41 protein-coding genes (1 of these 41 running past the window's edge) are annotated in these 57,671 nt (G+C 64.0%); 19 read left to right on the top strand and 22 right to left on the bottom strand.

The genetic code is table 11. The features are described from left to right. The 3 genes from H6718_35805 to H6718_35795 form a co-directional block, all read left to right on the top strand. On the top strand, nucleotides 1–749 hold the 3' portion of the coding sequence (locus tag H6718_35805; GenBank protein ID MCB9590829.1) for an FAD-binding oxidoreductase. The gene continues 454 nt to the left of window position 1, outside the view; 749 of the gene's 1,203 nt are visible here — the last part of the coding sequence; the start codon falls outside the window, past its left edge; the stop codon is at nucleotides 747–749. Between the two features lie 401 nt (nucleotides 750–1,150). Continuing rightward, nucleotides 1,151–2,914, top strand: coding sequence for a hypothetical protein (locus H6718_35800; protein ID MCB9590828.1), 1,764 nt, complete (start codon nucleotides 1,151–1,153; stop codon nucleotides 2,912–2,914). 181 nt (nucleotides 2,915–3,095) lie between these two features. Then, a complete protein-coding gene (locus H6718_35795) occupies nucleotides 3,096–5,039 on the top strand; it encodes a sigma 54-interacting transcriptional regulator (protein ID MCB9590827.1) in 1,944 nt (647 codons plus the stop codon). Between the two features lie 253 nt (nucleotides 5,040–5,292). Here H6718_35795 and H6718_35790 read toward each other — a convergent pair whose 3' ends face one another. Continuing rightward, nucleotides 5,293–5,658, bottom strand: a complete 366-nt coding sequence (locus H6718_35790; GenBank protein ID MCB9590826.1) for a hypothetical protein — start codon at nucleotides 5,656–5,658, stop codon at nucleotides 5,293–5,295. 191 nt (nucleotides 5,659–5,849) lie between these two features. Here H6718_35790 and H6718_35785 point away from each other — a divergent pair, with 191 nt between their 5' ends. Together H6718_35785 and H6718_35780 are read left to right on the top strand one after the other, a co-directional pair. Next, a complete protein-coding gene (locus H6718_35785; protein ID MCB9590825.1) occupies nucleotides 5,850–6,494 on the top strand; it encodes a peroxiredoxin in 645 nt (214 codons plus the stop codon). Between the two features lie 54 nt (nucleotides 6,495–6,548). After that, the gene (locus H6718_35780) at nucleotides 6,549–7,178 is read left to right on the top strand and encodes a YcxB family protein (protein MCB9590824.1); all 630 of its coding nucleotides are present in this window, start codon (nucleotides 6,549–6,551) and stop codon (nucleotides 7,176–7,178) included. Nucleotides 7,179–7,206: 28 nt separating this feature from the next. Here H6718_35780 and H6718_35775 read toward each other — a convergent pair whose 3' ends face one another. From H6718_35775 to H6718_35760, 4 genes are all read right to left on the bottom strand, one after another. Continuing rightward, nucleotides 7,207–8,322 carry a glycoside hydrolase family 16 protein gene (locus tag H6718_35775; GenBank protein ID MCB9590823.1) on the bottom strand — a complete coding sequence of 372 codons (1,116 nt, stop codon included), beginning with the start codon at nucleotides 8,320–8,322 and terminating at the stop codon, nucleotides 7,207–7,209. 88 nt (nucleotides 8,323–8,410) lie between these two features. After that, nucleotides 8,411–9,175 carry an SDR family NAD(P)-dependent oxidoreductase gene (locus tag H6718_35770; GenBank protein MCB9590822.1) on the bottom strand — a complete coding sequence of 255 codons (765 nt, stop codon included), beginning with the start codon at nucleotides 9,173–9,175 and terminating at the stop codon, nucleotides 8,411–8,413. 24 nt (nucleotides 9,176–9,199) lie between these two features. After that, on the bottom strand, nucleotides 9,200–13,717 hold the full coding sequence (locus tag H6718_35765) for a sigma 54-interacting transcriptional regulator (GenBank protein MCB9590821.1): 4,518 nt from the start codon (nucleotides 13,715–13,717) through the stop codon (nucleotides 9,200–9,202). Between the two features lie 28 nt (nucleotides 13,718–13,745). Next, nucleotides 13,746–14,699, bottom strand: a complete 954-nt coding sequence (locus H6718_35760) for a hypothetical protein (protein ID MCB9590820.1) — start codon at nucleotides 14,697–14,699, stop codon at nucleotides 13,746–13,748. 306 nt (nucleotides 14,700–15,005) lie between these two features. Here H6718_35760 and H6718_35755 point away from each other — a divergent pair, with 306 nt between their 5' ends. Then, on the top strand, nucleotides 15,006–16,103 hold the full coding sequence (locus H6718_35755) for an alpha/beta fold hydrolase (GenBank protein MCB9590819.1): 1,098 nt from the start codon (nucleotides 15,006–15,008) through the stop codon (nucleotides 16,101–16,103). A gap of 3 nt (nucleotides 16,104–16,106) precedes the next feature. On the opposite strand, the gene H6718_35750 is transcribed toward H6718_35755, so the two are convergent. Beyond that, nucleotides 16,107–16,379, bottom strand: coding sequence for a hypothetical protein (locus tag H6718_35750; protein MCB9590818.1), 273 nt, complete (start codon nucleotides 16,377–16,379; stop codon nucleotides 16,107–16,109). 305 nt (nucleotides 16,380–16,684) lie between these two features. Here H6718_35750 and H6718_35745 point away from each other — a divergent pair, with 305 nt between their 5' ends. Together H6718_35745 and H6718_35740 are read left to right on the top strand one after the other, a co-directional pair. Continuing rightward, a complete protein-coding gene (locus tag H6718_35745; protein ID MCB9590817.1) occupies nucleotides 16,685–17,209 on the top strand; it encodes a hypothetical protein in 525 nt (174 codons plus the stop codon). Between the two features lie 103 nt (nucleotides 17,210–17,312). Further along, a complete protein-coding gene (locus tag H6718_35740) occupies nucleotides 17,313–18,113 on the top strand; it encodes a hypothetical protein (protein ID MCB9590816.1) in 801 nt (266 codons plus the stop codon). Between the two features lie 56 nt (nucleotides 18,114–18,169). On the opposite strand, the gene H6718_35735 is transcribed toward H6718_35740, so the two are convergent. Further along, nucleotides 18,170–19,141 (bottom strand): hypothetical protein, encoded by a 972-nt coding sequence (locus tag H6718_35735; protein ID MCB9590815.1) that lies wholly within the window; start codon nucleotides 19,139–19,141, stop codon nucleotides 18,170–18,172. Nucleotides 19,142–19,276: 135 nt separating this feature from the next. Then, nucleotides 19,277–20,095, bottom strand: coding sequence for a hypothetical protein (locus H6718_35730; GenBank protein ID MCB9590814.1), 819 nt, complete (start codon nucleotides 20,093–20,095; stop codon nucleotides 19,277–19,279). Nucleotides 20,096–20,470: 375 nt separating this feature from the next. Between H6718_35730 and H6718_35725 the strand changes: the two genes are divergently transcribed. Beyond that, complete coding sequence (locus H6718_35725; GenBank protein MCB9590813.1) at nucleotides 20,471–21,034, top strand: hypothetical protein; 564 nt, start codon at nucleotides 20,471–20,473, stop codon at nucleotides 21,032–21,034. Between the two features lie 152 nt (nucleotides 21,035–21,186). On the opposite strand, the gene H6718_35720 is transcribed toward H6718_35725, so the two are convergent. Further along, the gene (locus tag H6718_35720) at nucleotides 21,187–23,253 is read right to left on the bottom strand and encodes a serine protein kinase (GenBank protein MCB9590812.1); all 2,067 of its coding nucleotides are present in this window, start codon (nucleotides 23,251–23,253) and stop codon (nucleotides 21,187–21,189) included. Between the two features lie 321 nt (nucleotides 23,254–23,574). After that, nucleotides 23,575–24,804 (bottom strand): hypothetical protein, encoded by a 1,230-nt coding sequence (locus tag H6718_35715; GenBank protein MCB9590811.1) that lies wholly within the window; start codon nucleotides 24,802–24,804, stop codon nucleotides 23,575–23,577. 232 nt (nucleotides 24,805–25,036) lie between these two features. Between H6718_35715 and ppk1 the strand changes: the two genes are divergently transcribed. Then, nucleotides 25,037–27,217: a polyphosphate kinase 1 gene (gene ppk1 / locus H6718_35710; protein ID MCB9590810.1), complete on the top strand. Its 2,181-nt coding sequence runs from the start codon at nucleotides 25,037–25,039 to the stop codon at nucleotides 27,215–27,217. A 10-nt stretch (nucleotides 27,218–27,227) separates the two neighbouring features. Here the strand turns inward: ppk1 and moaA are convergent, their stop codons facing one another. Together moaA and H6718_35700 are read right to left on the bottom strand one after the other, a co-directional pair. After that, nucleotides 27,228–28,274, bottom strand: coding sequence for a GTP 3',8-cyclase MoaA (gene moaA, locus H6718_35705; GenBank protein ID MCB9590809.1), 1,047 nt, complete (start codon nucleotides 28,272–28,274; stop codon nucleotides 27,228–27,230). Between the two features lie 111 nt (nucleotides 28,275–28,385). Then, nucleotides 28,386–29,816, bottom strand: coding sequence for a DUF4403 family protein (locus H6718_35700; protein MCB9590808.1), 1,431 nt, complete (start codon nucleotides 29,814–29,816; stop codon nucleotides 28,386–28,388). A 28-nt stretch (nucleotides 29,817–29,844) separates the two neighbouring features. Here H6718_35700 and moaC point away from each other — a divergent pair, with 28 nt between their 5' ends. Then, nucleotides 29,845–31,275: a cyclic pyranopterin monophosphate synthase MoaC gene (gene moaC / locus H6718_35695; protein MCB9590807.1), complete on the top strand. Its 1,431-nt coding sequence runs from the start codon at nucleotides 29,845–29,847 to the stop codon at nucleotides 31,273–31,275. Here the strand turns inward: moaC and H6718_35690 are convergent. Together H6718_35690 and H6718_35685 are read right to left on the bottom strand one after the other, a co-directional pair. Then, nucleotides 31,272–31,874 (bottom strand): NTP transferase domain-containing protein, encoded by a 603-nt coding sequence (locus H6718_35690; protein ID MCB9590806.1) that lies wholly within the window; start codon nucleotides 31,872–31,874, stop codon nucleotides 31,272–31,274. The two genes, moaC and H6718_35690, sit on opposite strands and share 4 nt — an antisense overlap. Next, a complete protein-coding gene (locus H6718_35685; GenBank protein ID MCB9590805.1) occupies nucleotides 31,867–33,090 on the bottom strand; it encodes a molybdopterin molybdotransferase MoeA in 1,224 nt (407 codons plus the stop codon). Before H6718_35685 ends, H6718_35690 begins: the two co-directional genes overlap by 8 nt. Before the next feature lie 431 nt (nucleotides 33,091–33,521). Between H6718_35685 and H6718_35680 the strand changes: the two genes are divergently transcribed. Continuing rightward, entirely contained in the window at nucleotides 33,522–35,201 is a 1,680-nt protein-coding gene (locus H6718_35680) for a hypothetical protein (protein MCB9590804.1), read from the top strand. Nucleotides 35,202–35,213: 12 nt separating this feature from the next. Beyond that, entirely contained in the window at nucleotides 35,214–35,771 is a 558-nt protein-coding gene (locus H6718_35675; GenBank protein ID MCB9590803.1) for a hypothetical protein, read from the top strand. Between the two features lie 109 nt (nucleotides 35,772–35,880). On the opposite strand, the gene H6718_35670 is transcribed toward H6718_35675, so the two are convergent. From H6718_35670 to H6718_35645, 6 genes are all read right to left on the bottom strand, one after another. Continuing rightward, nucleotides 35,881–37,701 (bottom strand): hypothetical protein, encoded by a 1,821-nt coding sequence (locus H6718_35670; GenBank protein ID MCB9590802.1) that lies wholly within the window; start codon nucleotides 37,699–37,701, stop codon nucleotides 35,881–35,883. A 59-nt stretch (nucleotides 37,702–37,760) separates the two neighbouring features. After that, nucleotides 37,761–38,480 (bottom strand): FadR family transcriptional regulator, encoded by a 720-nt coding sequence (locus tag H6718_35665; GenBank protein ID MCB9590801.1) that lies wholly within the window; start codon nucleotides 38,478–38,480, stop codon nucleotides 37,761–37,763. Between the two features lie 208 nt (nucleotides 38,481–38,688). Next, nucleotides 38,689–39,654 (bottom strand): sterol desaturase family protein, encoded by a 966-nt coding sequence (locus H6718_35660; protein ID MCB9590800.1) that lies wholly within the window; start codon nucleotides 39,652–39,654, stop codon nucleotides 38,689–38,691. Continuing rightward, nucleotides 39,651–40,325 carry a TetR/AcrR family transcriptional regulator gene (locus H6718_35655; GenBank protein ID MCB9590799.1) on the bottom strand — a complete coding sequence of 225 codons (675 nt, stop codon included), beginning with the start codon at nucleotides 40,323–40,325 and terminating at the stop codon, nucleotides 39,651–39,653. The genes H6718_35660 and H6718_35655 overlap by 4 nt, the downstream gene beginning before the upstream one ends. A gap of 681 nt (nucleotides 40,326–41,006) precedes the next feature. Then, nucleotides 41,007–42,731 (bottom strand): glycosyltransferase family 39 protein, encoded by a 1,725-nt coding sequence (locus H6718_35650; GenBank protein MCB9590798.1) that lies wholly within the window; start codon nucleotides 42,729–42,731, stop codon nucleotides 41,007–41,009. Beyond that, nucleotides 42,728–43,756 carry a hypothetical protein gene (locus tag H6718_35645; protein MCB9590797.1) on the bottom strand — a complete coding sequence of 343 codons (1,029 nt, stop codon included), beginning with the start codon at nucleotides 43,754–43,756 and terminating at the stop codon, nucleotides 42,728–42,730. Before H6718_35645 ends, H6718_35650 begins: the two co-directional genes overlap by 4 nt. 162 nt (nucleotides 43,757–43,918) lie before the next feature. Between H6718_35645 and H6718_35640 the strand changes: the two genes are divergently transcribed. Continuing rightward, the gene (locus H6718_35640; GenBank protein ID MCB9590796.1) at nucleotides 43,919–45,499 is read left to right on the top strand and encodes a hypothetical protein; all 1,581 of its coding nucleotides are present in this window, start codon (nucleotides 43,919–43,921) and stop codon (nucleotides 45,497–45,499) included. Nucleotides 45,500–46,166: 667 nt separating this feature from the next. Here H6718_35640 and H6718_35635 read toward each other — a convergent pair. Next, complete coding sequence (locus tag H6718_35635) at nucleotides 46,167–48,494, bottom strand: sulfatase-like hydrolase/transferase (protein MCB9590795.1); 2,328 nt, start codon at nucleotides 48,492–48,494, stop codon at nucleotides 46,167–46,169. A 123-nt stretch (nucleotides 48,495–48,617) separates the two neighbouring features. Between H6718_35635 and H6718_35630 the strand changes: the two genes are divergently transcribed. Further along, nucleotides 48,618–49,739, top strand: a complete 1,122-nt coding sequence (locus H6718_35630; GenBank protein ID MCB9590794.1) for a hypothetical protein — start codon at nucleotides 48,618–48,620, stop codon at nucleotides 49,737–49,739. Between the two features lie 32 nt (nucleotides 49,740–49,771). Then, a complete protein-coding gene (locus tag H6718_35625; protein MCB9590793.1) occupies nucleotides 49,772–50,530 on the top strand; it encodes a polyprenol monophosphomannose synthase in 759 nt (252 codons plus the stop codon). A 33-nt stretch (nucleotides 50,531–50,563) separates the two neighbouring features. On the opposite strand, the gene H6718_35620 is transcribed toward H6718_35625, so the two are convergent. Next, nucleotides 50,564–52,219 carry a glycosyltransferase family 39 protein gene (locus H6718_35620; protein MCB9590792.1) on the bottom strand — a complete coding sequence of 552 codons (1,656 nt, stop codon included), beginning with the start codon at nucleotides 52,217–52,219 and terminating at the stop codon, nucleotides 50,564–50,566. Nucleotides 52,220–52,386: 167 nt separating this feature from the next. Here H6718_35620 and H6718_35615 point away from each other — a divergent pair, with 167 nt between their 5' ends. The 3 genes from H6718_35615 to H6718_35605 all read left to right on the top strand — a co-directional run. Next, entirely contained in the window at nucleotides 52,387–53,946 is a 1,560-nt protein-coding gene (locus tag H6718_35615) for an ATP-dependent DNA ligase (GenBank protein MCB9590791.1), read from the top strand. Between the two features lie 267 nt (nucleotides 53,947–54,213). Further along, nucleotides 54,214–57,306, top strand: coding sequence for an AAA family ATPase (locus H6718_35610; GenBank protein ID MCB9590790.1), 3,093 nt, complete (start codon nucleotides 54,214–54,216; stop codon nucleotides 57,304–57,306). Continuing rightward, nucleotides 57,303–57,671, top strand: a 369-nt coding sequence (locus H6718_35605) for a mechanosensitive ion channel family protein (protein ID MCB9590789.1), incomplete at its 3' end; no start/stop codon positions are given. The genes H6718_35610 and H6718_35605, both read left to right, overlap by 4 nt.

Below are 57,671 nucleotides of genomic sequence, written 5' to 3'. Positions count from 1 at the left end.
CGACTCAGATCAGTATCGCGAGCTACAATCCGAATGATGCAGTGGTGTTTCCCTGGCCCTTCGTCTGGGGCTACGCGGAAGGCGCGCTGGAATTCGGAGCGGAGATTCACACCTTCACCGAGGTCCTGGGTATCGAGACCGACGGCCAGAATATCCGCAAGGTTATTACATCCAAGGGCAGTATCGAGACGGAGCTAGTGATCAACGCCGCCGGTGCACACAGCCCGGAGGTCGCTCGCCTGGTCGGTGTGGAGCTGCCCAATCACCCCCATCGCCACGAGATTTGCGCCAGCGAACCGCTGAAGCCCTGGCTGACTCCCCTCGTCGCTGACCTGGAGAACGGGCTCTACTTCTCCCAGTCGACGCGCGGCGAGATCGTGGGTGGTGTTGGCAACGCGCAAGTGCCCGAGGGTCCCGATCAGAGCTCCAGCGCCCGCTTCTTGGCGCTCTACTCACGCGCGCTCACGAGCCTGTGCCCAGCCGTCGCGCGGGTGAAGGTGCTGCGACAGTGGGCCGGGCTCTACGACCTGACACCGGACGCGAACCCAATCGTCGGCGGGGTGGACCAGCTGCCCGGCTTCTTTCAGCTCTCCGGTTTCATGGGACACGGCTTCATGATGGCGCCGGTGATGGGCAAGCTCACCGCGGAGCACTTGGTGACGGGCGCTGCACAACCGCTGTTCGAGCGCTGGAACCTGCGTCGCTTTGCAGCAGGGCAGCTGCTCAGCGAGGGGATGATCATCGGTTGAGGCAGCAGCGCGTGATGTGGGGCAGGTCCCCACGTCAGTGACCTGGCCTAGCGCTGCTCCCCTCCCCCCCAAACCTGGCTTCGGAACGCGGTGCGTCGATGGTGGCGAAAGCCAGTGAAAATGCGCGATTCGCGGAAGCTGCGGGCCGCGCGCTGTAAAGTGCAGCCTGGAGGGATCGTTACAGCTTGGCCATAGCAGCTTTGTCAGCTGGCGCCAGACCGCGTTTGACAGCCCTCATGCTGCCAGCTTACCGTGCGCCAACACGTCGGGAATGCTCGGGAATCCTGCTGGGTTCCGGGCGCTACGGTGACACGGAAACAACATCGACCGTGATGCCGAGCGCCGGTTCCCCGAGGACCCACGTCCAAGCTAACTGACACGCCGTTTCTGGGAGGAATTGAATGCTCCGGTCTACGCGCACCATTGCGACACTGATCCGCTCGTTGAACTTCGGAACTGCAATGGTGATTGGAACCACTGCAGTTGCCACGACGGTCGTCGGCTGCAAAGACGAAAGCCAGCCCGAATACTGGGTGGAAAAACTGAACGACAAAGCTTGGAAGCCTCGCTCCATCAAGCGCCTCGAGCAGTTCTTCGAAGACGCGCTGACCAAGGCAGACAAGGACCTCACCAAGCCCGAGGTCCAGAAGCTGCTCGATCAAATCGCCGAGCCGCTCACCAAGACCTACGTCGATGACTTCGACGCGCTGGACACGAAGACCCGCGTCAGCTTGATCAAGTTGATCGCTTCGTTCCGCGACGAGCGCACCGTCCCCGCTCTCAAGAAGGCCTTCGAGGAGTACGCGAAGAAGCCGAAGGAGAAGGACTACGAGGACATGAAGTGGGCCGCGCGTGCCACGGAAGATCTGCGCAAGGCCGGCAAAGGCGCTGAGCTCGCAGACCCGATGCTGCAAGCCTTCTTGAAGCTCAAGTACACGAGCCAGGTCGGCGGCGTCACTTACAAGGACTTGACCGCTGCCATGCTGGTCAAGCCCGAGAAGAGCTGGGCTGGCCCGCTGCGCACGGTTCTCAGCAACGAGATCCCGAAGCCCAAGCAGGGTGACCTCGACGTTCAGAAGACGATCAACAACGAGACCTTCTGGCAGGTCACCGCAGCGCGCATCCTGGGCGAGCTGGACGACCAAGAGTCCATCGAGCCGCTGTTCGTCTGTGTGCTCGACCCGACGAAGGGCAACGTCGCGACCACCGCCATCATGGCGTTGGTGAAGCTCGGCAAGCCGGCGATGGATCGCGCGATCAAGCTGCTGAAGGGTGAGGACGAGAAGCTCAAGGAGACGTCGCTCGCCAAGATGCAGAAGTTCACCGGCGCGAAGGAGCCCCCGAAGGACGAACCCTACGTGCAGATGGCGGCGATCATTCTCGGCACGATGGGTCGCGTGGAGTCACTGCCCGCGATGATCGAGGTCATGAAGGCGCAGAAGGGCGGCAACCAAGCGCTGATCGCTCAAGAGATGGCGAAGATCCCCGCGACCGACGACAGCAAGGCGGCCTTCAAGGAAGTCTTCGAGGCGCAGGGGCTCGACTCACGCATGCCCCCGGGCGGCGCCAACTCCCTGCTCTCACTCACCGAGGCCGCGTCACTGTTCTACGACGCGGGCATGGTGCCGTGGCTGCTCGAGCGCGCTGAGAAGCAGAAGGGCAGCGGCGAGGATCTCAAGACCTTCCAGGCGAACATCAGCGTGACGGCGATGAAGCTGATGAAGGCGGACCAAGCCGAAGCCGTGAAGGCGGCCGTGGAGAAGTACGGCACCAAGATCGAGAAGGACTCGTTCAAGCAAGCCGAAGAGCTCACCAAGGCCTGCGGCGATCGCGTCGACTGCTACCTGGAGAAGGTCGAGAAGAGCGAGAACCAGGACAAGAAGAACCAGTTCATCGGCATCAAGGCGGCCTACATGATCGGCATCCTGGGTGACGAAAAGACCCGCGACAGCCTGGTGGACCGCCTCGACTCGATCGAGAACGCGGCCGTGCGCTTCGTGGTCGCGAACACCATCGACCGCCTGACTCCGAAGGGCTCCAAGGAGATCGCGGACAAGATCCAGAAGATCATCGACAAGAACGCGGAGAGCCCGGACAAGGCCAAGGCTCAAGCGGACGCGCCCCTGCAGAGCGTCGTCTACCGCATCAAGGCCCGCGGCGGCTGATAACCCCTCCGCGATTGCCCAGCGGGCGGTGTTCCTCGGAGCGCCGCCCGTTGTCGTTTGTCACTGCGCTCCTTGCACCCAGGCTGCCGCCGAGTGCTAGTGTGGACCGCGGTTCACGGTCCCCCAAGGCGTCGTTTCAGGCGCTGGTTTTGGGGGTGAGGGGAACGCTGCGAGACCCTGTATGGCGACATTGCGAATCCACGTACTCAACGGGAACGAAGCCGGAAAGCAGCTGGAACCGGCGGGCGACGTGATCCGAATCGGGCGCGCTCCGAGCAACGACTTGTGCCTCGCGGAGACACACGTGTCCGGAGAGCACGCGCGCATCAGTCTGGCCCGGGACCAGGTGTTCATCGAGGACCTGCACAGCACGAACGGCACCGAGGTGCTGCGCGGCAGCGAGCGCATCCCTGTTGACGAGCGCTTGGGCTCGAAGTGCGAACTCCAGAACGGCGACCAGTTGGCGCTGGGAGCCGGTGGAGGTGGTGAAGCGGTGCTGATCCAGATCGGCATCGGCGAAGAGGCGGATGTGCCCCATGTGATGGCGCAGCGGAGCCTAGCTGAGCTGGGCAGCTCCACCTCGAATAACGCCGCCGCTCTGAAGACCCTGCGGAGCACCCACGACGCGATTGGCAAAGCCGATGGTCTCGACAGCGTGCTCACCGCGGTTGCCGACTCAGCGCTCGAGCTCGTAGAGCGGGCGACCCACGTCACCATGGTGCTCAAAGACAGCGAAGAGGAAGACGCTGGCGAAGGCTCCTTCGTGCCCGTACTAACACGTATCCGCGCGGAGAATGGGGGTCAGACGCCCACTGAAGGGCGCGTGCCGATCACGCGCAGCGTGTATCGCAAGGTGGTCCGGGACCGCTGCGCCATCCTCGCGGCCGACGCGCCCAGTGAGACGTTCAGCTCGGAGTCGCTGCTTGGCGCAGGCATCCGCAGCACCATCGGTGTGCCGCTGTGGCTGGGTGAGGAAATCATCGGCGTGCTCCAGGTCGACAACCGTGACCGACCGGCGATGTTCGACGAGTCTGACGTCGACGCGCTGGGTGTCTTGGCCGCAAACGCGTCGCTCGCCGTCGCGAACGCGCGCCTGATCCGCCGTCTGCGCGACGCGGAAGAGCAGCTCAAGAAGGAAAACACCTACCTGCGTCGCCGCGAGGAAAAGCTGCGCGGCCAGGAGGTGCAAATCGTCGGACAAAGCAAGGCGATGAAGGCGCTGTTCGACCAACTGGACAAGGTGGTCGATACCCGCGTCACCGTGCTGATCGAAGGCAAGACCGGCACTGGCAAGGAGCTCATCGCTTCATCACTGCATGCCCGCTCCCGGCGCCGAGACAAGCTCTTCGTCGCCCAGAACTGTGCAGCTCTCCCAGAGAGCTTGCTGGAGAGCGAGCTGTTCGGCCACAAGCGAGGCGCATTTACCGGCGCCACGGAAGAGAAGAAGGGCCTCTTCGAGATCGCCGACGGGGGCACGCTGTTTCTTGATGAAGTCACCGAGATGGCGCTGCCCCTACAGGCAAAGCTATTGCGCGTGCTCCAGGAGGGCGAAATCCGCCCCATCGGCGCGAACCACACGCGCATCGTCGACGTGCGCATCGTTGCCGCGACGAACCGGAACCTCGAGCAAGAAGTGCAAGAGGGACGCTTCCGCGAGGATTTGTACTACCGGCTCAAGGTGTTCCCCATCCGGGTGCCCCCCCTCTCGGAGCGCCGCGAGGATATCCCGCTGCTCGCGAACTTCTTCCTAGAGCGCTACTCCCGTGAGTTCGGGCGCCGGCTGAACAGCCTCTCCCAGACTGCAACGGAACTTTTGATGGCCTACGACTGGCCGGGCAACGTGCGCGAGCTGGAGAATGAAATCCAGCGCTGCGTTATTCAGGCGGGTGACGAAGAGCTCGGTGGCCCTGAGTTGCTCAGCCCTCGCGTGCGCAAAGTCGAGGGCGTTGTCGATCGCGCCGGCGTCACCAAGGGCACCCTGAAGGAGATGCTCGAGCAGGTGGAGAAGTACTTCCTCGTGGAGTGCCTACGCGAGCACGACAACAACAAGACATCCGCCGCGAAGACCCTCGGGATCACCCGCGAAGGCCTTCACAAGAAGCTCAAGCAATTGAACATCGCTTGAGCCAACACGCTGCCTAGCCCAAACCCGCTTCTCTCCTCGTCGACCGACAGTTCGTCCTAACGAGGAAGGGGAACCGCCAAGAGCGCCAAGAGCGCCAGGAAATGGGGGCTGACCGCGCCGAACGGGAGCTAGTCGCGCCCCGCGGCGCGCTTCTGCGCTTCCGACCATCATTTGGGGGCGGACTCCATCCTCCGCATTCCCTAAAATCTTGGCGTCCTTGGCGCTCTTGGCGGTTCAAATCCCCCCTAGGAACCTACTCCCCTAGGAACGGGCAACTGACGTCAACTCGATCCCCGGGGAAACCGCTGATGCAGGTGTCGCCTTTGTCGCGACCGCAGGCGCAGTCGCAGGCGTCCTCCCGCTCCTCGAAGCACCAGCCTTCGTAGAGCCAGGGACACGCGGCACCTGTGTCATCAAGTTCGTAGAATGACGCGCTTCCGCAGAGCGGCGCCCGGTTGCCCTGGCCGGAGGTCGAGCCACCTCGTCCGTCGGAGTCGGGAGTGGTTCCCGATGCTTCCCCACCACACGCTCCGAGCGGGAGCAGGAGCGCTGTAGCCAGCACGACAAGCGCGCGGGAAATCTTGAAGAACGACCTAGGGCGCAGGAGCGAGACGGGCATGAAGAGTGTGTCGTCCGTAAGCAGCCGTCCGATCGCTCTCTGCCAGGATTGGCGCAAACGCGAGCGGGTACCGCCGAGCTTCGTGCCGGACGAAACTGCAAAACCTGGAGAAATGCCCGGGATCTTCAGGCCTTTCAAAGTGGGGCGCGGAGGCACTTTCGGGCGGGGCGACCCGGTGGCATGAACGAAACATGAGTCGCCTCGCCTACTCCACCGCCATAGCCGCCCTGGTCCTCTGCGCCTGCAACGAGGAGAAGCCGACGGAAACACCCGCGAAGGCGGACACCAGCGCCGCAGCTGACACCAGTCCGGGAGCTGACAACAGCGGCGCGCCGGCAGCGACCGCGCCGAGCGCCGAAACCGTAGACGGCACGCTCTTGGAGGTAGGCGCTGCCGCCCCAGCCATCGACGCGACGGCCCATGACGGCGAGAAAGTTTCCTTGGAGAAATTGAAGGGAAAGCCTGTGATCGTCTACTTCTACCCCAAGGACGATACGCCGGGCTGCACCATCGAGGCTCAACAGATTCGTGACAGCTACGAAGACCTGAGCAAGACGGGCGCGGTAGTATTGGGCGTTTCGAGCGACAGCAACACGTCGCACTCCGAGTTCGCGAAGAAGTATTCGCTGCCGTTCAAGCTGCTCCCCGACTCGGATCACGCGATCGCCAAGGCCTTTGGCGTCTCACTGCGCGGCGGTAAGGCGGCGCGGGTCACCTTCTTGATCGACAAACAAGGCAAAATCGCCAAGGTCTTCCCCAAGGTGAACCCGGACGGGCACGCGAAAGAGCTACTCGAAGCGCTCAAGGCGCTCCCCGAGGCGGCAGCGACACCGTGAGATCCGTGCCCCGGCGCCTTGCGCGAAGCTGGCTCCGACAGTAGAGGACCGCCCGTGACTAGCGCAGAGGCAAGCGAAGAAGCTCTCGCGACGGAGGCGGCGGAGCCACCCCGAGGCACAGTGAGTGGCAAAGTAGAGCTCACGCGAGACGACGTGCTCGAAGCCCTCAATGCGCAACCCGGCTCCCGCTTCAAGACCGCTGTAGGGCTAGCTGTATCCGCCGCTGCGATCATGGTGGTCGCGCAGTCCGCGCCCCAAAGCTCGGACCGCCCGTGGCCGGTGATTCTGCTCCTGCTCGCGGCGCCGCTCCTGGCGCTCCTCGGCAAGCGAATGGTCGCGACGCGGATGTTCAAAGGGATGCCGGAATCCCAACGCAAGATGGACATTCAGGTCGACGACCTCGGCATCGAAGTGCGGAGCGCTGGCGCGCTGACCCGTTTGCGGTGGCAGCAGATCGTCACGACGAAGGAGACACCTCGGGTCTTTCTCGTCTACACCAGCACGACCGCATTCTTGATTTTGCCCAAGCGCGCCTTCGGCACCGCGGGTGCACCGAAGGTCGGGGGCATGCTGGTGAAGAAGTCGAGCAACCACGGCAGCGCCGCAAAGATGTGGCAGCCTCAGCTCTTGCTCTGGGCGCTACTCGGCATCGCGGTGGCGGTCATCATCATGTACATCAAGTAGTCATTGCCGCACGGCAAGATCCGATGCACTAGTGCGCCCAGAAACGGAACCAGTCGACCCGCATCAGGCTGTCCTGAGCCGGGTAGTCGGCGGCACCGCCGGTAGCCCAGTGGCTGCTTGCATGCCATAGGTTGAAGAGCATCGGCGCCGGTGCCTGAGGCACGAACTCGGCGCCTTGAAGCCTCCAGAGCTCCACGTCTTGATCCGCGAAACGCACGAAGAACGTCAGAGTCGTGGGCTGCCAGTCGAAGCCCATTTCGTAGAACCTGCCGGCTTCAGGGAACGCGGGCTGCTTCGCGCCAGGCAGCGTGCCCAGCGCTGGCCCGATGCCATAGGCATCGCGGGCGACGCTCTCGTGGTACTCACCGGTCGCGGTGTTCACGACGCGAGACGTGCGAAGGAAGTTACTGTCACTCTCGTAGTCCGTCCAGGCAGAGAGCCAGATCCAGTTGGGCTGACCGCAGAGGATTTCGATGTCGATCTCGCGGTTGTCCGTGATGCCGTTTTGGTTCAGGTCTCCACCATAGGCATAGGTAAAGATGCCGTTGACGGCTTCCTCGCCGGCGGCGCAACGCCCAAGCTCGACGCGGGTGCGATAGACACCGTATCCGAGCGGATTCGGCGATGCCACCTCGCTCGCAAAGGACGGTCCGACGCGATCCCCCGTATCGAACTCCGGGTGCCCAGGCACCAACAGCTCCAGTAGCTTGCCATCTTCCGCAGCGCTGGCATCCACGCCGCTCTGAGCGCGCCCGTCGCTTTGCGCTCGCGCCGTCCACGGATCCGCGGTGTCGAACTGCTCCTCGAAATCAGGGGGTGAGGTAGCGCCTGCACTGCCGCCGCTTCCGCCTGCTCCGCCCGCTTGGGCGCTGCCACCCGTCGCGCTAGTACCGCCAGTCGTTGTGCCTCCAGTTCCGCCTGCGCCAATGCCACCGACTGCCCCCGCGCCGCCAGCGCCGATGCCACCTTCAGCGCCGCTACCACCTTCAGCGCCGCTGCCACCTTGAGCTCCGGTGCCTCCAACGCCGCTTTTCCCTGCGGTACCACCCGAAGCGCCAGTCCCGCCGGAGGTGGAGCCCCCGGAGTCACAAGCTGCAAGAGCCAGAGAGCACAGGCAGACGGCGGCTCGGAGGTAGATGCGCATCTCGATAGGATGACCTCTCCCCCGAAAAATACAGCTCCAATTGGCGTCTATTCGCCGGCTCTTCTTGCTCAGTTGGCCCTCCACGCGGTCACGCCAACTCGATACCCGACGCTTCCTGACACAGCTCGAGCAAGCGGTCTTGAAGGGCGGGGTCTTCGGCTGCCGGGAGCAAGTCACCCGGAGCAAGGTGGTAGTAGTAGCCGCCGCTCAGCTTCGCGTCCTCGCCAACGGCGAGCCACGCTTGAGTTCGATGCCCTTGGTCGAGATCATCCGGGGCGCTCGGGCCGCCCATCTTCGTGCGCACCCAACCTGGAGACACCGCGTTCGAGTGCACGTCCGGCCAGCGCCGCGCGAAGCCAAGGGCCAGCAAGGTGTCGTGCAGTTTCGAGTCGGCGTAGGCCTGGCTACCGTTCCAGCGACGCTTCTTCCATTGGAGATCGCTCAGGCTGACGTCGCCGCCGAAGTGCATCCCGGAACTCAAGTAGATCAGGCGCTGCGGTCGCTCGATCAATGCGGTGAGCACGTAAGGAGCGAGTACATTGACGGCCCACAGCTCCGAAAAGCCGTCGACCGTTTCCACACGGCGAGGCTCGCGGTAACCGACCGCGACGTTATGAATGACCGCGTCGAATGGCCCGAGGCGGTTCACCTGGGCAGCCACGTCGCGCATGGCCGCGAGGGTCGATACGTTGCCAACGACCACGGCTTCGGCGCCTGGTAGCTCCTGACGCACATCGCCAGCCCGAGCGCGACTGCGCGCGTGAAGCACCACCGCGTGACCCTCGCTTATGAGCAGCTCTCCCGCCATGAAGCCGAGTCCGTCAGCCGATCCGGTGATGAAGACCTTCGCCATCTCGCTCACTCCCCGGGCTAATGCTCACTGAATGCCGTACTGCTTGAGGCGCCTGTAGAAGGTGCGACGAGGCATCCCAAGGAGCTCCGCTGCCTTGACTCGATTCCAGTTGCTCGCCTTGAGCGCCTGGAGGATGCGCTCGCGCTCGTCCAGCTTGTGCTGACTCAGACTGCTGCGCACGCTGGAGCCGGACGATGGCGGCACGGTGGTCGTGCGCCGCTGGCCGGTGTGATTGCTCGTGGTGGAGGAGGAGGCGCTTCCGGTGAGACTGCTGAAGAGGGCGCTCCCGGCGCGACCATCCGGGATGTCGAAGTCGTCCTGTTCGAGCTCGGGTTTTTCGCTGAGCACCCAGGCATTGAGCAGCACGTGCTCCAGCTGGCGCACGTTTCCTGGCCAGTGGTAGCCGCGCAGGCGCTTCAAGCCGTCACGGGTGACTGCCTTCTTGTCCCGCTTGTAGCGCGCCGCGAAGATCCCGAGGAAGTGGTCCACGAGCTGGGGGATGTCTTCGGTGCGCTCTCGAAGCGGCGGGATGCGCAGCTCGACGACGTGGATCCGGTAGTACAAATCCTCACGGAAAGTGCCTTCCTCTACCATCGCCGCCAGGTCACGGTTCGTGGCGCAAATCACCCGTACATCGACCGGCTCTTCGTTGGCGCCGCCAACCGGACGCACCTTGTGCTCTTGAAGCACGCGCAAGAGGCCCGCTTGCATGCGCTGGGGCATCTCCCCGATTTCGTCCAGCAGGATGCTGCCGCCCTCACCTTCACGGAACAGACCCTTGCGGTCGCGATCGGCACCGGTAAACGCGCCGCGCACATGACCGAAGAGTTCGCTCTCGAGCAGGTGCTCGGGGATGGCGCCACAGTTCACGCCCAAGAACGCCTTCTTGGCGCGCCCTCCTGCGCGATGGATGGCGTTGGCAACGACCTCTTTTCCGGTACCGCTTTCACCCGTGATCAAGACCGCGACGTCGGTGTCCTTCACCCGATCGATCAGCGAGTACACACGGCGCATGGGCTTGGAAGTGCCGACCAGGCCCATGTAGCCGAAGTGGCTGTACAACGTCTCGCGGGCGTCTCTGAGCCTACGGCGGGCGATCTTCAAGCGCTGGGTGCGCTGATCGAGCAGCTCCTGCAGGCGTCCCTGCGCCTCCCGCAAGCGCTCATTGGTGCGCTCGAGTTCTTCGGCGCGGCGACGGTTCTCTGTGAGCAAACGTGCGGATTCGATGGCGACTGCTGCTTGGTCACCAAACGCCTGCAGCGTCGGTAGCTCGCGCTCGAAATGATCTGCAGGGCGGCTACGGGTCTCGACGTACAGGGCGCCGATCGGCTCCCCTTCAGGCGCAACGATGGGCACACACGCGACGGACTGCAGATCGAGCTGGTGCACCGACGCATAGCCGCTCATGCGCGCGTCGGTCTGTGGACTCTTGCTCACGAGGGGCGCACCGCTGTCGATCACCTGCTGAGCGATTGAGCGGGAGAACTCGGCGTGGGTTTCGTCCCCCGAACGGGTGCGCGAAGCGTGCACACTGAGGCTGCCGTCTTGCTCCAGCAGGATCAAGTAGCCACGCTCCGCCTGTGCGAGCTCAATCGCGTGACCAATCACCAGACGCATCAGGCGCTCGAGATCGCGCTCTCGGGCCAGCACGGCGTTGACCTCGAGGATGTGAGCCAGACGCCGCTCGAGAGGCGTCAGGCTCATGCTGCTAATCAGCGATCGGTCGCTGCGAGGAAAGATGGGCGACGGTGAAAAGCCGGCGAGATCCGTCGGGGCAGAGGTCATTGATTCACGCTGCACGCGAGCGCGCAGGGCGCGGCGACGCGCATCGTTCCAGTAAACCTCGCGTAGATCCCTGGGGAGATGCGCGCCGATCTCTTCCAGCACCGCCAGCGCCTCTTCGCGATGCCGGCGAGCCATGGTTGGCTGACCGCCGGCCTCCGCGATTTCGCCGAGCACCTCTTGGGCGCGCCACACCCACTCCTTTTGGCCGGCGGAGCGCGCCGCCTCGAGGGCTTCTTCGACGAAGGTGCGGGCCTGTTGCTCACGCCCGGCGACCCAGGCAGCGCGCCCTCGCGCCAGCATGTAGAGCGGCTTATGAGCTGGCGCCGTCGCCAAAGCCTCCCGAGCTTGATCTAGCTGACGCTCGAGCTCCGCGGTATCCGGTGATTCCGCACGGCTAGCAATGAGCACCCCCTCGAGACGTGCCTCGGCGGAGTCGATACCACGGCCTACCGCTTCATAGGCCGCAGCACAGCTCTCGTACAGCCGCACCGCTCGGTCGACTTCACCGACGCGACTGGCGAGCTCCGCCTGAAGCCCCGAGAGCTGTGCGTTGAGCACCGGGGGTAAGCCGCTGCGCTGCTCCTCCAGGAGCTCAATGCTCTCCCGCGCGCGCGCGAGGCGGCCCAAGTAGAGATCCGTGTTGGCAAGGTTCAGGAGCGCGTTGCGCGTCGTTGAGCGGCGCCCCGAGCGGCGCCCCATGTCGACGGCTGCCTCGAAGTGCTCGATGGCGCCAGCCACATCACCGCTCACCTTGAGCAAACCAGCGAGGTTGAGCTGCGCGGTGCTGAGCAAACCAGCGTCACCAGCGCGCTCGCCAGCGATGATGCACTGTTCGTAAGCCTCACGCGCCTCTTCGATGCGATCGTCGCGCTGCAACACCAGGCCGCGACTCACCAGCGCGACCGCCTCGACACGCGGCGCATCGTGTTCGCGAGCGCGCCGCACCGCGCCTTCCAGATCGACCAGCGCTTGCTCCGTGTTACCCAAGTAGGCCGCACCGAGTCCGTGGAACGCGCTGGCTTCGGCGCCCAGGGGACCGTCCTCATCAACCAATTGGGCGAGGACCTCGAGGGCGCGGGAGTAGTCACCCGTCGCCACGTAGGCACGGCCCACGTAGAGCATCCACGATTTCGCTTCGTAGGTTCCGCGCCGCTCCTTCGCCAGCCCTGCCACTTTTTCCAAGCGGGAAAGTGCTGACGTCGAGTCACCCAGCCCGAGTTCGAGACGCGCCCGTAGTGTCTCGAGCGCCAGGCGCTCGCTTCGCGACTCAGGGGTGTTCGGCACCGTGGTGCTCTCCCCCTCGGCCTTCGTGCGATCGACTTCGTCCATCGCTTGGGCCGCGTCGTTGAAGCGCCCTCGCTCCAGGAAGTACACCGCGCGTTCGTAAGGGCTCTGAGGCAGCTCCGAACCCGGCGCCGAAGACTCCCCCGCCAACGCGCGGTCGATGTCCGCCTCCGACGCAACGGGTTGCGCGGCGAGCGTCTCCACCAAGCCGCGGAGCGCACCAGGGCGCCCATTCGAAGCGCTTACGACGTGAGCCAGTAGGCGGCCGGTAAGCGATGGCATCGCGCGACGCACGAGCTCTTCAGCGTGGTGTTGTTCGAGACGGGGCACCTCGAAGCGCTTGGCGCCCGCCTGCAGCTCGGAGTCGCCCACGATGACGAGGCGGGCGCCGTCGCTGTTCAGCTGCTTGACTAGCTCGATGCCGCGCTCCGGCAGCAGGTGGGCGTCGTCGATCAGGATGGTGACGCCACCTTTGCCCTCGAACTCCGCTAGCTCCGCTTCGAGCGCAGACACGTCGTCCACCACGTGGTCATCGATCCACACCAGCGGGCGCCCTTCAACGCCGATGGACCAAGCTAGGCGTCGGAGCAGTACGCTCCGCCCAGAGCCAAGAGGCCCGTCCAGCCACAGCTTTTTTCCGCGCGATAACTTTGCGACGCGCTGCTGCAGCTGACTCGAGATGGCATCGATACCCAGTACCGGCCAGACCTCGTGGGCGTCGTGGCGAGAGCTTGCTGCCTTCAAGCCACCCGCGCGGCGAATTGCGGTGGCCAGCTCGTCCGCAGATGGATGTCGCTCGCGGGGATCGACCGCCGTGGCCCGCGCCGAGACATCCATCAGCTCTCGACGAATCCGCGGGTTCATCGTCTTCGAGCCAGCAGCGATGATGTCGGCGATCGTCACCCCGAGCGCGTACACTTCAGCGCGCACCGTGAGCGGCTTGCCCTCCAGGAGTTCGGGCGCGGCGTAGCGCGGCGTCAGCCCTTCGGGCCGAGTGCCCGTTTCCCGCCATGGCGCTGCGAGGCCTAGGTCCACGAGCGTCGCGCGGCCGTTGGCCTCGACGATGATGTTGTGCGGCTTGATGTCGCCGTGGAGCATCCCCGCGCGGTGGAGCAGCGTGACCTGGTCCGCGGCACGAACCAGCGCGCGCGTGGCGGCGTCGCTATCTCCAGACTCGATCAAGGCTTGGAGGCTCTGTCCCTCCACCAGCTCGCGTAGCATGAACGGCCGCCCGCTCTTTGGTAGCCGACCGAAGCGGACGACCCGAGGCACACCGAGCCCTTCGAGACCGCTGAGCGCCACCGCTTCGCGGACGAGTGCGGTCATCTCACGCTCGCTCGCCGTGGGCGAGAGCATCTTGAGCGCGAGCTTCTCCTGGGTGTGGCGATCCCGAACGGCCCACACTTCGCCCCCACCGCCTTCACCCAGGCGTTGGAGGCTCTCGTAGCGTGCGGGCAGCTCGAGCTCGCTCACATCCGGTTCTTTCTCAGCAGACAGCGACTTAGAGGCCGTAATCCGCCCCTAGCCCGACGAAGAAGCCGCTCGTTCCGAAGCCTAGGTCCAGGCGAGCCACGAAGCTCTTGGCAGGCTTGAACCGCAACCCCGTTTGCAGGGCGAGCCAAGGGAAGACGATGGGCTTCGAGCCACCGTCCGCCCAAGACGGCTCGTTGTAGTCGCCGTAGTGGTCGTTGTCGGTACCACAGAAATTGGGGTCTGGCGTGCCGGGGCCACTGCAACGCTCATAGTCTTCTGGATTCCCCGCGGAACCGGCCCGAGGGTAGGCCTGAACGCGGTTCAAGTCACCAAACATGAAGCCCAAGCCGACACCCGCGCCGTAGTTCAAGCTGAACGCCGGGCTAAACTCCTGAGACCACAGGAAGTCCGAAGTGATGTAGATCGCCTTCATCTTGCTGTTGACGATTTCCCAGGCCTTCTCGCCGTCGCTCGTCGACTTGAAAGGCGTATCGTCCATCGCGTAGTTGGCGAACCAGAGGCCGAAGTTGTACTCGAAGCCGTCCTTGCGGATCGCGAACTCTGGACCGCCGGAGTGCACCACCACGGTTCGCCCACCGTCGCCGAACAGGTTCACCATGAACTTCGGGACGATGATGGTGCGATAGCGCAGGCCAACGAAGTAGTACGTCTTCCCAGGTAGCTCGACGGCTGAGTCGCCCGCGCGGGCGTCCGCCACTTCGGAGTCACTTCCCTGGGGAACCGGCGGCGGTGGAACAGTGCTGTCGCCGGTCGTCTCCTCAGGCGGTGGCGGAGGTTCCTCGACGCTCGGCGGCGGGGTGGGATCCACGCCGGGTGCTGCCGTGGGCTCCTCAGCCGGCGGATCCGCTGGGTCCGCAGGCTGCGCCGACGCCACTGTCGAAGACAGTGCCGCGCTCGATAGCGCCAACCCTGGCAGCAAGAACCAACTCCAAACCCGACGCGCGCGAACCGTGTGTGCCATGTGTTCCTCCCTCAATCCCAGCGCCACCCCGAGCGTGACGCGCTTGTGCCAAACCCTGTGGAAGCCGCGAGCATTGTGCCATGGCACATCCGTGGAACGCAAAACCGATTTAGCAATGTTTCCCTGATGTTATACCCCGGTCGCAGGGCACAGCGCAGGCGCGCTGAAGGCTACGGCGCCTGAGCCAACTCGGGCTTTGTCTCACACAGGCCTGGCACAGTCTCGTCGATCACCCAGTGCCGCCAAGTACCCAGCTGCGAGGCTTTTCCCTTCGCTAAGCAGTGTGCAGCACTAAACTGATGCACCGTGATCCTCCATGGCCAAGTGGTCGAGCAGGCCGTCGACCTGGGGCTCCCAGCGCGCCACTTCGTCAAGCAGTTGGTGATGACCCAGAGCAAGGCACCGCTGGCCATGGTGCGCAAACGCGCTTCGACCCGTCCGCCGCCGGTTGGTGACGAGCAACTCGAGGTCGATGCCCTGGCGATGCCGAGTCGGGCGGCCGTGCTGCTGGTCCATGGCTACAGTCAGAACCGCTACGCCTGGCACCTGCCGTCGCGCAGTCTGGTGAATTACCTCGCCTCCGCCGGCTACGACGTGTTCAACATCGACCTGCGCGGCCACGGCCGCAGTGACCACCTGGGCGCGGGGCTACCGGAACGCGTGGACCAGTTCGTTCAGGAAGACCTACCGGCGGCCCTCGACTCGATTCACCGGCTCACCAGCTTCGACCGGGTTTTCCTGATTGGTCACTCCCTCGGCGGACTGTGCGCGTACGGCGTTGCCGCCGAGCGCCCACAACAGGTCGCGGGAGTCGTCAGCATTGGCTCTCCCTACCGATTCACCGCGGGGACCAAGCTCCTCGCGGGCCTGAGCGAAGCCTTTTTGCTGCTGGATCGCACGTTGGGCATGCCCAATATTCCGGTCCCAGCGCGGCTATACGGGCGCTTCGTCCGGGTGAGCCAACGCGTCGTGAACAGCCGCCTCTACCCCGTCCCTCTACGGGGTTTCCGCAGGGGATCGATGGAGCCGGAAGTGCTGCGTCAGCACATGGCACTCGCCATGGATCAGGGCAGCATCGAGACCATGCGCACGCTCTTCACCTGGGCCGCCGAGTCTCGAGCCAGTCGGAGCACGACGCTCTTTGGCCTCGAGCGCGCCTTCGAGGAGCTGGATCTCCCACTGCTGGTGATCGCCGGAAGTCATGATGATCTCGCGCCCCCGGCGTCTGTGCGCCCAGGGTACGAGCGGTCGACATCGACAGACAAAACCTACCGCGAACTCCCGTTCGGCCACATCGACCTGCTCGTCGGCAGGGACGCGCCTAGGTTGACGTGGCCGCTGCTCGAGCGCTGGCTGGACCGCCGGAGCGCTCGAGCAAACCGTGAGGAAACGACCGCCGCCTGAGCGCTACTTTTCTTCGAGCTTCTTCTTCAGGCGCTCGACCTCACCCTCAAGCTTCTTCACCTGACGCTTGAGGTCCTTGAGCTCCTTCGAGGTCGCCAAATTCATCATACTGGCGAAGCGCTCGGTCTGCTCCTCGGTAAAGGTGTTCACCTTCCCTGGGACTTGGACGACCGTCATCATCGCCTTCATGAATTGCTCGTTCTGCATGAGCTTGAGCACCCGGGGGTCGCCCATGAGTTCCATGCTCTTTTTGCGAACGGTATCTTTGATGCCCATCTTTCGTCCTTGATGCGTGTGTCTGACTGCGCTCGGAAAAGTGCGCTGGCTACGCTGGAGCGAAAGCGAGCGCGGGGAGCGTTTAGCCAACGTACCCAGACAAATCCAGCACGGTCACCCGCGGTGCTCCTCCCCCCCACATGCGCCCCTGCGCCAAACGATGGATGTTGTTGAGCTAATATTTCTTGCGCAAGTTGCCACGCCTGAAGGCGGCGTGGGCAAAGCCCGGCGCGGAGTCACGAAAAGGGCACTGGCCCAACGCAAGGCGTGTCCCATACTGCGTTCGTTGTTAGGATGATGGGCCGATGGGGAAGTCTGCGAGGAACCAGCTACAGCGTCGCACTCGAGGTTCGAGCCGCGTTCGCCTGTCGCATGGCTTGCTCCTCATCGCGCTGCTTGGACTCATGGCGGGGTGTAGCGGCTACGTGAAGCGTGGCAGCGCGCTCTACGCGGACGGCCGCTACATCGAAGCCGCGGAGGTTTTCGAGCGGACGGAGCACCGGCTCAACGAATCCAACGCCAAGCAGCAGGCGGAATACGGATTGTATCGGGGGCTGACACTGCTCGTGCTGGGCGACACCGGAGGCGCGAGGCGGTGGCTGTCGTATGCCTACCAGGTCGAGCGGGCGAATCCAGGAACCCTGCGGGGCAATCGTCGCGCCCTGCTGGATCGCGGCTGGGTCGAGCTACAGTCCCGCGGAGAGCTCCCGCCGGGTCCCGCTGCGCCAGCAATGGCCGCTCAGCCGATGCCGGTGATGACGCCGGAACCCGCACCGCGTCCAGGCCCGAGCCCAGCTCCGCCGGCGCGCCGCAGCCTGATGCCCCAGTAGGCTGTTTCGCAGGACTCGAATCCGCCGTTCAGGGCTCGCGTCTGAGTGATTGGTGCGCGAATGCGAACGGTTGAAGCGCCGTAGCGAGCTACGCTGGCATCGCATGTCGCTCAACGCTGATCTCAGGCGCCGCCAACTTGCGCTGGTGGTGTGCGCTGGAAGCGCCGCGCTACTTCAGGCCTCCAACCTCAGCGCCCAAGCGGCACCCGGACAAACCTACCCACCCCAACCGTATCCGGGCGCCTACCCCCAACCGTATCCAGGCGCCTATCCTCAGCAGAGCCAACCCGGCTATCCAGGACAGCTGACTCCACCAGCGGGCGCCGCCGCCCGGAGCTCATTTCCGCAAGGCAATGAAAATCCGGGCAGCTGCTCCGACGGCAAGCAGAACGGTCTCGAGTCCGATGTGGACTGCGGCGGAGACTGCGCTCCTTGCGAGATCGGCGACCAGTGCAAGGCATGGCGAGACTGCTGGAGCGGCCGCTGCGCCGCTGGCGAGTGTGAAGAGCGCGTGTTCGAACCCGGCATGGCATTGCCCCCGGGCTATGACGTCGAGACATCCACACATGACGGCGCCGCGACGGCACGCTACTTCGGCGCAGGCTTCTTCGCCGCGAGCTATGCGGCGGCCTATGTGGGCGCCGTAGCGAACCCGACGGAGTTGGCGTGGCTATTCGTTCCCGTGATCGGTCCCTGGATCACCATGGGAAAAGTCGATGGCGGGGAGGTGCTACTGGCCATCGACGGTGCCCTGCAAGGCGCGGGTGCTCTGACGTTGATTGGCGGCCTGATTGGCAGGGGAAAGCAGCTCGTGCGTCAGGAGCTACCGCGCCCGGACCAGAGTTCCGTGAAGATCCACTACTACCTGGGCGGTCGCAGCGTGGGGCTGTTCGGGAGCTTCTAGCAGAGCGCCTGCTTCCGAAGCATCTAGGGCATGCGCTGCGAATTAATCCGCACGGATTAGTTGTACGTCAGGCCCAAGCCGACCGTGGGCGCCCACAGCGTGTGGCTCCAGTCGTTTTCCCGCGCGTCGGCACCCGCTGCGTGCACGTAGTCGAGACGCGCCTGCAGCCCGAGGCTCCATTCGTCACCAACCCACCAGTCGTAGCCAACGCCCAGGTTGAATCCCCAGCCAAGCACCGTGTGTCCACGGGCGCGAGCGCCGAGCGTAGGGTCCGCTTGACCCACAATGATGCCCGCGACGCTGAGCCCGCCGGCGAAATGCAGGCCGGCGGCGGGGTCTGGATAGAAATCGAAGATGGGCCCCACGCCCACTGACTGGGAGATCCTGTACTCGTAGTTCGAGAAATCAGCGACCGGTCGAGACATCTTGAGCTGTGGCACGGAAACGGTATTGAGGGACAGCGCAAGCACAGCGCCCGGTCGGATGGCCCCACCGAGGGAAACCTGGGTTCCGTAGGCAAAGCCCATCGCGCTCCCGTCGTACTTATCTACGCTCTCCAGGCCCTCATCCTGAACGTAGTACTTGAAAGGCTCGGCCGAGGCGGAGAACCCAGCGAAGCCGATGCCACCAGCGAGCCGTAGGTACAGTCCATCGTGCAGGTGTCGACCGGCTCCACGAGGCTGGGAGACGTACCCTGGACGGTCGAGTGGCGCTTCGTCGACGGCGTGCCGCTGGAAGGGCCCCAGCTCTTGGGAATAGGGAGCCGGCGGCACATATCCTTGCGGATACGTTTCAGGATAGCCCGGAGTGCCAGGATAGGGCTGAGCCGGGTAACCAGGCTGTGTCGCGGGCGCGGGAGGCACCGGCTGTGCTGGCGCGGCCGGTGCTGGCGTGACCGGAGCGGGCGCGCCCGACGGCGGAGCGGGCGGAAACCCTGCACTCGACTGGGCCGCGACGGGCAATGCCCAACACGAAGCCACGCATGCCAGGGCGAGCGCAGAAAGCCGACTGGCGCGTTGACGGGGCATCAACGCGCCAGGTTAGACCAAGCACCTAGCGGAGCAAGCGCTGCTGGACTCGCGTTGCCATTACTGCTCCGCGTGGCCCCTCCTCATCGCGTGGCGGCACGACGCTGATCTTCCAGGCGAGCGTTCCTGGTACTTCTACTCAGTCGGCAGTGTGATCACGTTGAAGTCGAAGCTTTTGTCTCCGCTCTTCACGGTGACCTGAATCTTGGTGGTGTCCACGCGCTCGAAGGACAGCGTCGCCGTCTTGCCCTTGGGCGTCCTCAATACATAAGCGCCAGCCTGGGGCACGGCGTCCACCCAGCGCATCTGGACTCCGTCGATAGCGAGATCCCACTGCCCACCGTCGGACTTCCATTCTCGCGATCCATCGACTTGAATCCCCTCGAACAGGCCTCCCTCGAGCACGCTCTGAGTTCGATCGCCGCTGCCCACGCCTTGCTTACCGTCTGACAAGCGCGTCCACGTCAGCTCATGCTTCACCTGGCGCTCACCCTCAGCGAAGTTCCAGGTCACCGTGGCGCTGCCGCTCACTTCGACGGTTCCGTTGGAGAGCGCGGTCCAAGCGTGGTCGACCTGGACATCGCCTTCGTCATTCCGAACCACCGTCATGTGATGATTGCCGGAGTAGGTGTGACCACGATAGGTGCAGTTGCCTTCCTTCGCCCCGTAGGTCACGTCGAGCTCACCCTTGGCGACCTGGATATCGGCACACGGCAGCTGGCTCTGGATAAAAGTTCGCAGCTCGTCTGCCGCGGCCTCCACCGCGTCTCCGATCGTGAAGTGGGTGGAGATGTCAACGCTGCTCGAAGTCAGGTTCATCGCCTGGCTGCTTACCTGAGATTCATCCAGCGCCTGCTTCGCTTCGGCGAGGGTCATGCTCTCCGAGTCCTTCTTGCAGTTCGGGAGCAAGGAGAGCGGGAGTACCAGTGCGGAGGCATAAACGAAGGTCTTCATCGGTCATCTCCTTCAGGTGGGAGTCGAATCGAGTTGTGCAGCCTCTGTGCCAGATGCGAGCACCCTTCATCGCCGCTCCCATTTCGAAGACACCCCAGGAGAGCGAACGTAAAAATCTCGCATGGAATCTCGGTTGAAACCAGATTCTTCGGGAGCACCAGCGTGCGAGCGCCCTAGAGCTACAGCTCGCTGACTGTTCCCTCCAAGCGGGTTCGGGGGTGAGAACAACGCTTCACGGCGATTCCGAACAGCCTTCAGGGTTTGCTCAAGGTGCGCTCAAGCAAGCCCTTCCGCCGTTGCCTAGAGTCAGCGGGCAGGTCGACGCTGGCATTCACCGCCAGCCACTCGACCTTCACGAGCACGACGGAGGAGAACATGCTGGATTGGCTGATGTCGCTGTTTGGCGGCGGGAACAAGTTCGGAAACATCGACCCAGACGACTACGAGACGTTCTGGCGAGCGAATCACGAGATCGATCAAGCCGAGCGTCAGGGCCCCGAGGCGCACCAAGCCACCCTGAACAAATACGGAGTGAAGAGCCAGGCGCAGTGGGACGACGTGCTCGGTGCCTTCACCCAGCGCCATCAGGCGAACCCCGACTTCGCGATGGCAGCCAGCCGAGTCATGTCACAGATCCAGATGTCCGCGATGCCTGCGCAATATCAGGTCTCAGCAGCAGACAACGCCCCGGTGGAAGGCGTGGACTTGAACCGACTGGCCCTCATCGAGGCCACGGTGGAGTACGCGCAGTCCCGCGGACCGCAAGCGGTAGCACAGGCGCTGCAGGGCTTCGGTTTGGACCAGGCGGCCTACGAGCGTATCCGTGCGGGATGGCACTCGCGCATGAGCGGCAACGCCAACGCGATCACTGCTGCGACGCTGAGTTCACAGTACCAGGCGTTCCTCGCCCAGGCGCGTGTCAGCGCAAGGCCTGCCTGAAGCGACGGCGCGTTGGCCAAGCCTTGGAAGCCAGCGAGGGTGAGAGCAGTGTTGCCCTCACCCCCAAAATCCGGGGCCTAGCAGGATGGTGTTGATTGGCAGGGTGTTACTTCAACACCCTGCTAACTGCGCGTAGGACGGCGGACGCGCCGCTATTCCTTCGTGTCGCCGCGCGCGAAGATTGACGCCACGTAGTTGAGCACGTCGGTGGCGCTGACTTCGTTGTAGCCGAAGTAGCGCATCAGGCGGCTCTTGATGATGTCGATCTTCTCCTGGGTCTCCTTGTCGACCACCGCGGAGACCAGCGTCTTCAGCTTGATGCTGTCCTTCTGATCTTCGAAGAGCTTGAGTTCCAGGGCACGGCGCAAGCGGTCGTTCGTCTGCCAATCGAACTTCTTGCCTTCAACGGCGCGCGCACCGATGTAGTTCATGATTTCCCTTCGGAAATCGTCTTTGCGGCTGTCCGGGATATCGATCTTCTCTTCGATAGAACGCATCAGCCGCTCATCGGGCTCTTCATCTTGGCCGGTGTAGCGGTTCTTGACCTTCTCCTTGAGGGTGTAGGCCTTGATGTTGTCGATGTAGTTGGCGGCCAGCTTGTTGATGGCCTCCTCATCGGCGCTGATCGCACGCTGGACCTCGTTCTTGACGATGTCTTCGTACTCGCGCTTCACGACACCGATCAGCTCCCGGTAGCGCTTGCGCTCCTCGTCGCTGGTGATCAACGAGTGATGGTGTAGGCCCTTTTCTAGCTCGTTCAGCACCATGAACGGGTTGATGGTGCCTTCACCCGCATCGCTCACGAGCGCGTTGGAGATCTTGTCCTGGACGTAGCGGGGGCTGACGCCTTCCATGCCCTCGCGCTTGCTCTCCTTGCGCAGCTCTTTCACCGTGTCCTGGGTGTAGCCCGGGAGCACCTTGCCATCGTACAGCTTCATTTTCTGGATCAGCTGCAAGTTGTGCTTCTTCGGGTCCTCCAAGCGCGTCAGTACGGCCCACATCGCGGCGACCTCGAGGGTGTGTGGCGCGACGTGCTTGCCTCGCACCTTTTCCGCGGAGAAATCCTTTTCGTAGATGCGGATCTCGTCCGACAGCCGGGTAATGTACGGGATGTCGATCTTGATCGTGCGGTCGCGGAGGGCCTCCATGAACTCGTTGTTCAAGAGGCGCTTGTACTCGGCTTCGTTCGTGTGACCGATGATCACCTCATCGATGTCCGTCTGCGCGAACTTCTTCGGCTTGATCCGGTGCTCCTGTGAGGCGCCAAGCAGGTCGTACAAGAACGCGACGTCCAGCTTGAGCACCTCGACGAACTCGACGATGCCACGGTTCGCCACGTTGAACTCGCCGTCGAAGTTGAAGGCGCGCGGATCCGAGTCGGAGCCATAGACGGCAATCTTGCGGTAGTTGATATCGCCGGTGAGTTCGGTCGAATCCTGGTTCTTCTCGTCCTTCGGCTGGAAGGTGCCGATCCCGACGCGGTCTTGCTCGCTCAGGATCATGCGTGTGACGCGCACATGCTCCGCGACCATCTTGCTCCAGTCACCGTTGTAACGGTGCATGAGCTCCTTGAAGATAAAGCGGCTCGCGGGATCCAAGTCACCATCGACGCGAACGCGGTAACGATCATTGCCGAGACCGAGGCGACGGATCGCTTCGGTGCGCCACTCACGCGGGATCAGCCGCAAGGGCTCCTCGTGCATTGGAGACGGGAACTCCGTCTCGTCAACGCCAGCTAGCCCGGTGCTGCCGAGATTCACCCAACGGAAGGTGTAGAGCGCACCGTCTGGCGCCCGCGAGTAAGCCTCCAGGCCCTTCTTCAACATGCGCGCGATGGTCGATTTGCTCGAGCCAACGGGGCCGTGAAGGAGAATGACGCGCTTCTCTGGGCCGTAGTTCTGCGACGCGGCCTTGAGCACGTTCATCAAGCGCATCAGCGGGATGTCGAGACCAAAGACCGCGTCCTTGCCCTGATCGACTTCGTCGCGGAAGAAGTTGTAGCGAACCAACTTCTTCTTGTTGTCGATGTACTCTTCGGTTCCGTACGAAATCACCATGTCGTACACGCGCTGGAACGCGTTGCGTGTCACCTGGGGGCGCTCGCGGACGATCTTGAGGTAGTCCTCGAAGCTGCCTTCCCACGACAGGTCACGATAGAGCTCGTAGTCCTGCATGGCGGCAATCTGGGCGACCATGCTGGTGTTCGTAGATTCGCTCATCTATTCCCCTCGGTGCTCTCTTCCAGGCTGTTGATGGTCTCGGGTCGCTCCCGAGCTCGCGGCGCGCGCCGCATGTCGCCGAATCCGGTGCGCGGTGCGAACGGAGGACGGCGACTCTTCACACGCTACTACCGCCCAACGGCGTTTCAAAGCCTTTCAAAGCGCGGGCATGCTCCCACTTTGCTCCCACTCATGCTCCCACCGCGGGGGCCTGCCGCCACGAGGCTGTCGAGCGCCTCGACAACGCAGCAAGTGGGCGACAGGGCAGTAAGTGAGCGACAGAGCAGTGCGTCACGAGTTCCTCGTAGAGCTGCTGCGGCCTCAGGGACTGGCGAAAGTGGCCATCCCCGCGAGCACCTCCGTCCAGGCGGGTTTGGCCACACCAGTACGCGAGTGCAGGCCCAGGGAACAATAGGCAGCCTCCGCGCGCTCTGGGTGCGATAGGGCGTCGGCGCCCAGGGTCAGTCGAAAGTCAGAGCAGCGCTGAGGCTCAGGGTCGTTCAAGCCATACACGCCAACGAACGGGAAACGCGAGCGGCGCCCTTGGAGCGCTTGGAAGAGCGCAGAGAAGAACGTTCGCTGTTGGTCTTCGCTGGCTGCCACTTCGCTCGCCGATGGATACCCGACGCGATGGAGCACGATGGGCACGAGGGGCGCGCCGTCTTTTATTTCCACAAGGTTATCATACATCGCATCCAGGTCCCCCACGATCAGCGACGGAGCCTCCGCCTGGAGGTTCTCGTCCAACGGGACGTGGGAGACGATCAGGGCGTCGCTGTTACGTATCCACGAGGCAAAGGCAGACGAGCTGCCACTCCAGCCGTTGGAAGTCACACCAACACCGACCTTGGCCGCGGGCGGTAGTGATGGATGAGCGCGCGCGTAGTCGAGCACACCCTGCATGGCGTCGACGAAGCCCGCGCGCAGGAACTGGGGCAGTGCACGGAAGTAACGATCGGACTCGAGACCCAAACTAAGAAACCTGAGTTCATCCCCGGTGAGTTCGAGCACCGCGTCGACGACGCGCCGCGCAGCACTCTGCATGCTGCTACTGTTCCACGCGAGGCCGTTGGCGGGTCGAGCATCGACCGCACGCTCGACCAACGCGAGGCAAAGCGAGAGCCTCGCCCCCGCGCCGCGGACGAGTTGAATCCTCGCGGCCAAATCGGCCAGTGCCCCGGTCTTGAGTTCGAGTTGCTCCGTCACGAGCTCATCCCAGCGCACGTCGATGCTCACCGCACGAGAGCCTGCGGAGAAGCTCTCGAGTTGAGCGATCTGCAGCGCCGTCGCCGGCTCTTCGTCCCCTTGGCGAGCCTCGGGCTCCACACCTACGCGCACTGGCGCAATCGGCGCGTCGGATTCGGCGTCCGCGGAGGCGTCGGTACCAGCCTCTGGACGCGCTCCGTCCATCGATGCGTCCTGGGGAGCCGTGGCGTCGACTCCGGCATCCAGCGTCGGTTTGCCAACGACTTCGGGGTCCGACCCGTTACAAGAAACGCACATGACCGTTACTCCAACGGCCAGCAGGAAAGTCGAGCGCGAGTCCCGCATGGGTGAAGCTTACCTCAGCCTCCGGCCAGCTGGCGCGGCGTGTTAGTCGAAGAAAACACCACAAGCGTTGCGGCTCCATCGGGTCAAGCGGTGTTCGCTACGCGGGAGGCTGTGCTTTACTCAGGCTCCGCCCATTGGCGCGTCGGTCAGCGGCTCCCCAACGCTAGACCACGAGAGAGACCACTCCGTGAACTCCGATTCCCCCGAACTGGTGGTGGCACTGCCTGCCTCGATGTCTGAACTCCCCGCACCCGAAGTCCCGTCCCTCGATGATCCGAGCCTGTACATCAACCGCGAACTCTCGTGGTTGGAGTTCAACGCTCGCGTGCTGGAGGAGGCAAAGAACGATCAGGTACCGCTGTTCGAGCGTTTCAAGTTCCTGTCGATCTTCGGCAGCAACCTGGACGAGTTCTTCATGGTGCGCGTCGCCGGACTGCAAGCGCAGCGCTCGCAAGAAATCGACGAACCTCCGCCCGATGGGCGGACGCCTGATGAGCAGCTCGAGATCATCTCGACGCGCGCCCACGAGCTGATGGCGGAGCGGGACTTGATCTGGACCACGATGGTGAAGCCCGCGCTGGCCGAAGCCGGGCGCGCATTGGTCGAGCTGAGCACCCTGAGTCCCGATGAGCAGGCGCGCATCGACAAGCACTTTGTGCGCAACATCTACCCGGTGCTGACACCGATCGCCATCGACCCGGTGCACCCGTTTCCCCACGTGCGCAACAAGGCGATCAACCTCGGCGTGTTGTTCGAAGGCGACGAGCAATCAGGCCCGCGTACAGGGCTGGTCCAGGTCCCGACGAGCTTGCCGCGCCTGCTCGAGGTGCGCGCCCAGGGCTTCGAGCGCGCGTTCGTCACCTTGGAGTCGCTGATCCAGCGCCACGTTCAGTCGCTCTTTCCACGCATGAAAGTCGAAGGGCATTTCGCGTTTCGCGTAACCCGAAACTTCGACATCGAGATCGACGACGACGAAGGCGAAGATCTGCTGCTCACCATGCAGGCGGAGTTGCGACGCCGGGAACGCGGGGAAGCCGTGCGCCTCACGCTGACGAACAACGTGCCACGTTCGGCAGTGCGCTGGTTGTGCCGCCAGCTCAAGCTCGACGCAAAGCGGGATGTCTACTTGGTCGAGCCACCGCTGCACTTGGGCGACTTGGGAGCGCTGGTCGACGGAGAGGCGCCGAAGCAATTCCGGGACGAGCCGTTTTCGCCTCAATACGTGCCGCCGCTGCGGGACAGTGAGGACATCTTCGCGACAATCCGGGATGGCGACTTGTTGCTGCATCACCCCTACGAGTCGTTCGAGGCGGTGGTGGACTTCCTGATCCGAGCGGCGGAAGACCCCCAGGTCTTGGCGATCAAGCAGACGCTCTACCGCTCAGGCGGTGAGTCGCCACTGGTGCGTGCGCTGCAGCGCGCCGCAGAGCTTGGCAAGCAAGTCACGGCGCTGGTGGAGCTCAAGGCGCGCTTCGACGAGGAGAGCAACATCCAGTGGGCTCGAGCACTCGAGCGCTCCGGCGTGAACGTGATGTATGGCCTGGTTGGTCTCAAGCTGCACGCCAAGGTGCTGATGGTCGTGCGCCAGGAAAAGAATGGCCTCCAGCGCTACGTGCACCTCGCGACGGGCAACTACAACCAGCAGACCGCAAAGCTCTACGAAGACCTCTCGATATTTACCACACGGGAAGACATCGCGGAGGACGCCACCGCGCTCTTCAACCTGCTGACGGGCTACAGCGCACCCGAAGGTTGGAAGCAGCTATTGGTCGCCCCCCTTGGACTCAAGGAGGCAGTGCTTGGGCTCATCGAGCGTGAGTCGCGCAACGCCGCAGCGGGCAAGCCGGCGCGCATCGTGGCCAAGATGAACGCGCTCGTGGATCCAGACGTCGTCGCCGGGCTCTACGCGGCTTCGCGCGCCGGCGTGCAGATCGATCTGTTGATCCGCGGCATCTGTTGCTTGCGCCCCGGGGTGCCGTCGGTGAGCGAGAACATCCGGGTCCACGCGGTGATCGACCGCTTCTTGGAGCACGCCCGCGTCTTCTACTTCGAGAACGCGGGGGAACCCGAGGTCTTCTGCGCCAGTGCCGACTGGATGCCGCGCAACTTCGAGCGCCGTGTCGAGGTCATGTTCCCCATCCTCGATCCGCGGCTGAAGAAGCGCATCATCACGGAAATCCTCGAGACGATGCGCTCCGACGACACCAAGGGCTGGCTCCTCGAGCCAGCCGGGCGCTACCGCCGAGTGCGCCCCGCAGGAGCCGATGGCAAGCCCACGGTGCGCAGCCAGTATCGCTTCATGGAGCTCGCACGCGAGCGCGCACGTGAGCACAGCGGCCCCGTCAGCAAGCGCAAGATGGAGGGCCCAGTGGCGGTGCTGCGTGTGAAGAAAAAGAAGAAGCGGCGCGGGTAGTAGAGGCGGCTCAACCGCCGATGTGGCTCATCTCCACCTTGGGGAGCCGCGCCGTCGCGTCACCACGCAGCTCTGAGTATCTATCCGCGCGGTTACGCCAGATGCCGCGTACTTGTGCCGCGAGCTGTGCGTCGCTGGCCCCGGAGCGCAGCAGCGCCTTCAAATCGCGGCTCACCCCGGAAAACAAGCAAGTATAGAGCTTGCCCTCCGACGAGAGGCGCGCCCGAGAGCACGCGCCACAAAACGGCTGCGTCACCGAAGCGATGACTCCCACCTCTCCCTGGCCGTCACGATATCGATAGCGCGACGCTACTTCCCCGGGGTAATTAGCCTCCGCTGCCTCGAGGGGGAACTGAGCGTCGATACGCTCCACGATTTCCTTCGCGCTCACCACGTCCGTCAGCTGCCAGTCGTTGCTGGTGCCGACATCCATGAACTCGATGTAGCGCACGATGGCTCCACTGCCCCGGAAGTGACGCGCCAAGTCGACAATGGCCGCTTCGTTGTGCCCCTTGCGCACCACTGCGTTGACCTTGATGGGCCCAAGCCCCGCTTGCTCTGCCGCCCGGATGCCGTCCAGCACTTCTTCCACACGGTAACGACTGTCGCTCATGCGTGCGAACTCTGCCTGGTCGAGGCTATCTAACGAGACCGTCACGCGGTCGAGCCCCGCCGCCTTGAGCTCGTGCGCCAGACGCGGCAGCAGCACTCCGTTGGTCGTCAGCGCCAGATCCAGGGGTTGGGGGTGAGGCTGCCGTTGGTCAAGCAGCCTCAACTGCTCGATCAGCTTGGGCAGGTCGCGGCGTAACAGCGGCTCCCCGCCCGTGATGCGCAGCTTTCGCACCCCCAAGTCGACGAACACCCCAGCGACCCGTGTGATCTCTTCGTAGCTCAAGAGGTCGCTGCGAGACAGAAAGGGAAAGTCGGGGCCGAACTTGTCCCGCGGCATGCAGTACGTGCAGCGGAAGTTGCAGCGATCGGTGACCGAGATGCGCAGGTCTGAAAGCGACCGCCGAAAGCGATCCAATGGGGGGGCGGCGTCACTCGTGTCCTCCACAGACCCCGCGGCCTCGAGAGAGGGATCGCGAGGTGCTTCGCCGTAGAGGGGCAGATGCTTGCCGTCACTCGCCACCGGGGAGACATAGAGTCACCCAAGGCGGCGTGCAAGCTAGCGCGCCCAGAGCTTCGCGTGGCCGCCCACGCTAACGACTGGAACCAAACCCTCGTTCTGCGCGACGACGACGCTGACGTGGGCCTCTTGAACCTTGAGATCCAGCTGAATCGGCGGCGGCAGGTCCGTGGTGAGGCGCTTGACCAACCCCTCCAGCGTCTCGGGCGCGGCGCTCAGGTCGACCGGCAAGTCGATACTAGCGCGCCCGCTGAGGGCGCTGGCGAGCGCCTGCTCGAGGGCCGCCGGCAGCACACCCGGGTTCAGCGCTTGAACACCGGAGAGCACCAACACCTTGCGCTGGGCGTCCTCTTTCACTTCCGCAAGGAACCACGAGGAGCCACAGGCCACCCCAGACAGCGTCAGCTCCAGCGCCACGCGGGACTTCCTTCCCACCGACGTGGGGCGAGCTTCGACCTTGGCGATACTCACGCTACCGGCATCGCTCTTCACCGGCGCGGTCGTCAGGCCACGGGACAGCTGAGCCGACACGCTACTCCAGTCGATGAAGAGCGGCACCTCGAGGTCTACGTCTTGCGGCAGTTCGTCTTTCAGCTCGGGCGCCGGAAGTGGCGTCTCTGGACTTGCCTTGTGAGGGTCGGTGCACGGATCTTCGACCTTGACCTTACCCATCACTGCGAGGCGAGTGGACAGGAGCTGCTGACCGTTGTCGTTCTTCAGCTTGGGCTTCTGCTGCGCGACTCCCGTGGGCTCGATGCGCAGGCACAGCGTGTTGTCGATGGAAACCGGCATGTGTAGCAGGCGCCATACCTGAGCAACGTCATCGCGGATCTTCGGTAAGGACCCATCGATGCGCGACTTGACCTTGGCCTCTTGTTGCCGTGCGGCTTTGTAGACCTGCGACGACTGATCCAGGCCGATAGGCTGAAGTACGCAGCCGCGCGCGACGTTGACCTTCACGTTGCTCGGCCCAAGTCGGTATTGGCCGTCGACCACCAGGGGCAGGCTCACGTCAGCCCGCATCTGAGGCTGACAGCTGCCGTAGGTCACGCAGATAGGTCCGAGGCTCTTGCACACTTCTACGTTGGCAGTCACCGGGGTGCTCACCACCAAGCGCTCCCCTTGGAGCCCTAGCGCGAAGCCGCTTCTTTCCACACGGTAAGTCAGCTCGCCAGCGGCGCCGATTGACTGTCCCCTGACATCGGCCAGGCGCCGCGGCACCTGCTTCTCGAGCTCGCGTCCGAGGAGAGCCGTACCGAGCTCGAGCTCGGCGGTGATGCGTGACTCCGGTGCCTCCCAGGCGATGGGAGCCTCGAGCTTTGGAGCCGTGGTGCCCAGGCTCAGGCTGCACTCGCCAGAGCCGGGAGCTGCCTCGGTCGCCTTCGGAGAACATGCGGTGACACCAGCGCTGAGCACGAAAGGCAGTGCACTCAAGGCAACGCCGCGGTGCCACCCTCGCGCGATCTGCATGACGCTCAATCTAGAGTAAGCTCGGCGGGTGCGCATCTACGCTTTTGACGAGGTAGGCGAGTCACTTCATCTAGTGCCAATGGCGGCGCGGCGCGCTTTGGACCGCGCAGCGCTCAAACTGAGCCTGGAAGCCTGGCGTAGCCTCCCGCTAACCACGCGGCGCCATTTGATCGAGCTAGGATCCTCCGATCACCCCGATGTGGCGGAGACTACGCGCCTGGCCCAACTCGCCACACCCACGCCGACACCCCTGACTGCACCAGTCGAGGAACCCGACTCTGAGCGCGCGCCTGAGCATGCGAGGGAGGCGTTCTCGGAACAAGGCAGCTTACCTGACAAACTCTGGCAGAGCCTGAGCCCGTTGGATCGCTACACGCTCTGCAAGGTCGCGGAGCGCGCCGGGCTCCGAGATGGATCCGAGAAGCTGACTCGCCTCGAGCGTGTGTGGAATGAGATCGTCGGACACAGCGCGACGTCGACCCACGTCAGCCCTGGTGGCGGTGTCCGCATGATCGACGTCGGAGCAAAGCAGGCGACGAAGCGCCGCGCGGTAGCCCTGAGCGAAGTGCGCATGAACGAAGAGGCGTTCACGCGCCTGAAGCGCGCAGATGCCCCCAAAGGAGACGTGCTCGGCACCGCACGCGTCGCCGGCATCATGGCGGCGAAGCGCACCTCGGAGCTCATCCCGCTCTGCCACCCTTTGGCGCTAACCAAGATCGAGATTCAGCTCGAGCTCTCGGCAGTGGAACCGCGCGTGTTGATCGAGGCTCTGGTGGAGACCACGGATCGTACCGGCGTTGAGATGGAAGCGTTGGTGGCGGCCAACACCGCAGCGCTCACCGTCTACGACATGCTGAAAGCATTCGACCGCGGGATGCAGATTGGTCCAACTCGACTGCTCGAGAAGACCGGCGGCAGGAGCGGCGACTACCAAGCGCCAGAGGCCAAGCCTCGCACTGGCTGGCACACGACTCAGGCTACAGAACAGGCGTCGCCCCAAGCCGAGACGAAACCCGACCGGCTATGCGATGTGCGAGAAAGCACTCTCTCGGTCGAGGAGGTGCTCGCCGCGGTGAAGCGCCCCGAAGCAGGCGCCGTAGCGCTCTTCATCGGCGACGTGCGTGATCACAACGCAGGTCAAGACGTGACGCTGCTGGAGTACGAAGCGTACGTGAGCATGGCCATCGCGGAAATGCGCCGCATCATCAGCGAGCTCGAAGCTGAAATCCCCGGCACCCGCTTGGCGGCGGTACATCGCATCGGGAAGCTCCAGGTCGGCGACACCGCAATCCTTTGCGCTGCGAGTTCACCGCACCGCGCAGAAGCCTTTCAAGCCGGCCGAGAGCTGATCGACCGCATCAAGGAGCGAGTACCCGTGTGGAAACGTGAACACGGGAAGGAAGGTCCGTACTGGGTCGGCTGGGAAGACGCGCGCGTCCCGCCTCCCGAGCGACGCTAGCTGTTCACTTGCTCTGGGGTGTCCCAGTCTCGCAGCTGGGCGCGCTCCTCGTCGCTGAGCGGTAGCTCCAGAGGAGCCTCGATGTGCTCGAATAGGCGCTGCAGAGAGCGCGCGCCCGTGGCGAGCAGTGCCTCGGCCGCCACCAGGGATGGTTCCACACGGTAATACCCAAAGAAGGGCTGCCAGCGCGCCTCCCCCCCAAACCCATCGAGGCGGTCGACGGGTGCGACCACGGCTGCACTGGGAGAGAAGGCGACCAGACGTTCGATCAACTCCGACGTAACGAAGGGCAGATCACAGCTCAACACCACGAGGTGAGTGACTCCTCGTCCCCGAGCCGTTCGCAGCAAGCCAAGGAAGCCGCCGAGGGGGCCGATACCCGGCGGGTCATCCGGGATCGCCTCGAGGCCGAGGAACGCATAGGCCGCATGAGAGCCTACGAGTCGAATGGGCGCCGCTGGCAGCGCGCGCCCCACCTCTGCGATCAGTCGCTCGATGAGCCTGCCACCGCCCGGCAGCTCGAGCAGCCCTTTAGGGAAGCCGCCCATGCGTCGCGACTGGCCACCGACGAAGATCCCGACCCACACCTCATCAGACACCACCGAGGTCAAGCGCCTCCACGATGTGCCCGACAGGCAGCTCCTCGAGATCCTCTGGCATGACCACCAGCACGTCGGCGCTGGCGAGGCCCAGCGTGTTGCCGGAGGCTTTGTTTCCGAGCGGTACCAAACCGCCGGGTTCCCACTTCGCAGGATAGAAGCCGCGACGGCCGGCCTTTTGGCGAAGCGGCGCCAGCAACTTGAGTTCGAAGCTGCGCGGCAAGCAGTCGCGCTTGGCCTGCAGAGCGCGCAGCAGTGGCAAGCCGAACAGCATGAAGGTGATTTGCGCGCTCATCGGGTTGCCAGGCAGCCCGAGGACGTGGGTCGCGCCGGCTCGCCCGTACACCAGGGGCTTGCCGGGCTTCATTCGCACCTTCCAGAAGTCCAGTTCAACGCCCGCCGCCTCTAGCGCCGGCTTGACCAGGTCGTGATCTCCCACGGAAACGCCCCCGACGGTGACCAGCACGTCGCAGTGTTGCAGAGCAGCAGTCAACGCGATGCGAGTAGTCTCGAGATCATCCCGCGCGAGAGGCGCCACACTGACCTCCGCGCCCACCGAACGAGCGAGGGCAGCCAGCACCACGGAGTTCGACTCAGGGATGCTGGTGGGCGAGAGCGCCGGGGAACCCGGCTCACGCAGCTCGTCACCGGTGTTCAAGATGAGCACTCGAGGTCGCGTCGAGACGAGCACCGACCCGCGATCGAGCGCGGCAAGCAGCCCGAGCTGGAGTGACCCAACGCGGGACCCCTGCACCAGGCCCACCGCACCCTGTGGTAGGTCCTCGCCAGCGAGACGCATGTGTTCACCAACCGTCGGACGATGCGCGAAGCGGATGGATGCGAGTCCTCGCGCGCTCGCCACGGGCTGACCCGCATCATCCAACACGTTTTCCTGGAGCAACACGGCGGTTGCTCCGCGCGGAATCGCGGCACCCGTAAAGATGCGGCATGCGGTCCCCTTGACCCATTCGGGCGGGGGATGACCGGTGCGACTCTCCCCCACCACAGGGAGTTCCCACGGACCAGCTCCTTCACAAGCCTCGGCTTCCAGAGCGAAGCCATCCATCGCGCTGTAGTTGAAGGCGGGCAGCGGCGAGGTGGATCTCACGTCCTCTGCGAGGACCCTCCCGAGCGCCAGCTGCAATGGCACTCGCTCGATTGGCAGTGGAGCCGCGCTGCGCAAGATCCGCGCACGTGCCTCGTCGACGCTCAACATGCGACCAGCATATAGCCAAGCTTCACGCGGACTGTTGCCCCAGCGTCACGGCCACGAGTTAACACTCCGCTGAGGGCTAGCAGCGAACGGCCCCTCGCACATGGCGTGACTTGCGAGCCCCGAACAGGCGTTGTTGCTCCGGGATGGCGCACCGGCACGAAGGCGCGGATCGGCTATGACGGGACGCGCGCGCAATCGCGAATCGGCTTGAAACTCGCGCATTTGCGCCTGCGTCGGACGCACGAGGGGAGACCCGAGGCTGCTCGCCGTAGAACAATCCCCTCGACGGGGGACGCAACTCCGAACTGCAGCGCGCCGATTCCAGTGAACACGGACGGAAAAGCCGTCGATTCGCCGGCTGCTAGCACCGATGTGGCGCCTCCAACGTCGAACCGGCACGCGTGTTGCTCCAATCACTGGCTGAGACCATCATGAGAATTATGTCGGTAAGAGTTCCTGCCCCAGCGAGTCACCGCCAAGACCCGCGTGATGGGCGTGGCGCCTCGAACCGCGAGTCGTTGCTCAGCGCGCACGGCTTCGTTCGGAGTGCCTTCATCGCGTGCGTTGCGTTGCTCGTTACCATCACGAGTTCCCCAGCCCACGCCCAAGACGACGGCGAGTGGATCACACCCGCCCCCGCCGAAGCGGCTACGCCCGCTGAGCCCGCAGAAGCCCCGGAGGACGCCGCGGACGGCGACTGGGGTGATGGCGAGATGAGCGCCGACGATTTGGGTGAGGAGTACACCGACCAAGGCGCAGCCCCCGCCGCCGACGAGTACGGCGACACAGATCCGGCTGCGCTCAACGACTTCCGCCCTTACCTCGATCCCCACGGACAGTGGGTTTACGACCCCGTCTACGGTCAGGTCTGGATCCCTAACCGCGCGGAAGTGGGTGACGACTTCGCGCCTTACGTCAGCAACGGCTACTGGGGTGAAGACGAGAACGGCGACTGGATCTGGGTGAGCGGCTACGACTTCGGTTGGGTTGTGTTCCACTACGGTCGCTGGGTCTGGGTGCCCGATGTGGGTTGGGCCTGGATCCCAGGCCGACGCTACGCACCGGCCTGGGTCGTGTGGCGCGTTCCCAGTGACGACTACGCTTACATCGGCTGGGCTCCGATGCCTCCAAGCTGGGGCTGGCACGGCGGCGTCGCCGTCTCGCTCTGGGTGTATCCGCCGTATCCCTACGTGTTCTGTCCGACGGCGTACGTCTACGACCACCACGTGCACACGTACATCGTCCACGACCACCACCGCGTGCGCTATGCCGCACGGCACACCCGGCGCTACCACCCGCACCATCGCCACCGCCCGGGGCGCACTGCGGCGCGTCCACATCGCGGTCCCTCCCCCAGCGAGTCTCACGTTCCCGCTGGCAAGCGTCCCAAGGCGCGCACTCCCGCGGAGCCTCGCGCCGTGCAAGCGTCGAAGCGCAGTACCTCCAGCAAGATCCGCAAGCCCACCTACCGCCCCAAGGCGCTGCCGGGATCTGCAGCAACCAACCGCTCCAAGGCGTTCAAGAAGGGCGGGCGGGCTCTGAGCGCACGCAACTTCGAGAGCGCGCCTCGACCCAAGGTCAGCGCCAAGGGCAGCAGTGCACGGCCTTCCGCGGGAAGTGTTCGGCGCTCAGGCAGCGGTGTGCGTGCCGCAGGCAGCAGCGCACGTCCAGCCACCCGCTCACCGCGCTCGAAGAGCCTCGGAACAACGCCTGGGCGCACCAGCGCGCCGCGAGCCACACCGCGGAGCCCCACGCCTCGGGCGGCACCGCGCAGTTCCTCACGGTACCAATCTGGCAAGTCCACCCGCAAGTCTACCCCGCGTAGCAAGCGCCCGACCCGCAGCTACAAGCCAACTGGTAAGCCGGCTCCAAGCTATCGCCCGAAATCGAGTGGTAGCAGCCGCAGCTACCGCCCGAAGTCGAGTGGTAGCAGTCGTAGCTACCGCCCGAAGTCGAGCAGCTCGAGTAGCTCCGACTACAAGAAGAAGAAGAAGTCGAGCAGCTCGAGCTACACGCCGCGGCGCTCGACCCCTCGCCGAAGCTTTGGTGGTAGTCGCTCGTCGTCGCCGAGTCCGCGACGCAGCGCGCCCCCTGTCCGTCGTCGTCGCTAACGGAGTCAATACATGCCTTTCGATCGCCTCACACGTTGCTTGATGCTCGGCGCCGTTGCCGCAACCCTCGCCACCGGCTGCTATTACAAGGATGATCGCTCCGCACGGAAAGACACCGACCCCGGCCCAAAGGTCGTGGCCGCCGAGATCGACACAGGCGCAACGCTGAGCCAGGCGCCCGGTGTCGGCGCAGGTGCCTTCATCGAGTACTTGGGCAACGGCGACTGGCACGTCTTCACCACCTGTGACACCGAGATCTCGCGTTACGAGTGTCGCTGGGACATCGTGGCCACCGTCGCCGAAGGGGTGTACATCGACAGCGTGCGTGGCGACGGCCTCGAAGTGGACGACGACGTGTTCAGCAGCGAGGGCTACGACGCACAGTTCGTAGGCTATACGGCGCTCGACTACGATCACATGTATTTCCACACGGATCCTGGCGAGACGGTACGTTTCGAGGCCTACCTCGACGACATCCGGGACCCGCGCTTCATCTACTGGATCGGCAACGACGCCATCCACGACGGCGCACCGACGAACCCGGTGGACCTCACCCCCACAAGCCCTTGATGCGCAAGAGAGCGCTCTCCTAGGCTTCTTTTATTGGGGGAGGCACAACGCAAAGGCGACGTGGACCGATTCACGTCGCCTTTGGTGCTTTCAGCCGCCTGACGTTGGCTCACGGCGCGACGACATCGGCGTAGCTGAACTCGATGTTCAGCTTGCGCGCGCGCCGCGAGCTATACGGTTGCATCAAGCCGCGGCGAGCGGCCCGACGCATCACCGGGTCTGGCGTCCCCGCCAGTGCCGTACGGTAATCCTTCACGGCCAGAGCGCGATTGCCGCTCAGGTCACGACAGCGAGCACGCCAGACGTGGGCGGCCGCGAGTCGCTCGGGGTCTGGATGACCCAAGTCCAACACGCGCTGGAACGCCTCTTCGCTGCTCGCCACGTTGCCCGCTTGCAGCTCCAGCAAGCCGCGCAAGTTGTGAAACAGCGGCTGCTCAGGCTGCAGCTCGCACGCCTCAGCCATACGCCGACGCGCGAGCCCCAAGTCCTCCGCGTCGGTGTACGCCAAGAAGGCCTCGCTGTAAGCTGCGAAGCCTGCGCGTGCAGAGCGCGCCGCACCGACGGCTGGCACCAGCCCTGACGCTTTGTCAGCCGCCGAGCGCCCCTCGGTCGCAGGCACTGCACCGATCAAAGGCGCGTGGTCCTGCGTCTTGAGGCTGAACGCTTCAAAGCGATTCGCCGACGTCGGCGCGTCTCCTGTGGCCACCCAAACGACGCCGTCTTCAGGCTTGAAGACCACCGAAGCGACCGTCATCAGCATCGAGATCGAGGCGCGCAGCCGACACTCCGTATTGCCCGTATCCGCGAGGATTTCAGCCATGGTCTCCTGGTTGATGCGCCCGGAGTGCTGCTCCAGCAGCTGGTTCACGCGCGCGTGGCGTCCAGAGTTTGCGCGCCAGTACGAGGGGTACAGGTTCTGTTCGGTTGCTCCGAGCTCGGCGTCGAGGAACACATTGGCGTAGCCAAAGTGAGTGTCCGGCGCGCCTCTGCGGATCGCTACCTGGCGCGCTGGGTTCTCCTCGAAGCACAGCACCTCCCGGCGCTTGCCGTCGGTGACGATGTACGTCCAGCAACCAATGGGGCGATGAGCGCGCAGGATGGCTTCTGCCTCGTCGAGGTTCTCCGCGTTACGCATCACGATGTCACCCACGGTACCCACGGGCGTGCCGCCGAGGCGCACCTGGTCGGTGAACATATGCTGATGCATCGTCAGCGTGAGACCGGCTTCGTTCATCGCCGTTACGCCGCCAAGCAATATCCCCGCGGCAGCGATGGACACGTAGCGCATGCCCTGCTCGGGTTCGTGAAACACCACTGCCTGGTGCTTCGGCCAGGTGCCGACGCCGTGGTAGTCGAAGTTTCGCGCGTGGAGCAGCTTGCCGTCTTGAGTCGCCGCGCCCCAAGCAACCGCCGACGTGCAACCGAGGCTCAGGTCGTGGCGGTGCCGCACGGCAGGGCCAGGGCGACCAAAGCGCGTGAGTTGAGTCACCACCCACAGCATCGCGTCGGGCATGGTCGAGCCATCCATCAGGCGCCGCTCATCGAGGCCGGCGCCTTCAGCCAGGCCACGCAGCGTCTCCTTGGCGAACACCGGTAGCTGCCGCTCGACGGAGCGCCCCACGGTGCGCTGCAACGTGCGCTTGGCCATGGGGGCCGCGGCGCCGAGGGGCTTCAAGAACTTCTCCAGGTACTCGCTGAAGTAGCTCACCGGCCCGCTCGGGATGTGCTCCTTCAGCAGGGTCCCGTGCTGCAAACCCATCTCGTAGAAGCTGCCCTTCAGCTTCAACACGTGTAGCCCCGCAACTTGCTTGTGCCACGCGGCACCAAACTCGGTGCGCTCTCCGATCGGCGGCTCGCTCAGCGGCCGGCGACTACGGTCCAAAGACAAAGCACTACCGTTCGGCGTGGAAACGCCTAGCTCATGAATCATGTTGTCTCCCCTGTTCTTTTCGCGCGACGCGCTGCCCTGACGGATCAGCCGCGCGCATTTCAGCTATGTGGCGGCTTCCAGCTCTTCGCCGCCAACAACAACTCCTGATTGGCCCAGCTGTGGAACGCGCTCACCATCTGGGTGAGCGTCTCCACGTCTTGTCGGCGCACTGCTGCCACCAGGCTGCGATACGCCACCACTTGTTGCTCGGTCGCTTGCCGCACGCTGCCGAGCAGCGAGCCGAGGTAGCCGTAGATCTGCCGGTTCCAGTGCGACAGCATCACGAAGATCGGGTTCTGCGTGGCGCGCGCCAGCGTCAGCCCCAGCTCGTGCAGCTCTGCATCGAAGTCTTCCGGACAGCCAACGCACTCCGCGATGCGATCCACGCAGGCGTCCAGCGCCACCAAGTCTTTTTCCGTGCGGCGCTCTGCGGCGAGGCGCCCCATCTCTACGTCGAGCACCGCGCGCAGCTCCAGGAAGTGACCCAGCATGTCGACGTTCACGCGACCTCTGCGGTCCACCAACATCGCCTTCAACACCTCGGGCGTGAGCGACTGCATCGGGTCCAGCACCTCGGTGCCGCGCCGCCGCACCGGCTTCACCAGCCGATGCACTTCGAGCAGCTTGTTCGCCTCCCGTACGGCTCCACGATTGACCCCGAACTGCTCCGCGAGCTCGGCTTCCGTTGGCAACACGCTGCCCACGGCGCGCTCTCCCGACACAATCTGGTCGAGCAGCGTCAGTGCGACGTCATCGGCTTTTCGCGTACCCTGTCCCACAGTGTTGCCGGGAGTATAAGTACGACTTAATCGTCGGCAAGCTCATTTTTGGGGGAGAGGAGTGACTGGCCAGTCGGCCAGTATTTCTCCGCACTGGCGCGACCCTGTTCCCACGGAGGGTTCAACAGCGCGTGAGCGACGCTCACCAGCGCAGACGACAGCAGGCTCCGAACGGCTCGGCCGCCTCAGCTGCCACTGGAGCGCCTGGCTACGCCTGAGCCGCGTGAGCTTCAGCGGCGTCCGCCGCCTCAGGCTTCACGACCTCGAGAGCGGCAGCTTGAGCAGCCGAAGCCTCAGCCGCTTGAGCCTCCGCCAAGCGTCGCAGATCTTTCGCGGTAGCCCCTTTTCCACCCGGCAACCACCCCGGCGGCCTCAACAAAAACCCGAGCTTGTTGCGAGCGCCATCCGCCGTCCAGGCGTCCTTGAACATCGCGCTCCACTCGTGGAAAGCGATCGTCCACGGATTGTAGGTTTGGATGTTCTTCGTCAGGCCATAGTCGACCTCGGCGCGCTCCGGCTCGAAGGTGCCCAGCAAACGATCCCAGATGATGAAGATGCCAGCGTAGTTGCGATCGAGATACTCGGGGTTACGGCCATGGTGCACCCGGTGGTGGCTCGGCGTGTTGAAGATCCACTCCAGCGGGCCAAGCTTGGGCACTAGTTCCGTGTGGAGAAAGTATTGGTAGAGCAAGCTGATGGTCTGTGCGACCAAGATCAGCGCCGGGTGAAAGCCAACCAACGCCAGAGGCGCCCAGAACAGTGGCCCCGTGAAGGGTGTGGTCCAGCTCTGGCGCAGCGCCGTCGACAGATTGTAGTGCGTGCTCGAGTGGTGGTTCACGTGCGCCGCCCAGAAGAAGCGCACCTCGTGATGCACGCGGTGGAACCAGTAGTAACAAAAGTCCTCACACAGCACGAGCAACGGAAAGGTCCACCAAGCGGTCTCCGGAATGTCGAAGAGTCGGAACTGGTACACCCACAGGTAGAGACCGAAGCTCGCAGCCTTGACAGCAAACGAGAGGATCACATTGCCGACGCCCATGGCGAGACTGGCCGCTGTGTCCTTCCCCGCAAAGCCACGGCCACGACGGCGATGCTTGCGGCCCAGCAAGTACTCGAGGAACATCGTCCCGAAGAACATCGGGATCGCGAACAAGATGTACGTCATCTGACTCATGACACACTCTCCACGGGAGATGCCGCCGCGCGCTTCCGCTGGCTCGCGAGCAAGCCGATGGCGCGGGCAAAGTCCGCACGCGCCGCACGATCGATGAACGAGAGCTCCCCTCGGCTACTTTCGGGTTGGGGGAGCACCATACCAGTGAGTGCCGCGCCCTGCATGGCCGCCATGATGCCGTCGATGGTCGAGTCGAATTCGGGACTCTCCGCTGCCTCAGGGAAAAAGAAGGCGGCTTCGTCGCGCAAGTTCTGGCGATGCTGCATCAACACCGGCTGCAGCGTGGCGCGCAGCCCGGCGTCGGTGCGGGCGGCGACGTAAAGCTCGAACGCCACCTGGAGCGGCGCATCGGTGAACACACCCCAGAGCAGCTCGAGCGCCGCCCCCAAGCGATCGGGGTGATCGATGATGGTAATGAACGTGTTGCGGTAGCCCTGCACGAGCCCCTTGAAGAGGTGCTCCGTCGCAGCCGCGAGCAGCTCCGCCTTGTCCGGGAAGTGCTTGAACAGCGCGCCCTGGGACACGCCGGCGCGCTTGCAGATCTCCGTGGTCGTCGTGCGGGCGTAGCCGAGCTCAACGATGCTCGCGATGGTCGCGTCCACTAGGCTTTGCCGCGTGGCAATGGCCCGAGCCTGCTGAGGCTCGGGCGCACGGAGCTTGCGCTTGGGCATGGGGTGACTCTAGCAAAAGAAAGTGAGCTGTCACTTTCTTTTTTGAACTGGAGTTTCAAGCAGTCAATTCAGCCACTTAGAGCCGGAACGGGAGGCCCTGCGCCGACGCTCTCCAGCGCCCAAAGCAGGGAGCGAACCGCCAAGGACGCCAAGGGCGCCAAGGGGGTTGGGGCTCGCGCTGAGCGTCTCCTCGCTGCCGTATCAAGCTACTCAAGGTGACTTGAGCAAACGGGGCCAAGGACGCCAAGGACGCCAAGGGGTTGGGGGCCGTGCTGAGCGTCTCCTCGCTGCCGTATCAAGCTACTCAAGGTGACTTGAGCAAAGGCGACCGCCAAGGACGCCAAGCGCGCCAAGGTTTGGGGGTCGCGACGGATGTGCCTTCACTAGTGTTCGATACACGGGACCGCCCGCTAGATAGCGGGCACTTCTGGCCCTGAAGACCACCGGACGCATGCAGCGCCCAGATGGCGGCTCCCAAGCCGTTGAGTAGCAATCCCCAAAAATCTTGGCGCCCTTGGCGTCCTTGGCGGTTGGACCCCGAATCGCGACGAGGCTTCGCCAATACGAGAGCCGAAGCCAGGTCCCGCACGGAAACAAGGCGTCCCGCTCGGCCAGTCAAGCTGCACCCTCCCCCCAAAATCCGGGCGACACCAACAGAGGCTGCAGCGTCAGCCTTCGGGACTACTTGGGGCGCTTGTAGATCCAGATCACGGGGACGCCGTTGTGTGTGCCGACCCACGCGGGCTGGATGGTGTTGAAGGCCACCCAGACCTGGTACTCCACTTTGAGCATGTGCGGCTCGTGGTGGTAGATCGCGATGTCTGCGTCGCTGGGGCGCCAAACCACGTGCAGATCCTTTCGCAGCCTGCCGTCCGAGACCATCATCTGCCAGCTCTGATGGGCGGTGTCGTGGATGAAGACGCGCGCGTTGGGCGGCGCCTCTTGGTTGAGCCAGTCGGCAGCGTAGCCCGTCGCGTAGCCCCAGAAGGTGCGATTCAGGCCCAGGCTCGCGGCACCCGGCGCACCACCCACCAGTGGCACATACGCTGAGAGTCCCCACGGATGAGAATTCCACGTGGTAACGATCGGGGCGCTCAGCACGGCACAAGTGGTCGCCACCTGGACACCGCGACGCAGCGCAAGCGGCCGGCTCTCAACCAGGTGGACCAGCCGCTCCAGGGTCACCCAGAGACCAAGACCCGCAAACAACGCGATGAAGGGGTAAGCCTGAATCCAGTGTTTGGTGCCGCCGAAAATTGGCGTGTCCGACTTGACCCACGGTCCGTAACTCACAAGCACGCAGCACGCCCAGAGAGCGAACGTGGGGAAGCGCTTGGGTAACGACTCAGTGGAGCGACGCCGCAGCCAGGCAATGCCTTGCGACAATGGGCGTCTGAAGGCGACCACCAGGCCAACGGCGAACAGCGTCAGCGTGATGGTGGGTACGGTCGCCACAGTCATCACGGGTGCGTATCCGCGAGGCATCGGGGGCTCCCAGTAGGTGTGCCCCAAGAACTCCATGTTGTAGTAGTCGTGGTGTAGATGAAACTTGGCGTAGGCCTGCAGGCGATCTGCAGTGTGGCGCCAGATCCAGGGCCAGGTGGCGTAGAACAGCGCCGGGCCGATGGTGGCCATGCAGAGCCAGGCCTTGAGCGCGCCCCGCCTCCCCTCGAGGGGTCGCTGCCAGAACTTGAGCGAGCCGAGAAGAAGCAGGTGCGGAGCAAGCGCAAACGGCAGGAGCCACGAGTTGTGCTTGGTGTTGAGCAGCAGCCCATACAGCACACCGGTCAGGATCGCCGCGCCCCAGCGCCCACTCTGCGTCGCTCGCCAGTAAGCGTAGGTCGTGATCAGCCACATGCTGAGCACCGGCATGTCGAAGCAATCGAGGTGCGAGTGATAGAAGACTCGCGGCATCGCTCCGAGTAGCGCTGCCGCGCCCAACGCGCACAAGCGTCCGCGAAAATCAGTGCCGAGGATCCGCCGCGCCCAGAGGTACACGATGGACAGCGCACCGCCGCTGAGCACCATGGCAGGGAAGCGGAATGCCGTCCCCTCCTCCGCGAACAATTTCCACTTGGTAAACAAGAAGGTATAGGAGAGCGCAAAGAGGCTCTTGATGAACGCCGGGTGCTCGCTGTTTGCCCGCCAGAAGCGATCCACGACCACCGGTTCCATCGCCTGCTTCGGCGTGCTGAATAGCAGCTCGAACCACTGAGCGTAGCTCTTCGATGCCGCGAAGTAGAAGCCTTCGTCTCTCGCGTAGCCGAGGTCTTTCACGCTGGATAGCAGCAGCCACACATAGGCAACAGCCAGGGCTACGGCAATCGCCCAATCGAGGACGCGCGCGCGGCGACTCAAGTCGCAAACGGGAGCCACCCCCTGACGCTCTGGCTCTTCTATGCTCATCGGCTATCCGCCTGGAAACAAAAGTAGCGCTCGCGTGCCATGCTAGAGCTGACCTCGAACTCGACGTCCTCTGTACGCCCAGCAAGGGCTCCCAGCGGAAACTCGAAGCCACGCCACCCCTCCCCGTCGTGGTGCTCGAAGCGCCCGATCTCCTGGCCGGCGACGCGCACGCTGAGCACGATCGGTGGACCGTTGTACTGCCGCTCGAGCACCCACGGAAGTTCTCCAAAGCCCCGAATCACTTTCCCCAGTGGCACCTCGCGAAAAGTGATGCCGATCGGTCCTGTCGGGGTGGGATTCGCCCAGATGCAGCGCTTCGGGCGGTACTCGTGGCTGTCGTCAATCACCGTCACGCCGACGAAGTACGCATCCCCTCCAGGACACTGGAACCGTTCGCGAGGAAACGTGGGTGGCCCCCCCAGGTTCCCGCTGCTGACGCGCGAGTTGAAGTTGAAGTGGCACAGCGTACGTTGTTCTCTCCCGACCCCCGGGTCGTAGGTATACGCCTCGGCCCGCTTCGGCTTCAATTCCTCGAGGAAATCGAACTTCACGACCGCTGGGTTCGGGTTCTCGTGAACCAGGAGTTCGAAAGCGCCTTCGCTCCGCCTCTCCACGATGGGCCAGTCGCGGAACTCTGGAAGGGTATCGCCCAAGGTCGAGATCTCGATGGCGCGCTGATAGCTGGTCGCATCCGCGCGAGCGACATCTCGCAATGGCATGAGCTCGTCGCCGAACTCTCGGCGAGCGTTGGGGCCTTGCCACTCAGGCGCCACCACGACCAAGTCGCCCGGCTTGCGCAGCTCACGAACTGGTCCACTCACGGCGCTCCAGTCGTCCGCTGAAGGGGCGCGATGGCTAACCCAGAGTTGTGCTCCGAGCTCCGTCAGCCCGAGGAGTGGCACTGCCAACCAAATCAGTCGCCAGGGTGCAGTTCCGTCCTGCGGCGCTTGGGCTGGAGCGGTTGAGCTGGGCGCGGACCCCGACTCCGGCGGTCGCTCTGACGACGCAGCTTCAGGCTCACTCATTGCGCGGAGCCTGCCATAAATGCTGGCACTTTTGCCCAGTCTTGCGGGTCAAAACGCGGGCTCTGGCCACGACTCCGGACACGGCACTGGAGCTTGGAGTAAAAGGCCGCAATGTTCGGCGAGAGGCTCAATGGCTGGTGGCGCACGGTTCGCGCACGCCCCATGCAAAGCCTCGTCGCAGCCGCCGCGCTAGCCGTGACGATCTACGCCGTCGGCTATCCGCTGATGGTCACTCGCTACCTGCCGCTGACCGACTTTCCATTTCACGCGGCTCAGACCAGCATCCTGCGTCACTACTTCGATCCCGCCTACCACTTCCACGAACAGTTCACGCTTCACCCAATCGAAGTGCCGTACATGTCGATGTACGCATTGGGCGCGGTGTTCGCGCTGTTCGTTCCGCTGACAACCGCATCCAAGCTGATGGCGGCGCTGATGCTGGGGTTGCTCCCGGCGGGGCTCGGGGTGCTGTTCTGGGGCATGAAAAAGACCCCGCTTTGGGGGCTGCTCGGAGTCGTCTTCGTCTGGAGCAACCTAACGTATTGGGGCTTCTTGAACTACCAAGGCGCGATCGGGCTCTACGCCATGTCGATCGGCCTCGCGCTACGAGCCTTAGACAAACCCTCGCGGAAACGTAGTTTCGCCTTGGCGCTGTGTATCACCGCGGTCTACCTGACCCACGTGTTCCGGCTCCCGTTCACCTTGCTGTCGGTCGCTGGCACGGCGGTGCTGATGTACCCAGCGACGAAGCGCGTGCGACCCGTCGTCGGCCCGGTGCTCTGGGGCGGCGCGCTCTTGGCGCTGTACTCCCTGGTTCGCCCAAAGGACGACACGGTCGGGAAGCTGGACTTCAGCCTGCACCCAGGGCGCCTCAAGGAGGCCCAGCAACACCTCTGGACGGACTTCGTCGGGTTAGCCGCGCAAGAAGAGACGACCCGCGTCGAAGGCGTGCTCTCGGCTGCGTGTGTGGCCTTGATCGTCGCTTGCGTGTTGTTCTGGTGGCAGGGGCGGCTCCGTCACCGCGACGTCAGGGAACGCTGGTGGGGCTTCGGAGTCACGTTGCTCCCTTTGCTGCTCGCGGGCGGCTACTTGCTGTCGTACCTGACGCTCCCGATCCGCATTGGGGTGTGGTGGTACGTCTACCCCCGGGAGCTGACCGCGTGTGGCTTCATCCTGCTTGGGGTGCTGCCGGACTTGCCGCGCCAGTGGTGGTATCGCCTGGCCTTCGTGACGGGCTTGGGGGTCTTCGTTGGGCGTCTCGGCTTCTTCGTTGCGGAGCAGTTTCACGCCTTCGATCGCAGCACCCAGGACTTCCAGCGTGTCGCGGAGCACATCCCCAAGGCGCCCCGGTTGCTGTACCTCGTGTTCGACCACTCGGGCTCTTCCAAGCGCAACACGCCGTACATTCACCTTCCCGCATGGATCCAGGCGGAGAAGGGTGGCTGGTTGTCGTTCCACCTGGTGGGCTTCAACCACAGCCCGATTCGTTACCGCAAGGATACGGATCCGGGCCTGTATGATGGTCGCGGGGTGATCCCGCCGCCAGTCCCCGATCGCTGGGAATGGACTCCCCAGCGGTTCCGTTTGCATACCCATGGCGCATTCTTCGACTGGTTCTTGATCCGTCAGCGGCACGACCCATCGAGGCTGTTTGCCACAGATCCATCCATCCACCTGGTCGCTCACGACGGGACCTGGTGGTTGTTTCAGCGCGAGAAAAGCCAACCGAGCGGTCAGCAATAACGGACTCAGCGAGACTCGGGTGCCCTTTCCGTGGGGAGTCTCGTGCGGTTAATTGCAAGATTGAAACGCCCGAAAGCTAATAGTTGCTACCTCTCCCCCCGAGAGGCGCGGGCTTTCGTTCCTCGCAAAACCCGCCGACCCCTCCAATTCCTCAAAGTCATGAGGTAAATTCGACCTTTCAATTCTGAAAGGCGCACCCGGACATTTCGACCGGTCGACCGGAGCAAGAACCTAGGGCACCAGGAAAACACTAATATAATCGGCGAGTTAGGCCAGGTTGAGCACAAACATACGGATTGGCACTCGTGGGCGACATCGCCTCACTCAGAGTGACCAAGTCGTTGAAATCGCGTTACTCGAATCCACCGCATCGGCGACTCCGCGTCTCACAGGGGCAGGACAGCGCAAGTCTTTCAACCTTGAAAGCATGCGTGGACATAACTGCGCGAAAGCACGTGAAAGTCGCATGGCACACTGCGTGCTAAGTGACGTTCAGGTGGTGGCTAGAGGCAACCCCCCCTCCGCCCGGCTACTGCCGTCTACTCATCACAGCCTACCTGCTGACCCCCCCTCCGGCTCGAGGCTGTGACCCTTTCGCTCCCCGGCTCGTTCCCCCCCCTCCGAGCCGGGGAGCCCTCTTTTTGTCTACGGCGATCGAGCTGACGCCTCAGCGACGCCGCATCTGAAAAGTGTAGAGTTCGAGCAGCTGCTGCAGCCGATTGAGTTCGCGCGCCTGCTGGTCGTCCCCGCCTGGCCAAATATCGCGACGCTCGAGGAAATCCTCCCGCCAGTCCCACGCGGAATACTCGCCGTGGTCTCGATCGAGCAGGACGCTGAAGCGCTCACCGCGGATCGCTACCAGCTTCAGCGGCTCTCGATGCCGCACCTGCTGCTCTGGCACGAAGTATTGGTGAAACAGCAAGCGGGGCGCGGGCGGGTCGCCGCGCAGCTCGGGAACGAGGCTGGTGCCGCGCGGGCCGCCCTTCGGCTTGAGGCCGATCAGGTTGGCGAGCGTCGGCAAGATGTCCAAGGTGGAACACAAGCTCTGGACCCGGTGCGGCTTCAAGCTCTTGTGGCGGAACATCATTGGGACTTGCAGCACCACACTGCTGAGGTCGTGCCCATACCCGTACTTGGCGTGGCGGGGCTCGTCGAATCCAACGCCATGATCCGCGGTCACGATGACCAGCGTGTTGGCTCCTAGCTGCTGCTCGATGGCGTCTAGTAGGCGTCCGAGGTGGCGATCGACCAGGGTGACCTCTGCGTTGTACTTCGCCTCTTCGGTCGCCCCGTACTCCGGCACGTCGGAAGGCTGATCGTGAGGCCAGTGAGCGTCGTAGAAGTGGGTCCACAAGAAGAGTGGCTGACGATGGTCCCAGGCGTTCGCGTCCTCCGGTTGGTCCGGGTCGGGCGCCTTCGGGGCAAACACGGCGATGGCGGCGTCTGCGACCTGCTTTGCGTTGTGCGGCACTGACCCGCTCAGCATACGGGCGGGCGATCCATCGATGCTCTTGAAACCTTGGGTGAGCCCGCGCCAATTCGACGGCAAGAAGTAGCGTTCAGGCAACACCGCTGCCGTGTGGTACCCGCGAGCTTGGAAGAGCTCCGCCAGGGTCTGATTCTCCGGCATGATTTCGTACGGAAATCGCCCCTTGAGGCGACGCTTGATCTCGGAGTCGTAGCGCGAAGTGAACAGCGCTGGCACGGAGAGCCGTGTCGATGGCCCCTGAGCGAAGCAAGCGTGGAAAGACACGCTCTCGGCATCGAGCTTGCTGAGTCGGGGCGCGATGTCTTTCACGGCTCCGATGGGCTTCGCGCCGAACGCGGCGATGTGATTGGGCGCGAGAGCATCCACGCTGATCAAGACAACGTTTGGCCGATCCGGAAAGCCCGTAGGGCGCGGGAAGTCGATGCGCCCATGAAAGTCCCCGGCGAGCTTCGGATCCAAGTCTTCGCCATCGCAGTTCTCGTCGATGCCATTGCCCGGGATGTCCACCGCCCCAGGAAAACGCTTCCGATCGAAGGGTGCGCAGTCACCACCGCCGAAGCCATAGGCGATCCCGTCGCGATCGGGGTCGAGGAGCTGACCCAAAATCAGCGACCCGAGGCGGCCCAAAGTGAGTCCATCCCCCAGGGCTTGGCGAGTCACGACCTGCGCCTGCTTGATACGGAAGCCAAGCACTGCGCTGAATAGCAGGGCGACCCCGCACAGCCCAGCCAAGATCCAACCTGGCCACGCGCGACGAGCCGTCAGCTTGACATGAATCCATGCGGTAATAAGCGCAAGCAGCGACGCGAGGCAGCTCGTGAGGATCCCCCCCCAGGGCAGGTGCGACACCACGCTCCAAGACAACACGAACACCACCAAGCCGACGCACAGCCCGACCCCAAACAGCAAGACCAGGTTGTGCCATACATGGCTGACCAGCCAGCGCACCCCAGGAACTCGAGCCCACAAGCGGAGCCAGAAAGCGCTGAAGCGCGTGAACATCGGCACCAACGACCAGGCAGCGGTGCACAGGCCAACGACAATCGCTAGCAGCACGAGCGCGAGGTTCAGGGGCCGCGCGATCGTGAGCACCAAGGCGGGCGTGATGGCGACGAAGAGCGACGCGAAGAGTGCGAAGGCCAAGAAACGCGCGTAGAAGCGCGCCAGTCGTCCACGATGCTCCTCACCCGATCCTGCGCTCAACCAAACCTTGATCCTCGAGGCAACGTCTTTGACAACGCTAGCCGAGCTGCGTGGGCCGATGGACCACGCCCAGAGCGCACCGATACCAGTCCCAACCAGTCCAGCTGCGAACAGCGCCGCGAATGCACCTCCGGGCACACCTCGCCAAAACGCGGGAGCGCCCCCGCTCGGCACCCCGCTCAGGAGCAACCACAGCTCATCGACGAGCCACGACCAGAACCCAAGCCACAGCCAGAAGCGAAAGACGCGCCAGAAGGCACGTCTTCGCGTGAAGCGAACAGCAGCGGGGGCGTCGGGAGTCACCTGGCCCAGCAATATCAGCAAAGGCGCCAAACGGGCACGCACGGACGCGTGCGCGTCCAATGCTTCGTGGTGGAGCGGTGCTTCGCGCGCGACTCCGCGTTCGAACCGCGGTAAGGATGCGACGTGACTGCCCGTCCTCTGGATCCCTGGCGACAAGGCCGCGCACTGGCGATTGGGCTCTGCTACCTCGGGGGAACCCTGGCCACGGTGAGCTACGGCGAATACGCCGCGACCCGTCCCGCCCCCACGGAGCAAGTCGAGGTAGAAGTCGAGGGCGATGCGAAGCCGCTTGGGCAGCCGAGCGTCGCCAGGAAAAATCCGACCGGCGTACTAGCGCCATCAGCCCCTCCCCCGGGATCGCTGACCCTACGCCTGTTCGATGCGCCGCTGCCGGGCGGGGTGACCATGACCCAGCTCGGAGTCGAGGCCCAGCCCGCCAGCGCTGACACCGATGCCATTCCGTCTCCAGTCGAGGAGAGCGGGGGCGAGCCCGCTGCAGTCCTGGCGACACCGACCGTCGTGTACGACCTGAAGGCGCTCGCGCGCAAGGCGGGTCAATACGTGCTCGGGTTGCGAGGGCGCTGCAACAAAGCGCCGGGGACGCCGAGCTGCCGCGTGAAGTTGACACTCAACGGTAGTGACCTCGCGACGCTGTCATTCAGCGACAGCCTGAGCCTGCAGTCGCGTGTGATTCAGTCAGCACTGCTGAATCCCCAGGGCAACGCCCTTGGCCTGGTGTCCCTCGGAGATTCTGCGCTGGAGCTGACGCACCTCACGTTGATGCCCTTGACTCCGAGCATTGACTTGGACGTGGGGACGACCAGCGCACGACCCTTCTTGGTCGACGGATTCTACGATGACGAAAGCGACGGTGAACGCTCGGCTGCCTGGAGCTCCGGCAATCGCTCGGTGATCGCGCTCGCGCTGGATCCGGAAGCAACCAACTCCTACGAAGTACGCATCACGGGTCACGCGATCGAGGGTCTCGCGCCACTCAACGTCGAGGCGCGAGTGAACGGAAAGTCGATCGGCAGCCAGAAGTTCGGTGCCGGCTGGGGTTACTACACCTACTCGGTTCCCCCGAACCTGCTGCAAAAGGGGACGAACCTGCTCGAGCTGAGCTACCCGACCAGCGTGCGTCCCGCGGAGACCGAACCGGGCTCCAAGGACCAGCGACAGCTAGCCATCCGCCTCGAGAAGATCTGGGTGACGCCCGCCGATGGAACCAAGCTGGTGCCCAACTGAGGTCATGTTAGAAGCTGAGCCTCTGGATCCCTGTGTCTGATTCCGCGCGAGAGAAGCACGAGTCGCTAGGTGCTGGCTGCCTAGTCGTCACTCCCACCTACAACGAGCGCTACAACCTGCCGATCTTCATTCAGGCGGTGTTGGGCGTGGCCCCTGCGGCGCACGTGCTGGTCGTGGACGACGCATCCCCAGATGGCACTGGAGAGGTCGCCGACCGCATCGCGGAGCGGGACAAGCGCGTTTCCGTGTTGCATCGCCCCTCGAAGTCCGGCTTGGGCACGGCCTATCTCGATGCGTTCCGGGTCGGACTACAGAACCCGGCGTACAGCATCTTCTTCGAGATGGACGCCGACCTCAGCCACGATCCGAACTACATCCCGAGCTTCTTGAACGCGCTCGAGGCCGGCGCAGATGCGGTCATCGGCTCGCGCAACATCAGCGGCGGCGGGGTCGAGGGGTGGGGGTTAGGGCGCCACGTGCTGTCCAAAGGCGGCTCCATCTACTCGCGAGTCATCCTTGGCGCCGACGTGCGGGACCTGACCAGCGGCTACAAGGCGTTCTCGCGCGCTGCTCTCCAGACCATCGACTTGGATCGCGTTCGCTCGAACGGCTACTCATTTCAAATCGAAATGACTTACCGCGCACTGCAGCACGGCTTGAAGGTGGTCGAGGTGCCCATCGTGTTCGTTGACCGCCGCGCGGGTGACAGCAAGATGAGCCGACGCATCTTCGCCGAAGCGGTGGGTGTCGTGTGGAAGCTGCGTTGGCAGGCCCTGCGCAGCAAGTTGTAGCGCGCCTGGGTTTACATTATCCTCACGGAAATATTATTGAAGCACGTCGCTCGAGTCGGGTTCGGGCTCGGGTGCCTGGAGCGTATAGATCTCGAAGTCCTCGACCCGCTCAGTCACTTCGAAGCGCTCCTCGAGGATTTGCTTCAGCTCGGGGAAAGTCTCGTTCAGGCTGCGCCGAGAGTCGAGGGTGTCTCCCGTCACCATCGGGAACACGTCGTTCTTCTGAACGACGATCACGCTGGGCGGCGTCTGACGGATCTCCCGCAACAGATCGGTGCGCGCGCGCTCTCGATCCCAGCTCGAGCGCTGCGCGACGTTGTAGATGTATTTGGTTGCAGGTTGGCGCTCCGAGAGCCAGTAGATCACCGGCTCGAAGCCCCATACGAGCACCCATTGCTTCGCGTCGCTGTGCTTCGCCACGACGTCTGCGACCTGTTCATCTGCGAATAGGTTGTAGTCCGCGACGTAGTAGAGTCGGCTATCGAGCTCCCGTGGGTGCTTCAGCCACTCACCGCTGTACAGGGCCACCATTCGCGTCGCCGAGCGGTCCCAGAACGACCCAGCGACATCTGTCGTCGCCGTCTGCATGATCGCGAACAAGTAGACGAACGACGCAAACGCCAGGATGCCGCCGGTACCCCCCGTCAGGCACAAGCGCCAGAGCTTGATGAAGCCAACCCCGGCAAGCAACGCCAAGAGCGGGAACGTCGCGGCGTAGTGATAGGGGAAGAACTTCCCCTGCATCGCGATCCCGGTCAGGTGCATCGCGATCACACCAAGCAACAGCAGCACCCCTTCCCGCTCTCGGCTGTGAATCGGCCGCATGAGCAGCGCCGCGAAGATCCCCGCAGGAGCCAGCGCGCTGTAGCGAAAGAAGCACTGGGTGAACCCCCACCACAGCATCGGTGGTGCGCTGCGTCCCTCCCAGCTCAGCGCAGTGTAGCCCGGCGTGAACTCGAAGAGTGTCCATGCAAGGGAGCCCCAGGCGCCCTTGAGCCAGAACCAACCCGCCACGAGCAAGATCGGAACCAGCGAGCTCAGCCCCGCGATCAGCACCGGCTTCAGCGACTCGACGCGAGTCGAACCATGTAGCCACTCTCGCCGCGCTAGGTAGGCAGCGCAGACCAACGCGCCGCCTCCGAGCGGAGGCTTGAGCAGGAACGCACATCCGAACAAAGCGCCAACGCCGATCCAGTTGTAGATGCGGCGCCTGGAGAGGTCATCCTTGACTGTGAGCACCAGCGCCGCTGCCGTGAGGAAACCGCCGAAGGTCTCCGGCTGCGCCGTATGCCAAAACTCGAGCTGCGCGTGCATCAGCGCGGCGAGCGCACCTGCCAAGGTGCCAGCGCGGGACTCACCAAAGACGTAGTAGGCGAAGCGTCGGAACGCGAACACCATGCCGAAGAGGCCCATGACCTCCAGGATGCGTACACCCCACATGGCCTTGCCGAAGAGCAACTCTGCCAGGCCGTAGATCAGGAAGACCCCGGGCGGCTTGAAGTCCCACAGGTCGCGGTAGGGCATCTGGCCCTTCACCACGCCGCTCGCTACCAGCGCGTAGATCCCCTGATCGCGCCCGAAGGAGAACATCAGGATCTGCAGCGCCGAGAGGCCGATCACGATCCAACACGCGATCTCGAGGTAGCGCCCAAAATCCGTTGGACGCGGCACCTGTGGGATCGAACCCACGGGCCGACCACTGCTGCGCGGGGCCACCACCGCGTCGCTATAGCGGAGAGTCGGCGCCGGGCAAACCGTCGTGTCACTGTCGAAAAACCCGGAATAAGCCTGATATCACTGGCGTCCCATCGCCACGCACTCCCGCTTCAGTAAGCGGCCGAGGCTATGCTCCGGAGATGCTGCTGATCGAGCTGGCCGAGGCATCCCAACGGGTGGCCGACACCCGCAAGCGTGGCGAAAAGCTGGCGCTGCTCGCCGCAACCTTCGCCGCTACTAGCGACCTCGAGCTGGAGCTTGCCGTGCCGTGGATGGCCGGGGTCGTGCTCCCCCCGCGAGCGGATCCCGGTTCCGAAGAGAGCGCCGGCAAGCTGGGCATCGGTCCGAAGCTTTTGTTCGAGCACAGTAGAAGGGCGCCGGCGAGCTCGCCAACGCTCGACCTAGAGGGCGTCGAGCGGCGCCTGAACGCGCTGCGTGGTTTGCAAGGCAAGGGTTCCGGGAATATCCGTGCGCAAATGCTGGGAGAGCTGTTCGCGAGCTGCACGCAGCAAGAACAACGCTTCCTGCGTGGCCTGCTCTCCGGGGAGCTCCGCCAAGGTGCCCTGGAGTCCATCGTGGTCGATGCCCTGGCGAAGAGCGCGCAGCTCAGCCTGGCGTCCGTGCGGCGCGCCCAGATGCTCTTGGGTGATCTGCGCGAGCTCGCGCGCCTGTCGCGTCAGGGTGAGGCGGCCGTCGCGGCGGTGCAGATCCAGCTCTTTCGCCCGGTGCTCCCCATGCTGGCGTCGCCAGCCGAGGATGCCAGCGCGGCCCTCGAGCACCTCGGGTCGGCGTGGCTCGAGTGGAAGCTCGACGGCGCTCGAGTTCAAGTGCACAAGCGGGGAGACGAAGTGCGCGTCTACTCCCGCCTGTTGAACGAGGTCACTTTGGCGCTGCCCGAAGTGGTAGAGCTGGTACGGGGCATCGACGCTCGTGAGCTGATCTTGGACGGCGAGACCATTGCCTTACGGAAAGACAAGTCACCGCTGCCTTTTCAGGTGACCATGAAGCGCTTTGGCCGCAAGGCGGTCGACCCCAAGTTGGTCGAGACGTTGCCACTCTCGAGCTTCTACTTCGACTGCCTGTACGCCGACGGGAGCCTGCTCGACGCACCGACCACCGAGCGCTTGCGAGCCCTCGGCGCACTCGTACCCAAGGCATCCAGGGTGCCGAGCATCCAGACCAAGGATGCCAAGCACGCAGCGGAGTTCTTGCGCAGCGCCCTCGAAGCCGGACACGAGGGCGTGATGGCGAAGTCCCTGGATGCCAGCTATGAGGCAGGTCGCCGCGGGCAGAGCTGGCTCAAGCTCAAGCAAGCGCACACGCTGGACCTGTTGGTGCTTGCAGCGGAGTGGGGCAGTGGCCGCCGCAAAGGCTGGCTAAGCAACCTGCACCTCGGAGCGATCGATCCCGGATCGGGTCAGCCGGTGATGTTGGGCAAGACCTTCAAAGGGCTGAGCGACCAACTATTGAAGTGGCAAACCGAGGCGTTGCTCAGCCGCGAAATCGAGCGCGATGGTCACACGGTGTACGTGCGTCCGGAGTTGGTCGTCGAGATCGCCTTCAGTGACGTTCAAGCGAGCCCCCAATACCCCGCAGGGCTCGCGCTGCGCTTCGCCCGGGTGAAGCGCTATCGCGACGACAAGTCTCCGAATGAGGCAGATACCCTCGACCGTGTTCGGGCGCTGGCCCCTGACATTTGAGGTTTGTGGGCCAATAGGACCGTCTCAGGGGACGATCGGCGCGCACTCGTGCGCATTCGTTCTTCAGGGTCCATGCAAGGTTACCTTCGTCGCTTCCCAATCAGGAGCTGGGTCGCACTCACGCTCGCTTTGTGTCTGCTCGCCGTTTCTGGCTGGGCTGCTCCTCCTGCAACGTCTTCCAGCGCGACACCCCCGTCGAGCGCAGCTCCGAGCGGTGCGGCTCCCAGCAGCGCAGCTCCCAGTAGCGCAGCGCCGGTCGCTCCAGAAGTGCCGGACGACGTGCAAGAGCTGCGCACGAAGGCCAAGCAGATCGCCGACTTGATCAACGGTGAGCTGGATCTGCTGGTCACCCCGGAGAGCCTGTTCGACATCGACCTCCGCGACGAGCGCGCCGTGCAAGTCGAGGTGAAGCGCCTGGGGCGGGTCTTGGGGGTGAGCAGTGACGCAGCCGACGCCGGTGCCGATGCGGCCACAGGTGCTTCCGCGCAGAAACAGAAGGCCCCGAAGAAGCCAGCGCCCAAACCGCGCGTCTCCCCCCCAAAGAAGCCAAACAAGGCCACCAAAGATCAAGACGAAGCCGCCAGCGCAGACGCCGGTGCCCCCCCAAGCGACGCCGCACCCCCAGCGTCCGCCGACCCGGAGCTATTGACCGCACGCCTGGAGCTAGACCGCGCGCGGCTCGACTTCTTGGAGCTGCCAGAGGAGCGACGCAAAGCCATCCTCAAGCAGCACGCGGATCGCGTCGAAGAGGCAAAGAGCAAGGTCAGCGAGACCGCCCAGAAGATCACGGCGACCGAGGAGACCCGAGCTCAGGCGGAAGCCGCACAGCGACAGGCGCTGGAGCAGGCAGCGCAATCAAAGACCGAGATCTTGCGCCTGCTGAACGAGGAGCGCGCCCGCCTGCTGGGAGTTCGAGTCAAGCAAGCCGACTACGAGAAGGCGCTGCTCGAGCGCGAGAACAAGATCGCGAGCTTCGGCGAGACCAAGCTCGAGTGGCAGCGCAAGACTGAAGAACACGTCGAGCAACGCAAGAAGCTGGAGGCGACGAGCGCCGCGACAGACAAGCTCTACTTCGAGCTGCGCACTGCCCTGCGGAAAGCTCGCGACGAGCTACGCGCGAGCCTGGATGGGCTGAGTGAGAGCGGTGACGACGTCCCGAGCGCCGGTCCGGACAAGGTTCAGTCCGGCGGCGTGGAGCTCGACCGCGACGAGTACGACACACTACGCGAGACGGTCGTCACCCAGGAAGCAGCTCTGCGCAAGAAGGCTCGGGACGTCGTCTGGCGGCAAGCGACCGCACAGCTGGACCTGGTCGAAGCGTTGAACAAGGACCGCTTGGCCTTCTTTGCGCTGATGTCCGCGGATCAAAAGAGCCAGCTGACGAGCTTCAGCACCAGCGGCTGGGACCAGGCGCGCGCGGAGCTAGCCCAGGTGAGTCTGGTAGTTCGTTTTCATATCCGCGCGGCAGTAGAATGGCTCAAGGCTCCGACAACTGGAGCTGCGCGCGGTGTGTTTGCCAGCATCATTTTGCTGAAGCTTGTTTTCTTGCTGGGCTTCTTCGTGTGGTGGCGTCGCCGGGCGGACAAGCTGCTTGAGCTGCTCGAAGAGCGAGCTGAAGAAGAGCGAGCCAAATCCTCGCAGACCCTGTTCGGCCGCTGGGGCCCCGGTGGGATCGCGGTTCTACGCCGGGTACGCACACCCCTCGAAACGCTGCTCGTACTCTGGCTGGCGCTCTCCTTCATCGGCTCACCCATCGTCGATCTGCTGGAGGTGCAGGTGCTCTGGATCTTCGCCAGCTGGATCTTGGGTGGGTCCGTGGCGGTGCTCTTGGTGGACGCGCTCGCGAGTCGCAACGCGAGCATCTACGCAACGAAGCATGACGTAGCAGCTCTACGGCTCCGCACCCTCAGAGTACTGGGCCGCGTGATCGTGTTCTTCGGTCTCGTGCTAACACTCAGCAGTGAGTTGGTCGGCCGTGGAACGCTGCACGACTGGGTACTCAGCACGTGCTGGTTCATCGGCATCCCCCTCGCGCTGGTGTTCGTTGGCTGGTGGCGTGACGTGATCTTCGAGCGGCTCGCGCCGCGGGAGAAGCGGAGCGCACTGGCGGGTTGGGTGGTGACCAACCAGACCGGCTACAAGAGCTTCATGGCTGCCGCGCTCGGCGGCGGCTATCTGTTGTTCCTAGGCGTGATGCGCATCGGGCGCGACTACCTCACCACGGTCACGTTGGTACGCAAGGTGCTCGCGTACCTGTTTCGGCGGGAGCTAACCAAGAAGGCGGAGAGTAGACCGAAGCTATCCCGTATCCCCGAGGAACAGTACTTTGCTCTCTCCCCCGAAACCGAGGCGCAGGAGCTGGTACAAACCGCTGCCGACGCGGAGCTCGAGGCAATCAACGACCGCATCGCTCAGGTCGGTGGCGGCGTGTTCGCGATCGTCGGTGAGCGCGGCTCAGGTAAGACCACGCTGGTGAAGCGCGTGCTGGAGCAACACCCCGACTCGACCTATCAGCGCTGCCCAACCGGCGGAACGATTGAGCTGCTCACGCAGCTGAAACGGCAGTTGAAGCTGACACCAGACGCCGACAACTCGCAGCTCATCGCCGCGCTGGACGGAATCGAGGACGACAACGCGTTGATTGTCGATGACGCTCACCGACTCGTCAAACCGACCATCGGCGGACTACAGGAGCTTGACGAGGTGCTCGCGCTTGCGCGGGACTCCAGCAGGCTCTGTACTTGGGTGTTCGTGTTCGACTCCACAATGTTCGAACTGGTTGAGCGCGCCCGTGGAACGCGACCCATCTTCGACGACGTGATCGTGATGCAGCCTTGGCGAGAGGAATCGATCGCCGAGCTGCTCGAGGAACGAACGAATCAAGCCGGACTCGAGCCGAGCTTCGAAGGCTTGATCGAGGGCGACTTCGACGGTGACGAAATTGAGCACGCGGAGCAGCTGGCAGCCACCAAGCGCGGCTACTACCGGCTTCTCTGGGACTACTCGGCGGGTAACCCCGCCATAGCGCTCCACTTCTGGCGCAAGAGCCTGGGCATCGACGATCAAGGCGAGCTTCAAGTTGGGCTGTTCCGAGCGCCACCCACCGCAGACCTCGAGCAGCTACCCGACGCCGCCTCGTTCGTGTTGCGCGCGATCGTCCGCCTGGATCCTGCAACCGTGGATGCAATCGCCGACACGACGCGCCTCCCCTTACATCAGGTTCTGGACGCCGTGCGCTACGCTGACTTCCGTGGCTACTTGGTGCGTGACGACGAAGGCCGGCTGCGCATCACCTGGACTTGGTTCCGCGCGGTAACTCGCGTGCTGTCACGCCGTCACTTGCTGAATATTTCGTTATGAAACGCCTGAGTCTGCCAATCCTGGGCTATGTGCTATTGCTTCCAGCAGCGGCGCAAGCCCAAACCGAAACGCCGGACGTAGAGAAGATCATCAGCTTCGTCCGCTGGACAGGCGTGCTGGTATCCCTCGGCGTCGTCGTTGGCGCAGGGCTGCTCGTGCGCTTCCTGAACAACATCGTCGTTGGGCTCGGCAATCGCTTCACCAACCGTCGACTGACCTTCCAGAAGGTCGAGTCGTTCCTGAGGTTCGCGATCTACATCATCACCGGCGCGGTGGTGATCGCGCTGAGCTTCAAGCTGACGGACGCAGTCCTCACGCTGGTGGGCGGCACGCTTGCGGTGGCGATTGGCTTCGCGATGCGCGAC

The sequence above is a fragment of the Polyangiaceae bacterium genome (assembly GCA_020633205.1).
In the GTDB taxonomy this organism is placed as follows: Bacteria; Myxococcota_A; Polyangia; order Polyangiales; family Polyangiaceae; genus JAHBVY01.
Note: the sequence above shows the minus strand (reverse complement) of the source record. Positions and strands in the feature narration are given on the sequence as shown.

What these genes read in the sequence shown, in the direction of transcription:
- H6718_35800 (MCB9590828.1), top strand. Translation starts at nt 1,151, where the DNA reads ATGCTCCGGTCTACGCGCACCATTGCGACACTGATCCGCTCGTTGAAC.
- H6718_35795 (MCB9590827.1), top strand. Translation starts at nt 3,096, where the DNA reads ATGGCGACATTGCGAATCCACGTACTCAACGGGAACGAAGCCGGAAAG.
- H6718_35790 (MCB9590826.1), bottom strand. Translation starts at nt 5,658, where the DNA reads ATGCCCGTCTCGCTCCTGCGCCCTAGGTCGTTCTTCAAGATTTCCCGC.
- H6718_35785 (MCB9590825.1), top strand. Translation starts at nt 5,850, where the DNA reads ATGAGTCGCCTCGCCTACTCCACCGCCATAGCCGCCCTGGTCCTCTGC.
- H6718_35775 (MCB9590823.1), bottom strand. Translation starts at nt 8,322, where the DNA reads ATGCGCATCTACCTCCGAGCCGCCGTCTGCCTGTGCTCTCTGGCTCTT.
- H6718_35770 (MCB9590822.1), bottom strand. Translation starts at nt 9,175, where the DNA reads ATGGCGAAGGTCTTCATCACCGGATCGGCTGACGGACTCGGCTTCATG.
- H6718_35760 (MCB9590820.1), bottom strand. Translation starts at nt 14,699, where the DNA reads ATGGCACACACGGTTCGCGCGCGTCGGGTTTGGAGTTGGTTCTTGCTG.
- H6718_35750 (MCB9590818.1), bottom strand. Translation starts at nt 16,379, where the DNA reads ATGGGCATCAAAGATACCGTTCGCAAAAAGAGCATGGAACTCATGGGC.
- H6718_35745 (MCB9590817.1), top strand. Translation starts at nt 16,685, where the DNA reads ATGGGGAAGTCTGCGAGGAACCAGCTACAGCGTCGCACTCGAGGTTCG.
- H6718_35740 (MCB9590816.1), top strand. Translation starts at nt 17,313, where the DNA reads ATGTCGCTCAACGCTGATCTCAGGCGCCGCCAACTTGCGCTGGTGGTG.
- H6718_35735 (MCB9590815.1), bottom strand. Translation starts at nt 19,141, where the DNA reads ATGCCCCGTCAACGCGCCAGTCGGCTTTCTGCGCTCGCCCTGGCATGC.
- H6718_35730 (MCB9590814.1), bottom strand. Translation starts at nt 20,095, where the DNA reads ATGAAGACCTTCGTTTATGCCTCCGCACTGGTACTCCCGCTCTCCTTG.
- H6718_35725 (MCB9590813.1), top strand. Translation starts at nt 20,471, where the DNA reads ATGCTGGATTGGCTGATGTCGCTGTTTGGCGGCGGGAACAAGTTCGGA.
- H6718_35720 (MCB9590812.1), bottom strand. Translation starts at nt 23,253, where the DNA reads ATGAGCGAATCTACGAACACCAGCATGGTCGCCCAGATTGCCGCCATG.
- H6718_35715 (MCB9590811.1), bottom strand. Translation starts at nt 24,804, where the DNA reads ATGCGGGACTCGCGCTCGACTTTCCTGCTGGCCGTTGGAGTAACGGTC.
- ppk1 (MCB9590810.1), top strand. Translation starts at nt 25,037, where the DNA reads ATGTCTGAACTCCCCGCACCCGAAGTCCCGTCCCTCGATGATCCGAGC.
- H6718_35700 (MCB9590808.1), bottom strand. Translation starts at nt 29,816, where the DNA reads ATGCAGATCGCGCGAGGGTGGCACCGCGGCGTTGCCTTGAGTGCACTG.
- H6718_35685 (MCB9590805.1), bottom strand. Translation starts at nt 33,090, where the DNA reads ATGTTGAGCGTCGACGAGGCACGTGCGCGGATCTTGCGCAGCGCGGCT.
- H6718_35680 (MCB9590804.1), top strand. Translation starts at nt 33,522, where the DNA reads ATGAGAATTATGTCGGTAAGAGTTCCTGCCCCAGCGAGTCACCGCCAA.
- H6718_35675 (MCB9590803.1), top strand. Translation starts at nt 35,214, where the DNA reads ATGCCTTTCGATCGCCTCACACGTTGCTTGATGCTCGGCGCCGTTGCC.
- H6718_35670 (MCB9590802.1), bottom strand. Translation starts at nt 37,701, where the DNA reads ATGATTCATGAGCTAGGCGTTTCCACGCCGAACGGTAGTGCTTTGTCT.
- H6718_35660 (MCB9590800.1), bottom strand. Translation starts at nt 39,654, where the DNA reads ATGAGTCAGATGACGTACATCTTGTTCGCGATCCCGATGTTCTTCGGG.
- H6718_35655 (MCB9590799.1), bottom strand. Translation starts at nt 40,325, where the DNA reads ATGCCCAAGCGCAAGCTCCGTGCGCCCGAGCCTCAGCAGGCTCGGGCC.
- H6718_35650 (MCB9590798.1), bottom strand. Translation starts at nt 42,731, where the DNA reads ATGAGCATAGAAGAGCCAGAGCGTCAGGGGGTGGCTCCCGTTTGCGAC.
- H6718_35645 (MCB9590797.1), bottom strand. Translation starts at nt 43,756, where the DNA reads ATGAGTGAGCCTGAAGCTGCGTCGTCAGAGCGACCGCCGGAGTCGGGG.
- H6718_35640 (MCB9590796.1), top strand. Translation starts at nt 43,919, where the DNA reads ATGCAAAGCCTCGTCGCAGCCGCCGCGCTAGCCGTGACGATCTACGCC.
- H6718_35615 (MCB9590791.1), top strand. Translation starts at nt 52,387, where the DNA reads ATGCTGCTGATCGAGCTGGCCGAGGCATCCCAACGGGTGGCCGACACC.